Here is a 57,671-nt window from a genome sequence, read left to right on the forward strand (position 1 = left end):
GTACTATGTCTCAAGACCTGGGAGAGTAGGTCGCCGCCAGGCCTGCAAAGAACAGCGCGCTTCTCATACGATACCAAACACTCAAAACCCCGCCCGTGGCTCAAACCACAAGCGGGGTTTTGTGCGTCTGCGGCGCAAGGGAAGGCGGGGGAAGGGGCCAGCGGCGAGCAAGTCGACCGAGTGCGCCACCGGTGGGCGGCGCAACATCGCTGCCGCGGCCCGCCGATGCGCGGAATGGCAACCGGCAATGCCCGCTTTGACCTGAGATCCGGATCCTCCTCCAGATTTAGGTAGAGTCCGTCGATCATGGAGACGGACGATGCGAGCCCCACGGTTCACAGAGGAACAGATCATCGGGATGCTGAAGGAGCAGGAAGCGGGCGCGAAGACCGCTGACGTCTGCCGCAAGCATGGCATCTCCTCGGTGACCTTCGGATGCCTTCACGGACGGTCGGCGTTTCCGGGTGCTGGCCGTCGTCGACGACTTCAGCCGGGAGTGCCCGGCGCTGGTGGCCGACATCTCGCTCTCGGGTGACACGCGAACTCGATGCGCTGCTCGCCATCCGGGGCAGGCCTGCGACCATCGTTTCCGACAATGGCACCGAGCCGACGTCGATGGCCGTTCTCAAATGGTGCCAGCAGAGCGGCGTCGAGTGGCACCACATCGCTCCCGGCAAGCCGATGCAGAACGGTTTCGTCGAAAGCTTCAACGGTCGTTCAGGGACGAGTGCCTGAACGAGACCCTCTTCTCGAGCCTGGGCCAAGCCCGTGCCGCTATCGCCTCGTGGGAGGAGGACTACAACCTGAACCGCCCTCATTCAGCTCTCGGCAATCGATCCCCCGCCGAGTTCGCCGCAGCAATCGCACTGGAAACCCACGCCGCCTGAGGCCAAAAATCAACCCTCGGACTTTCTCCTAAGCCGGAGGAGAAAAGGGGCTTAGGTCACGTAACCGGACGTGCGGCTATCGGGGCCCCGTCTGCCGACGAACGGACAGCCAATGGGTATTCCGTTGGAGCGTGCGCATGCCCACGACTGTTCGCCGGCGACCGTCTGGCTCCCGTCGAGCTTTTCCCGACGATCAGAGCCAAAGGGCGGCTGCGAGACGATCGACACTCTCGCGTGCAGAGAACCGCCGGATAACGACGAGGCATCTGCCTTAGGAGGGACGGAGCGCAAGTAAACCGCTGGCGTTCCATTGTCCCGGATCTCCGGCGTCGACCCGCCCCGGTTGGGCTAGAACGAGACTGCACATTCAGGGAGCTCAATACGCTTTGCGCGGGCTGCGCCCAAGAACTCGCTGTTAAAAATCCTTGCGCCATCGCCACTGGAGCGGCCGAGACTGGCCGGGACGCTTTCGAGGTGTGGCACCCGCGGGCGGCACTCAACACCCATGGCGGATCCCGCCTGCACACATGCAGCAACACAGCCGGCAGTCGATCGCACCCCGAGGCTGGCACGGCACCGTTCGTTCCCCACCGCCGACTCCCGGCCCCCTCAGCTGAACCCCGCCACCCGGTGCGGCACATACGGCCCCTCCAACTGCGCGATCTCCTCCGCCGTCAACCGCAGCTCCAGCGCCGCGACGGCATCGGTCAGATGACCCGACTTTGAGGCGCCGACGATCGGGGCGGTGACGCCGGGCTTCGCACACAGCCAGGCGAGCGCCACCTGCGCCCGGGGCACGCCGCGCTTGGCGGCGATTGCGCCCACCGCGTCGACGACGGCGCGATCGGCCTCGACATAGAGCGTCTTGCCGAAGGCATCGGTCTCGGCGCGGTGCGTGCTCTCGTCCCAGGCGCGGGCGAGCCGTCCGCGCGCCAGCGGGCTCCACGGGATGACGCCGATGCCCTGGTCGAGGCACAGCGGCAGCATCTCGCGCTCCTCCTCGCGGTAGAGCAGGTTGAGGTGGTTCTGCATGCTGACGAAGCGGGTCCAGCCATTGAGCCGGGCGGTGAACAGCGCCTTCATCATGTGCCAGGCGGGCATGGAGGAGGCGCCGATATAGCGCGCCTTGCCGGCCTTCACCACGTCGTGCAGCGCCTCCAGCGTCTCCTCGATCGGCGTGGAGGGGTCCCAACGATGGATCTGGTAGAGGTCGACATAGTCGGTGCCGATCCGGGTGAGGCTGGCGTCGATCTCGGCGAAGATCGCCTTGCGCGACAGGCCGCCGCCATTGGGGCCGGGGCGCATGCGCCCGTGAACCTTGGTCGCCAGCACGATTTCTTCGCGCCGGGCGAAGTCGCGGATAGCGCGTCCGACGATCTCCTCCGAGGAGCCGTCGGAATAGACGTTCGCCGTGTCGAGGAAGTTGATGCCGAGTTCGATCGCCTGGCGGATCAGCGGCCGGCTCTGGTCTTCCGGCAGGGTCCAGACATGATTGCCGCGGTCCGGCTCGCCGAAGGTCATGCAGCCGAGGCAGAGCCGCGAAACTTCGAGCCCCGTATTGCCGAGCTTCACATAGTCCATGCCGCCTCTCCCGATCATTTCCGATGCGGGGAGGCTAGAGCAGCGCCGGCCGTCGGAGAACGTCCGCGCGCTAATTTGATCGCGACCCCCCGGCGCCGCGGCGCACGGCAAAGAAAAAGGCGCCCCGCCGTTCGCTCGGGGCGCCAGTCAGCCTTGGGAGAGACGGCATCCAGCGGGTTCGTCGCCGGATGCCGGTCGGCGGTCAGCCCGCCTTCTTGAAACGTTCGGCTTCTTCGGAACCACCGGTCGCATTGCCCTTGGAGTAGGAGTGCGCGCCGGTGCCGGCGAGCGCCCCGCCCTGGACGATGAGATATTCGTCGCGGATCGGGCGGCCCTCGAAGAAGCATTCGAGGATCTCGCGCGTGCCGGCGGCATAGCGCGCCTGCGCGGTCAGCGTGGTGCCGGAGATGTGCGGCGTCATGCCGTTATAGGGCATGGTGCGCCACGGGTGATCCTTCGGCGCCGGCTGCGGGAACCAGACGTCGCCCGCATAGCCGGCAAGCTGGCCGGATTCGAGCGCGCGGGCCACGGCGTCGCGGTCGCAGAGCTTGCCGCGCGCGGTGTTGACGAGATAGGCGCCGCGCTTGAACAGCTTCAGCGTCTCGTCATTGATCATGTGCTCGGTTTCCGGATGCAGCGGGCAGTTGAGCGTGACCACGTCGCAGACCGGATACATCTCCTCACGCGTGGCGTGCCAGGTGAGGTTCAACTCCTTCTCCACCGATTCCGGCAGGCGGTGACGGTCGGTGTAGTGGAGGTTGACGTCGAACGGCGCCAGGCGGCGCAGCACGGCGAGGCCGATGCGGCCGGCGGCGACGGTGCCGACCTCCATCTTCTCGAGGTCGTACGCATGCTGCACGCAGTCGGCGATGTTCCAGCCGCCGCTCTTCGCCCATTCGTGCGAGGGCAGATAGTTGCGGACCAGCGACAGGATCATCATCACCACGTGCTCGGCGACGCTGATCGAGTTGCAGTAGGTGACCTCGGTGACCGTCACATTACGATCAATAGCCGACTGAAGATCGACATGATCGGAGCCGATACCGGCGGTAACCGCCATCTTCAGGTTCTTCGCCTTGGCGAAGCGCTCGGCGGTGAGATAGGCCGGCCAGAACGGCTGCGAGATGACGATGTCGGCGTCGACGAGCTCCTTCTCGAACACCGAGTTCGGACCGTCCTTGTCGGAGGTCACGACCAGCGTGTGGCCGTTCGCCTCCAGATATTTGCGCAGGCCCAGCTCGCCGGAGACCGAACCCAGCAGCTCGCCGGGGGTGAAGTCGATTCCCTTCGGGGTCGGCAGTGTCTGGCCGCCGGGATAGTGCTCGAGCTTGGGCAGGTCGTCGCGCGCATAGCTCTTCGGGTAACCGTCGATCGGATCGTCATAGAGGACGCAGAGTACCTTTGCCATGTTGGCATCTCCTCGCTAGGGGCACACGGAAGCGCTTCCGCCGCGGGAGCGACAGACCGACTGGCCGGGGCGGGCGCCCCGGATCCGGATCGTGATGTGGTCCGTGCATCGCCAACGGTTCCGGCGGGCGAGGCGACGGGCGTTTCCGCATCGGCGCGGCGCGCGGCCTGATCTCCACCGCTTCGCCGCCGATGAACAGAGTCTGGGGCGCAGGAGCGTTCTGTTCAAATCGAAAGGGATGAAGAATTGATAGATGGCGGCGATCAACCAGCCATTACTTAAAAATATTCTCAATCGACATTACGGAACTCGGCAGCGCCGCGCCGGCGGGACTGCGCGAGAGGTCGCGCGCCATCTTCATCAGCGCGCCGGCGACCGGGCTCAGCGGCTCGCGGTCCGAGAGCACGAGGCCGATGGGCTGGGTGTGGACCGGGTCGACCAGCGGGATGCCGACGAGGTCCGTTGCGTCGCCGAGCCCGCGGAAGCTCGCTTCGGGCACGATGCTGGTCCAGGGGCCGTTGCGCACGAAGCTCCACACCCCCATGAACGAGCTGGTCTCGATCGCCGGCTGCGCGGCCAGTCCGGCATCGCTCATCACCTGGTCGATGATGCGCCGGTTCTGCATGTCGGAGGTGAGCAGGCACAGCGGCTGGGCGGCGGCCTCGGTCCAGCCGATGGTGCGTCGGCGCGCCAGCGCCTCGTCGCGGCGGGTGACGAAGACGTAGCGCTCGACATAGAGGTCGAGCCGGCGCACGCGATTGAGCGGCTCATTCTCGAGATAGGTGATGCCGGCGTCGAGGTCGAGCTCGTCGAGCCCGCGCTGGATCGCGACCGAGCTGAGGGTGAGCATCTGCACCTTCACTTGCGGATGCCGGTCGCGGAACCGGGCGAGCAGGGCCGGGGCGGCGGCCGTAGTCGAGGGAATGGCGCCGACCCGCAGCGTGCCGGAAAGCTGGCCGCCCGGCTCGGCGCGCTCCTGGCGCAGGCTTTCATAGTCGGCCGCGATCTGCCGGGCCCAGCCCAGCACCCGCTCGCCCTCGGTCGTGAAGCCGAGGAAGCGATGGCCGCGCACGACGATCGGCAGGCCGAGCTCCTGCTCCAGCTTGCGGATGCCGGCGGAAAGCGTCGGCTGGGAGACGTGGCAGGCCTCGGCGGCCCGGCCGAAATGCTTCTCGCGGGCGAGGGCGACGAGGTAGTGCATCTGGCGGACGAACATCGAACCTTCCTGCGCTCGGGCGCCTTCTCTTATTCCTTCTTCGATACAGGATCAAAATAGGCGGCGATACGCCGGCGGAACGTCCTCGGGCGCTCGGCGAACAGCCGCCGGTGGAGGTGGAGGGCGGATTGGGCGAGCCGCTGCTGGCGGGCCCCGGCGGCGGCGCTGACGGCGGCGTGCCACGCCTCGTCCTGCGCGCCCGGCTCATAGGCCGCGAGGCGCGCGGCCAGCACGGCGAGGTCGTGATGCTTGCCGAGCTTGTCGCGCAGGCGCTGGAGCTCGTCCTCCCACACCTTGCCGAGCCGCGGCCAAAGCGGGGTCACCAAGCCCATCTGGTAGCGCTGCGCGATCACCGCCTTGCGCAGGTCGTGCAGCCCCTCCGCGTCCGCCGGATCGACCTTTCGGCCGCGGCGGCGGGCGCGCGCGTAGTCGTCGGCGAGCGCCTCGACGAGCTGGCCGGTCGACATGGCACCGGCGAAGCGCGGCGTGTCGATGAGGCAGCGATAGACCAGCGCGTTGAGGTCGGCCTCGTGCGGCCCGACGCCGAGCGTGGCGTGACCGCTCTCTTCGGGCGCTGAGAGCGCGAGCATGGCCGCCTGCGCGTGTTCGGGCGCGAGCTCCGCCTTGGCCACGAGGTCGTCGAGGGCCTCCTGCCGGGCGGCGTGGTCGCGCGCTCCGGACAGTCGTCGCGCCGCGTCGGCGAGGGCGCGCTCGAGCGCGAGCGCGTCATGCGCCTTCTTGCGGCCGCGCACGAGCCGCAGCAGCGCGCGCAGGCGCTTGAACGCCTTGCGCAGGTCGTGAACCGACTTGACCGGATCCCTGGTGTCGAGCGCCGTCCGCGCTTCCTGCGCCGCGTGGAGCAGGGCATGGCCGAGCGGGCCGAGCGGCGTGTCGGTGTCGGAGGCGAGTGGGGCGGCGTCTTCCACCATCACGTCGTCCCTGAGCTCCGCCATCGAATTTCTCCGTGTCTTCAGGTGCTTGCGACACTACCACCGATGGCCGCGACGAACTGATGACAAAAAGTTAGCGCGCAGCCCTTTCAATTGGCCATCGGGATTGCTAGATACGCCTCGTCGACGCGGCGCGGCCCTCCGGGAACGCGAAAAAGTCGGCTCTGACGCGGGGTGGAGCAGCCCGGTAGCTCGTCAGGCTCATAACCTGAAGGCCGCAGGTTCAAATCCTGCCCCCGCAACCAAAACTACGAAGACGATCGACGATTTGAATGAGGCCGGCGCAAGCCGGCCTCTTCTTTTTTGGCGTCGCGCGCGTTCGGCAGCGCCGGGACGACCTGGCGAAGGGCGCCGCCTGAACGGCGCCCTGTTCCTCACAGGCTCTGATTATAGGCGCCCACTTCCGGGTGGGTGCGCAGCACGCCGTCGACCAGCCTGAACATGTCGCGCATGCGTGCCTCCGACACCGGGCTCTCCACCACCACCACAAGCTCCGGCTTGTTCGAGGACGCCCGCACTAGCCCCCACGAGCCGTCCTCCACCGTCACCCGCACCCCGTTCACCGTGACCAGGTCGCGGATCGGCTGGCCGTCGATCGTCTCGCCCCGCGCCTTCATCGCCTCGAAGTGCTTCACCACCGCCTCGACCACCCCGTACTTGGTCTCGTCCGCGCAGTGCGGCGACATGGTCGGCGAGGACCAGGTCCGCGGCAGCGCGTCCCGCAATTCGGAGAGCTTCCTGCCCGGGTTGCGGTCCAGCATGTCGAGGATGGCGATCGCCGAGACGAGGCCGTCGTCATAGCCGCGCCCGATCGGCCGGTTGAAGAAGTAGTGGCCCGACTTCTCGAACCCCACCAGCGCCCCGCTCTCGTGCACCCGCCGCTTCATGTAGGAGTGCCCGGTCTTCCAGTAGTCCGCCTTCACGCCGTTGGCGTTGAGCACCGGGTCGGTCATGAACAGCCCGGTCGACTTCACGTCCACCACGAAGGTCGCGCCGGGATGGAGCGCGGAGAGGTCGCGCGCCAGCATCACCCCAACCTTGTCGGCGAAGATCTCCTCGCCCTGGTCGTCCACCACCCCGCAGCGGTCGCCGTCGCCGTCGAAGCCGAGCCCGACATCCGCCCCCGAGGCCAGCACCGCGTCGCGCATGGCGTGCAGCATCTCGAGGTCTTCCGGGTTGGGATTGTACTTCGGGAAGGTGTGGTCGAGCTCGGTGTCGAGCGGCACCACCTCGACCCCCAGCGCCTCCAGGATGCGCGGGGCGAAGGCGCCCGCCGTGCCGTTGCCGCAGGCCACCACCGCCTTCACCGGGTGCTTCAGCTTCGGCCGGTCGGTCAGGTCCTTGATGTAGACCTCGGGGAAGTCGGCGACATAGCGGTAGCCGCCGCCCGGGCGCGCCTGCCCGGCGCCCGAGAGCACGATCTCCTTCAGCCGGCTCATCTCGTCGGGGCCGAAGGTCAACGGCCGGTTCACCCCCATCTTGACCCCGGTCCAGCCATTGTCGTTGTGCGAGGCGGTGACCATGGCGACGCAGGGAATGTCGAGCGCGAACTGGGCGAAATAGGCCATCGGCGACAGAGCAAGGCCGATGTCGTGCACCTTTACCCCGGCGGCCATCAGCCCCAGCGCCAGCGCCTGCTTGATCGAGGCCGAGTAGCCGCGGAAATCGTGCCCGGTCACCACTTCCGGACGCACCCCGAGCTCGTGGATCAGCGTGCCGAGCCCGAGCCCCAGCGCCTGCACCCCCATCAGGTTCAGCTCCGAGCCGAACAGCCAGCGCGCGTCGTATTCGCGAAACCCCGTCGGCTTCACCAGAGGAACCGTCTCATACGCATAGGTGTTCGGAACAAGTGACGCCGAGGGCTTCGGGAACATGGGAAACTTACCTCTTGGTTGCACAAAACAGGCTTCGCGGCGCAGCCGGCTCGGAACCTGCCGGGCCGCCCGCCTCGGTATTCAGGCACGTCACGGCCTCCAATAGGCCGGATCGGCGATGGCGGAAACGTCCTCAAGCGGGGTATCGGCGGGGCGCTTGTGGATGTTGGTGTAGTCCTCGCACAGCGTCATGACCCAACGCCGACGCTCGCCGGTCTGCGGGTCGACGATCATCCGCGCATAGAGGTCGTCCGACCCCGGCGCGTCGGTGAAGCGGGTGCGCAGCGAGATGTCGAAGGTACCGCCCGCCGGCGGGCCGCAGCGCCCGCGCTTCTTGAGCTCGCGGGCGAGTTCGACCGCCGGGCGGTGGCTGCGCGGGTGGACCCAGTCCTCGCGCGCCCATTTCTCCCAGCGCGAGAGGCCGAAGGCGCGGGTCCAGTAGGTCTGCTCCATCTGCATGGTCGCGCCGGGGGAGAGCCCGTCGCGGCTCGCCTGCGCGAAATGGCCGGAGACGATCGCCACCATCTCCCGCCCCGAGGTGAAACGCATCGGAGTGACCAGCCAGGTGGTCAGCGCCTGGCGGTAGCGGGTCGGGCAGGCGGCGGGGAGCGACGAGGCGGCGCCGGTGGCGAGGCGGCTGCGGAACACGCCATAGCCGCTCTGGCCGGGCGCGGGCACCTCGGTGGGCGCTATCACCCAGCCGCGGAAGAACCGCCGGGAGGAGGTATCGCCGTCGCGGCACAGCGGCGTCTGGTAGATGGACAGCGCCACAGGGCTGTAGCTGCCCATGATGAAGCCGTAGCCCTTGTCGTACCACTGAATCGAGGCGCCGCCCTCGCCGGCGCCATCCTCGTCCGCCCGCGCGTCGCGGCTGCCGCTGCAGGGGCCCGGCGGCACCGGCCTGTTGGAGGAGACGATGCGCGTCTGCCCGTTCCGCTCGACCGGCCGGTTGATGCGGATGATCGAGCCGCCATCGTCGGTGCAGCTCCGGCCCGGATTGAGGAAGTTGCGCAGTTCGTAGGGCGGCGTCTCCCCCACGCGGATGTCGCGTTCGCGCGTGCAGCCGGCATCGCCCGGCACGAGGTTCGCGACGATGCGGTCGGACGCGTCGACGCAGACATCCATGATCATGAAGTCGCCGACCGAACCCGGCTCCGCCGCCCGCGCCGGCACGGGCGCGAGAACGGCGAGGGGGAAGGCGGCCGCGAGGGCCGCGAGGCCGCCGGCCATGATCGGTCTCATGGCCGGCCTCCGTTGCTCACGCCACCCGCTAGTCGCTGGTGGAGACCACGGCGTTGGAGCGCACCAGCGTGCTGATGGTCTGCGCCATGCGCAGGAACTTGGTGAACTCGGCACCCGGCGCATTGGCGACGTAGACGATGTCGCCGACACGGATCGGGAAGGCGCGGGCGACGAAGTAGCCCGACGGGTCCTTGAGATTCAGCCGGTAGATGACCGGCACCACCGTGTTGCCGTTGAGATAGGGCGACTGCGGATCGATCTGGCGCACCACCGCCGCCTGCTCGTAGCGGAAGATGAACACCCCGCTCGGATCGGCCAGGCTGTCGATCAGGCCGCCCGACACGCCCATAGCCTCCGCAACGGTGAAGTCGTCGCGGTCGATCGGCATCTCGCCCGCACTCTTCACGGCGCCGAGGGCGGTGAAGGTCTGCGGCCGGCGGAAGACGTAGACCGTGTCTCCCGGTCGCATGAAGATGTTCTCGTCGGGCCGCGCGAGGACGGAGGAGAGCTGCATCGTCGTGCTGCGCTTGCCGCGCGTCACGCGCACGAAGGTTTCGTGCGGCGGGGCCTTGATGCCGCCGGCCTGCGCGATCACCTCGAGCAGCCGGTCGCCCTTGACGTTGAGGTTCACCCGGCCGGCGCCGGTCAGGTCGCCGACCACCACCACCGAGGCGGAGGTCCGCTGCGGCAGGGTGACGAGCACCTGCGGCTCGATCGCCTTGCCGGTCAGTCCCTGCTCGATGGTCTTGGCGATCTGGCTGGGGCGCTTGCCGACCACCGAGATCTCGCCGACATAGGGCACCTTGATGTGGCCGTCGCGGTCCACAGTCTGCCCGGGAAGGGTCTCGCTGCTCGATCCCGAGTCGCTGCTGGAGCCGCTGCCGAACAGCCCGTCGCGGCTCGCCTCCCAGATCGACACCGAGACGACGTCGCCGATGCTGACCGTGGTCTCCGGCGCGAGGCGGCCGGCTCCGAAGCTGCGCGCGAGGCTCGGCGAACGCCACAGGCTCATCGCCTGAATCGCGTTCGCGTCGACGTCGACGATCTCGTAGTCGGCGGGCTCGCTCTGGGGAGGCGACATCACTTCCTGGGTGGTCGGACCCGACCCGGGAAAGAAGACACAACCACCGAGCACCATACACAACGCGGCGAGCCCGGCGAGGCTGGCCTTCGGACCACGCATAATCAAGCCGCCCGATCCCTGTTATTCTCGAATAGGTCATGTAAACCGGATCGAGGTTCGTATCCACACCGCGATGACAGACGGCAGATTAAGCTCGCCCCCTGTGCCCGAAGCGCAACAGACGCGCCCGGCAAGAGGGTAAATCTTGTAAATACTTCGAAAGTTGCTCAACCGTCGCGCGAATCGACGGTATCCGATACCGGCTGGGTCGCAGCCGGTATCGAAGTACGCTGACATCACTCGGCCGGGGCGGGCGCAGCGGCCGGCGTCTGCCGCGCGAAGAAGTTCCGCTCCGCCTTCAGCGCGCGGCGGGCGGCCTGGATGCACTCCTTGCGCTTCTGGATGGTCAGTTCCTTCCAGGCCGCCTGGTCGAACTCGACGAGGCGGCGGGCCACGAAACGCTCGAGCTGGCGGCTGATTTCGGGAAGTTCGTTCATATCGGCTCCTTCAGGTTGGATCGGGACCTCCCGATCGAAAGTGATGGAAGGCAACTTCAGGCCAGCGGCCCGAAGGGTTCGTCGACGAGGCGTTCCTCCTCGTCTTGCTCTTCGTCCCGCCCGTCGTCGCTCTCCGGCGCCGCGCTGGTGTCGAGGGCGCGAAACAGGCGTATCGCGTCGCCGATACGCTCGAACATCTGCAGCCGGCCGTCGTGCAGCACGGCGCCGACATCCGCAAACCTACGAAGCATCTGTGGGGATCGTGTGGTGAAAAGCAGCGTCGCGTGTGACCGGCGCTGCTGCACCAGCTCGGCGCAGCGCTCGCGGAACTCGCCGGCGCCGCCATACAGCGCCTCGTCGGCGATGAAGATGTCGAAGGGCAGGGCGTAGGAGGCGGCGAACAGGAAGCGCGAGCGCCGCTCGCGCGTATAGCTCGACAGCGGCTGGTCGATCGCCTCGCCCATCTCCGCGAAGCGGGTGACGAACTGGGCGGCGGCATCGCCGTCGAAGCCGTTGACGCGGGCGACGAAGTGCAGGTTCTCGCGGCCGGTCAGCGAGGCGTGATAGGCCTGCGTGTTGGCGACCGGGGGCGAGATCGAGCCGTAGCGGCGGATCTTGCCGTGGTCGGGCAGCGTCGAGCCGCCGATCAGCTTGATCAGCGTCGACTTGCCGACGCTGCGCGCCCCGAGGATGCCGACCGAGACCCCCTGCTGGAACACAGCGTCGAGATGCTCGAAGACGCGCCTCGAGCCGTGCGACGCACGGTAGGTCTTGGCGACGTCGGACAGCTGCACCGCCATCATATCAGCCTCGCCCGGAACACACGCTCGGCCGCCAGCCCGAGAAGCAGGCAGATGACGGCGCATTGGATGAGGTAGCCCTTGTCCAGGGTGAGCGTCGGATAGGTCAGGTAGAAGCCGGAGCGGAACCATTCCAGCCCGTGCAGCAGCGGGTTCCAGCTCAGGACGTAGCGGATCGGCGGCGGCATGAAGTCCGGCACGAAGAAGACGCCGGAAAGGAAGATCAGCGAGCGCGACAGCACCCCGTAGATCAACGCCCAGAGCCGGAAGAAGGCGCCGATGACGCCGTTGATCAGGCCGACGCCGATGGCGAGCAGCGCGGTCGCCGCGAAGCCCTCGATCGCCAGCATCGGGCGGATCGGCAGCGCTTCCTTCACCCCGGTCGCGTAGATGAAGGTGAACAGCATTATGGCCACGATCAGCAGCGTCGCCGTCTCCAGCAGCGCGCGCGCCAGCATGATGTCGAGCGGCTGGACCAGGGCGAGCGCGCGCACCAGGCCGCTTGCGCGGATCGCCCCCGTGGTGCGCCCGGAGACGTGCGTGAACAGGAAGAAGGGCAGGATGCCGGTGCCGAGGAACAGCAGCAGGCTGGTGCCGAAATCCGGCCGCCGGCCGATGATGGTGAAGATGCCCATCATCATGGTGAGCTGCAGGATCGGCTCCAGCAGCGCCAGCAGGTAGCTGAGGCGCGAATGCACCGAGCGCAGCCGCATCTCGCGCAGCATCAGCGCGATGACGACGCGCCCCTGCGTGCGCAGCCCTTCCGCAAGCCGGACGGGGCCGAAGCCCCGGCGCGGCGCGTCGTCGAATGGCGGGGTCAGGCTCATCGCCGCGCTTGCCTCCGCTCAGGCCACATGGTCGCGGATGGAGAAGAAGACCATGACGCTGATGAACCAAAGCGCGCCGGCGGCGAGGAAGACGATCAGGATCGAGACCAGGCGCTGGGGATATTCGCTCGCCTGCGCCACCGCCGGCTGCACATAGGTGGCGACATAGGTCTGCTGGGTGGCCGCCTCCGAACGCGCGAGCTCGAGCGCGGAGAGGGTGGTGTCGTAATATTTCTCCGCAAACTGCCGGCTGAGGTCGAGGTCCTCATATTTCGACAGCACGTCCGACAGCACCGGCTGCGAGCCCGCCACGCCCGTCGTCGCGTCCGTGGTGGTGGCGCCGGCCGTCGCGGCGTCGTGCGCGCCCTTGCCGATCTCGCGCTCGACCGAGGCGATCTGCTTGTTGGTGGCGGCGATGCGGCTCTCCAGCACCTTCACGGTCGGAGCGTCGGGGTCCATGTAGGTACGCAGCGAGGCGAGCTGCGACTGCTGGTCGGCGAGCTCCCCGCGCAGCTTCATGGCGAGGTCGAGCGTGCCGCCGGCGGTGCGCGCGGCATCGGGCGTCTGCTCGATATTGCGGAACTGGCGCAGGGCCGCCCGCGCGCCGCGCAGCCGTTCCTCGGCGCGGTTGACGTCCGCCTGCGCGAACCTGACCGCGTCCTCGCGGGCCCGCGAGGAGATGTCGTTGACCAGCTTCTCGCTCTGCTTCACCAGCGTCGAGGCGATCGTGTACGCATCCTCCGGCGTAAAGGCGCGCACGCGCACCAGGGTGAGGCCGGTGGCGAGGTCGAACGAGGCGTCGATCATCGACTGCCAGTAGCTGACGAGGTTCTCCATCGTGTCCGCGCCCCGCAGCCGCGAGAGCGGATCGGTGCCCGCGTGCGAGTACATCGCGCGCAGGTCGACCGTCTTGAGCAGGTCCTGCACCGCCTGGCGGCTGGAGAGATAGTCGACCACCAGGAAGCTGTCGGTGAAGATGCCCGAGCGCGCCGCCGCGCCGAGCGCGGTGCTGGCCGCGGTGGTGCCGGCGGGCGCGAAGTCCTGGGTGCGAACGGCGAAGCGGAATTCCGACTGGTACTGGTTGGAGACGAAGATGCCGTAATAGAGCCCGGCCGCGAGGGTCGGCACCGCCACCATCAGCAGGAACGAGGCCCACAGCCCGACCGAGCGGCGCTTGTGCGCCTTGCGCGGCAGGTCGGCGACCAGATCGGCGATGTCGATGCCGGGCAGGCGGAAGCCTTCGCGCTTGATGACGGGGCGCGTCGGCTTGGCGCGCGCCACGGGCGTGCGCGCCTCCTCCTCGGCGCCACCGGGGATCTCGCGCGGCACGGGTCGAAGCGGCTTGTTCCGGGTCGGCGCCACGGGCTTCATCTTCTCCGCCGTCTTCTCGTCAACCGGCTCGGCCTTCGGCATGTCAATAAACGGGTGCAGCTTGTTCATGTGATGCCGCTTCCCTCAATCCGCTGTCGCGTGGTGATATGGGTGTCCAATAGTATAATATCTCTTAACATGCGAGATATATTTTATATATTCTTTCTCAGGGCGGGCGATATTCGCAGTTTTGCCCTTAAAATACCTGGAATGGCGTCTTATTGTGCTTTCCAGTGACGTATTCCGGGCAGGGGAATGAGAGACGAAATGGGTTGGACGCTCGCCACGCTGCTCATCGGCGCCACCGTCACCGTGATCGGCGCGCGAGGGCTGGACCGGCTGGCGGTACCCGCGCGCGAGCGTGGCGGCCGCGTGCCGGGCGAGGCGCGGCTCATGGGAGCGGCGATCGCGCTCTGGCTGTGGCTGCTCTGGTTCGGCCTGTCGGCGCGCCCGTTCTTCGCCGCCGTCGCGGCGCTGGTCACGCTCGGCACCTTCGTGCTGGTCTCGCGCGTGAAATACGACTATCTGCGCGAGCCGCTCGTGTTCAGCGATCTCGGCTTCCTGCCGCTGCTGCTGCGCCATCCCGCGCTGTTCTATGTCGGGCGTCGCACCGCGCTCGGCCTCGGCCTCGTCGCGCTGCTGCTGGCGGGCGCGATCCTCGCCTGGACCTCGATCGAGCCGCGCGCGGAAGGCAGCGTCGCGCAGGGCGCCGCGCTGGTGCTCGCCCTGCTGGTGGTGCCGGTCTTCATCGCCCGCGCCGGCGCCCTGGCCGGCCGGCTGCCCGCGCTCGCGGCCGAGCTTCTCGGAAGCTCCGCCAACGCGTTCGTGGCGAGACTCGGCCTCTCCGTCTCGCTGGCGGCGGGCTTCGCCCTGTGGCGCCGCGACGGCGGGAGGGAGAGCAGTGAGAGCGCCGCCGAACTCGGGGGCACCCGTTACCGGGCGGTGATCATCGTGCAGTCGGAATCCTTTGCCGACCTGCGGCGCAACGGCCTCGCGCTGGAACTGCCCCATCTCGACCGGCTGCGCCGGCGGGCTCTGGTGCATGGCCGCCTCGCCGTCTCCTGCTTCGGCGCTTACACGCACCGCACCGAGGTGGAGATGCTGACCGGCATCGCCTTCGCCGAACAGGGCATGGACCGCTTCGACCCCTATATGCGCCCGGACCGGCTGGCCGGCGCGTCGCTGGCGAGCGGGCTCGGCCTTTCGGGCTGGCGCACCATCTTCCTGCACCCGCACGATGCGCGCTTCTTCCGGCGCGATGCCGCGATCCCGCGCCTCGGCTTCTCCCGCTTCGTCGATGAGGGCGAGTTCGTGCCGGGCGATCGCTTCGGCCCCTATATCGGCGACCGGGCGGTCGGCGAGCGCATCATCGCCGAGCTCCAGTCCGCGGGTGAGGCCGGCGAGCGGCTGTTCCTGATGGCCGTCACCATGGAGGCGCACGATCCCTACGGGCCGGGCCGGCTGGCGGACATCGCCGATCCGGTGGAGCAGTATGTGCGCCACGCCGCCAATGCCGATGCCCTGCTCGGCCGGCTGGTGGCGGCGCTCGACGCGCTGACCGATCGCTCGCTGCTGGTGTTCTACGGCGATCATGCGCCGATCCTTCCAGGATATGAGGAGCTGGCCGAGGATTCCGCCACCGACCACCTCGTGCTCGAATGCGGCTGGGCGGCGATGAGGGAGAGCGCGCGCCCGGCATCGGTGAGCTCGCCGGCGGCGATCAATTCCTTGCTCCGCTCGAAGCTGATGGCCGGCTGCCACGACGGGGAGGGCGCGCGCACCTCGCCGGCGGGCGCGGCGACGGCGTCGATAATCCCGTCGATGATGGAGAAATGATCCTTCCAGCGCGGCACGCGGGTCTGCGCCAGCAGCCGGAGCTGGCTGTCGCGCGCCGCTGAATCCGGGCGCGCATAGTCCTCGATCACCCGCGCCCAGCCGAGGCCGTCGATCGGGTCGAGATAGCAGGGCGCCTCGCCGGCGATGTCGCGGAACGCCTGCAGGTCGGAGCAGATCACCGGCACCCGCAGCGCCATCGCCTCGAACAGCGGCAGGCCGTAGCCCTCGGCGAAGGAGGGAAACAGCACGCCGCGCGCCTGCTTCATCAGCCGGCGCAGATGCGCGTCCGGCAGCCGGTTGCACTCCAGCACATGGCCGCCGAGGTTGCGGCAGCGCTCAATGATGTCGATGACGTTCTCGTTCTCCCAGCCGCGGCGGCCGACGATGATGAGCTTCGGCGCCTTGGGGCCGAGCTTCTCCACCAGCACCCGCCAGGCATGGAGCAGCACGAGGTGGTTCTTGCGCGGCTCGATGGTGCCGACGGTGAGGAAGTACGGGTGCACCTCCGGCATCGCCAGCTCCTGCACGCCGAACTCGTTTTCCACGCCGAGCGGGCTGACCACATTGGCCGGCATCGCCATGTCGCTGCGCGCCGCGAAGGCGGAGAGCTGGTCCAGCGTATGGTGCGAGTTGCAGATCACCATTTCGGCCGAGGCGAGCACGGTGCGCATGCGCGTCTCGTGCTTCTCCGCGTCGCCGGGCCGGACATATTCGGGATGGGTGAGGGGGATGAGGTCGTGCACCAGATAGATCGGCTTGAGCCCGTGGCCGCGCATCATCGCGCGCATGCCGTTGCCGGAGCCGAGCCCCTCATGGGAGACGTTGAGATAGACCGCCCCCTGCGAGTTGCGCGGGCGCAGCAGGCGCGGCAGCAGGTTGACCGGCGAGAACAGGCGCTTGAGCGTGGGCAGCACGTCCGGTAGCGCCGCGCGCGGGGGCGTCTCCGGCTCGATATCGGTGAGGGCGCCCGGCGCCAGGTCGAGGAAGCGTTCGATGTTGCCCAGTTCGCGACGCGTGACACGCCCCTCGGCGTGCTTCCATCGCCGCGTCAGCGTCTCGGTGAAGCCGGCGACGGCGTCGGCGTCGAAATACCAGGTCGAGGCGCGCACCCGCGCCACGAAGGCGACCCGGTCCTTATAGGCGCGGCTGCCGAGCAGGTGACGGGCATAGGCGAGTTCGACCCGGTCGATGCCGGTCGGCGTCGACTGGGACGAGCGCCGCAGCATCCGGGTGATGTCGAGCACGACCTTCATTTCACGTCCTCGCCTGCAGGACAGACATCGCATCCGACGGGTCGTCGTCTGCCTCGCTGTCGAATCCGAGCGCGGCCAGGAACCGGGAACTCTCCTCGATTTCCTGCTTGAGTACGCGTACGGCCTCGTCGAGCTGCCCGGTGGTGTGGGCGGCGGTGATGAAGAAGCGCAGCCGCGCCGAGCGGTGCGGCACAGCCGGATGGATGATCGGCAGCACGTTGACGCCGCGGGCCAGCAGCCTTTCGGACAGCAGCACCGCCATCAGGGAATCGCCGACCATGATCGGCACGATGGCATGCCCCTCGGCGGTGCCGGTCGAGAGGCCGGCCGCCTGCGCGGTCTCGAAGAAGTGGCGGGCATTGGCCTGCAGCGCGGCCACCCGCTCGCCCTCGCGCTCCATCGCCTCGATCGCGGCGAGCGCGGCGCCGGCGGCGGCCGGGGCGAGGCCGACGCTGTAGACGAAGCCCGGCGCGGACACCTTGAGATAGTCGATCAGGGTCTGCGAGCCGGCGATGTAGCCGCCGCAGGAGGCGAACGACTTGGACAGCGTTCCCATCCAGATGTCGACCAGCGCCGGGTCGAGCCCGGCCAGCTCGGCGATGCCCCTGCCGGTGGCGCCGAGCACGCCGATGCCGTGCGCCTCGTCCACCATCAGCCAGGCGCCGAAACGCTGCTTGAGCGCCGCCAGCCGGGCGAGGTCGGGCACGTCCCCGTCCATCGAGTACAGCCCTTCGACGACGATCAGCACGCGGTGGTAATGGCCCCGCTCGGCAGCCAGCATGCGCTCCAGCGCGTCGAGGTCGTTATGCGCGAAGGTCCGCCGCGCGGCGCCGGAAAGCTCGGCCCCGACGATGATGCTGTTATGGATCAGCGCGTCGTGGAACACCGCGTCATCGCGGCCGATCAGCGTGGCGACGCTGGTGACGTTGGCGGCGTGGCCGGAGACGAAGACCACCGCGTCCTCGGCCTGGTGCAGGCCGGCGAGTCGCGCTTCCAGCTCGCGATGGAAGGGCCGTTCGCCGGCGACGAGACGGCTCGCCGAGACGCTGGTGCCGTAGCGCTCGATCGCCTCCTGCGCCGCGCGCCGGACGTCGGGATGCCCGTTCAGGCCGAGATAGTCGTAGGAGGCGAAGTTGATCACCTCCTGCCCGGCGATGCGCGAGAGCGCGCCGGCGCGCCCCTCATGCGGGCGGAAGAACGGGTTGGCGATGCCGAGCGCCTCGCCGGTGGCTCGCACCATGCGCAGCTCGTCATAGCCGGGCAGCGTGTCGAAGGCGGTGTCGTAGACCGGCCGGGCGACCGTGTTCATCTCCGCCGGGCGCTGGCGCATGCGGGCGAGGAGCGCGGCCCTCGCCGCATCGTCGAGCTGCGTGGGGGTGTTGGTTGTGGTCATCGCAGCAGGCTCCCGTCCCGCAGGTTCTCGGCCGCGACCTTGCCCTGCAGCGCCTCGATCGCCGCCTGCGTCGGCGCGTTGCGCATGTGGCGGTCGATCAGCCGGGTGCCTTCCTCCGGAAGGTGGATCTTCGACACCGGGACGGCTTCGCCCGCCGCCTCGGCGGTGGGACGCAGCTTGCTGAACACCTTGTCTGCGACGTCCTGCAGGGTCGCGCCGGCGCCGAGGCCGAGCATGGGCAGCGCGACCTTGTGGCGGCGCTGCATTTCCATGTCGAGCTCGAGCCCCATGAGCGAATCCATGCCGAGATCGCCGAGCGGGCGGGTCGGGTCGATCGAATCGGCCGGCAGGCGCAGGATGCGCCCGAGCTCGGCGGTCAGGAGGCGCAGCACGGTGAGGCGTGCCTCGCTGTCGCTCTGGTCGCGGATGAGGGCGACGAGGCCCGCCTCGCCGACCATCTCGGCGGCGTCGTCGAAGGCCGGGCGCAGCGCGGCGAAGCTCGCCCCGGACATGACCGCCAGATCGCGCCCCGGCCCCCAGTCGACCGGCGCGTGAACCACGACCGGCGGCATATCGGTATCAGCGAGGCAGGCGCCGAGCTGGTCCAGCGCGGCGGCGGCGGTGATCATGCCGAGCCCGAAGCGGCGGCTGAGCATCTCCGAGGTTGCGGCATCGCGCGCCAGCACGCCGACATCGGAAATGGCGCCCCAGGCCATGGCGAGCGCCGGGCGGCCCTCGCGGCGCCGGCGGCGGGCGAGACCCTCGAGATAGGCGTTGGCCGCCACATAGGCCGCTTGGCCGGGATTGCCGATGAGGGCGGTGGCCGAGGAGAACAGGACGAAATAGTCGAGCTCGAGGCCGGCCGTCGCCGCGTCGAGATGGCGCGCGCCATCGACCTTCGGCGCCAGCACCTGCTCGAAGCGGCTGGCGTCGAGATCGCGGATCAGCGCGTCGTCGAGCACCATGGCGGTGTGGACGATGCCGGCGATGCGCCCATGGTCGGCGCGCAGGCGCTCGATCAGGTCGGTGCAGGCGAGCGGATCGCGCACGTCGAGCGGTTCGGCCACGATCTCGGCGCCCTCGACCGCGAGCGGCGGGTCGATCACGCCGCGGCGCGAGGCGACGACGACGTGGCGCGCCCCGCGCTCGGCCAGCCAGCGCGCCGTCTCCCGGCCGAAGCCGCCGGTGCCGCCGACCACAAGGTGCACGCCGTCCGCGGCGGCCTCGAAGGCCGGCATCGGCGCCGCGGGCGCCGGCGCATGGGCCGGCGGGCGGATCAGGATCTTGCCGACATGGCCGGAGCCCTGCATCAGCCGGAACGCGGCACGCACCTCGTCGGCGGCGAAGACGCGGTGCGGCAGCGGCCGCAGCGCCCCGCTCGCGAACAGGCGGCCGAGCTCGGCGAGCATGTCCGCGACCAGCGCCGGCCGGGCGGCGATGAACTGGTCGGCATCGACGCCGAAATAGGTGAGGTTCCGCGCGAAGGGGCGCAGGCCGATGCTGGTATTGGCGACGAAGTCGCGCTTGCCGAGCTCAATGAAGCGGCCGAACGGCTTCAGCGCCCGCAGTGACAGTTCCATCGACCGACCGGCGAGCGAGTTCAGCACCACGTCGCAGCCGCCCTCCGCCCGCACCGCCTCGGCAAAGGCGGTGCTGCGCGAATCGTAGACGACGTCGGCGCCGAGCAGGCGCACGAGGGCGCGCTTCTCCGGCGAGCCGGCTGTCGCGATGATGCGGGCGCCGCGCAGCCGGGCGATCTGCAGCGCGGCGAGGCCGACACCGCCGGCGGCGCCGTGGATCAGCACCGTCTCGCCCGCTTCCAGCCGCGCGCACTGCACCAGCCCGTACCAGGCGGTGAGGAAGGCGACCGGAAGCGTCGCCGCCGCCTCGGGGCCCATGCCGGCGGGGGTCGGCAGTACCGCGCTGGCGGGCACGGTGACATGGGTGGCGAAGGCGCCCGGCGCGAAGGCGATCACCGCGTCGCCGGGCTTGAGCGCCGCGACGCCGGCGCCGGTCCGCGCGACGCGGCCCGCGCATTCGAAGCCGAGCGTCGGGCCGGCGAAGCCGTTCTCCAGCATGTCGTCGCCGATCAGCCCCTGCGCGAACATCACGTCGCGGAAATTGAGGGCGGTGACGTCGATCGCGATCTCGACCTCGCCGGGCCCGGGGGCGCGGCGCGGCTCCGCCTTCCAGGCGAGGCGGTCGAGCGAGCCGGGCATCTGCATGCCGAGCCGGGCGGCGGTCTCCTCGCCCGAGGCGCGGGCCTGCGGCGCCGGCGCGAGGCGCACCGCCTTCAGGCCGTGCGCATCCAGCACCAGCTCGCGCTCGCCGGCAATGCCCGTGATGGCACGGGCAAACTCGTCCATCGCGGCGTCGTCCAGTGGCTGGCGATCGAGCGCGACCAGCCGGATGTCGAGGTCGGGATATTCGTTCATGGCCGTGCGGCCGAACGCCCACAGCGCCGCCGCGGTCGGGCATTCGCCGAGCGGGTCGCCCTCGATCAGGAGCCGCAGGGAAGGGGCGTCGCCTCCGGCTCGCAGGCTCTCCAGCAGGGCGCGGGTGTCGTCCATCGCGGCGGCGAGCGAGCCGGCGTCCTCGCCGGTCGCAAGGCGCCGGACGAGGACGTTGTCCTTGCCGGTGGCAATCGGGTCGACGTCGAGCGCGCGGCCATCGCCGGAGATCAGGCAGGAGGGCGCGTCCCCGCCAAGCCAGGCGGCGAGCGCCGGCACGGCGGCCTGGTGGGCGGGCGCCTGCATCTCGGGCGCCGCGATCACGCTTATGTCCGTCACCGACCGGGCGCTCCACAGCCGGCGCCGGCCGCGCGCGCCCTCGCCGGGCGCGTCCATGGCCAGCAGGCGGGTGAAGCCGCGCGGCGCGAAGTCCCACGAGACCAGCGCGCCACCCGGCCGCAGCGCGGCGAGAATCTGCCGGCCGGCGGGGCTGGACGCATCGAACGGTTTGTGGGGATCGAAACGTAGGACCAGATCGGCCGCCGGCAGCGCGTCCTCCTCGCCGAGCACCATCCCGGCCGAGGGCCGGACGCGGTCGGCGAGGGCGGGGCGGGCGGCGGGTTCGGCGGGCAGCACGGTGAGGGCGAGGAGGCCGTCCTCGACCAGCGGGCGCAGCGCGTCGAGGACGACGCCGTTGCGCTCGGTCAGGATCATGGACAGCGGCGTCTCCGTCTGCAACGTCTGGGCCTGCCGCGCCACATCCGCGACCAGCGCGGCGGCGTGCTCGGCGACGGCGCGGGCGGCGGGCGAACCGTTTGCCCACTGGTCGGTCAGGCCGGCCGCGTGGGCGATGGTGAGCGTGCCGGCAAGATGCGCCGCGAGGTCGACGGCGAGGCGGGCGCCGATGGCGAGCTCGGCGGCGCGGTCGGGCGCCATCGTCGCGATCTCGTGCAGCAGCGTCTCGGCTTCGGGCAGATCGCTCTGCGGCAGGACATGCCATCCCTCATCCGCGGAGTGACGGGCGAGCCCGCCCTCGGCCAGCAGTTCGAGCAGCGAGAGCAGCGTGTCGCGGCGCTCGGCGGCGAGCCGGCCCTGCACGATCAGCGCCTCGATATCGAGCGCTCCGGCGGCCAGCATCTCCTCGCCGGCCACCTCCGCCACGCCGCGATGGGCGATGGCATAGGCGAGCGCGTCGAGCATCAGCGTGTCGTCCGAGCCGGGCAGGTCGTCGGTCGCGTCGACGAAGGCCCCGGCCTGCTCGCCCGCCTGCGTGCGGGCCGGGCCGGGCCGGACGAAGCTCTGGCGGAAATCGTGGTCGAGCGTGTCGCCGGCCGCGAGCGCGACCGCCCGCAGCTCGACCCCTTCGATGCGGGCGACCTCGGCCTCCGCCGCGTCGAGCAGCGAGACGTCGAGCTCCAGCGAGCGCGGGCCGCAGCGCCGCACGACGAGCCGCGCGCTCACGGCCGGCGCCGCGCCGCGCACGGTGACCGCCGCGAAGCGGACCGGCAGGAAGGCGGTGCCGGCACTGGCAGGCTCGATTTCGGCGCCGATCCCGATCGCGAGGACGAGGCCGTGCAAGGCCGCGTCCGCCAGAGTCGGCGGGAGCACGTAAGGCTCGTGCGGGATAGTCGGCGCCGCAAGGTCGAGACGGATCTCCATCCCCGAGCGCCGGGCGGCGCGCACGAGCCGGAAGGCCGGCCCGTAGTCGAGCCCGAGCCGGGCGGCGGCGGCGTAGAGCTCCTCGCCCTCCAGCGCGCTTTCGCCGGCGGGGCCGGCCGGGGGCCCGGCGAGCGGGAGCCTCGCCCCGCTGTCGGCCAGCACCCGGCCATGGGCGTTGAGCATCCAGTCCTGCGACCCGCGGGCGCGGGACGAGATGGAGACCGCGCCGATCGCGTCGAGGCGCACCTGCGTCTCCGTCACCTCGCCGGGCGTGAGCCGCAGCGCCGACAGGATGGCGAAATCCTCGAGCCGCAGATGGTCGGTGCCGAGGCTCTCGCGTCCGGCGGCGAGCGCCATCTCGGCGAGGGCGGTGGCGGGCACGACGACATTGCCGCCGACCTTGTGGTCGGCGAGGAACGGGCGCGAATCGAGGTCGAGCAGGCCGCGCCATTCGCCGTCGTCGCTGCGCAGGCGCGCGCCGAGCAGCGGGTGGTCGCTGATGCCGGCGCCGGTCAGGTCGATCGCCTCGGCGGTGCGCGGCGGCCGGGTCGGCTGGCGCTGCCACGGCGTCTTCGGCAGGTCGATCCGCCCGAGCGGGGCTGGCGTGCCCAGGAAGCGGGCCTCGTCCACCGTCGCGCCGTTGACCAGCGCGGCGAGCAGGCTGCGCTCGACCGGATCCTCCTCGCCGCTGTCCTTCTCCTGCAACGAGGCGAGCACGGTCGCGCTGCGGCCCTCGTCGGCGAGGATCTCGCGCAGGAAGCCGGTGAGCACCGCCTTCGGCCCGATCTCGAGGAAGAACCCGATGGAACGGTCGCGCGCCACGGCGCGGACCGCGGCGTCGAACTGCACCGGCTGGCGGATATTCTCCCACCAGTAGCGCGCGTCGAGCGCGGCGCCCTCGACCGGCTCGCCGGTGATGGCGGAGACGAAGGGGATCGCCGAGGCGCGCGGGGCCAGAAACGCCAGCGCCTCCAGCATCGGCTCGCGCAGCGGCGCCATGGCCGGCGAATGGAAGGCGTAGTCGATGGCGAGGCGCTTGCCGACCACGCCCTGCCGGCGCGCGAAGCGCAGCACCGCGTTGACGGCCGATCCGCTGCCCGAGAGCGTCACCCCGGACGGTGCGTTGACGGCGCCGATGACGACGTCCGTCTGGCCGGTGGTGGCGATGAACGCCTGCGCCTGCGCCGGGCTCGCCATGAGGAAGGCCATGACGCCGCTGCCGCGCGTCGTCGCCTGGATCTGGCTGCGCAGGTGGATGAGGCGGGTCGCGTCGGAAAGGCTCAGCGCGCCCGCGACATGGGCGGCGGCGATCTCGCCGACGCTGTGGCCGACCACTGCCGCCGGCGTGCAGCCACCCGCCATCAGCGCGCGGGCGAGCGCGATCTCCAGCGCGAAGATCAGCGGCTGGGCGATCTCGGTGGCGGCGAGGGCGTCGTCGTCCGGCGGCTGTCGGAAGGCGGCGGCGAGCGACCAGCCGGCGAGCGGCTGGAAGATCGCGTCGATCTCCTCGACGCTCTCGCGGAACACCCGGCTCGACTGCCAGGCGGCCTGGCCCATGCCGGCATACTGGCCGCCATTGCCGGTGAAGACGAAGGCGATGGAGGAGCCTGACCCGCGCACGGAGCCGCGCAGGAACGCCGCTTCGCCGCTGCTGCGCGCCATGCGCCGCAGCTTCTCCGGCGCATCCGGCTCGTTCACCGGCACTGCGATGCGGTGCGGCAGGCGGGCGCGGCCATGGGCGGCGGCGTGGGCGAGGCGTTCGGGCTCCGGCTCGTGCTCCAGCCGGTCGGCATAGGCGTCGGCGAGCGCGGAGAGCGCGTCCGGGTCGTGCGCCGAGATCATCAGCACCGGCGCCGAGGCCGCCGGGGCGCGCGCCGGTTTCTCGTGGGCTTCCGGCAGGGCGATCACCGCATGGGCGTTGGTGCCGCCGAAGCCGAAGGAGGAGATGCCGGCGAGGCGCGCCGTACTGTCGAGGGAGAGCGTGCCGGAGGCGGGAACGAGGTTCAGCGCGTCGAAGTCTATGTGCTCGTTCAGCGTATCGAGATGGAGCGAGGCGGGCAGCTCGCGCCGCTCCAGCGCGTTCAGCGCCTTGAGCAGGCCGGCGAGGCCGGAGGCCGGCTCGAGATGACCGATATTGGACTTCACCGAACCGATCGGCAGCGGCGTCGAGCGCCGCTGGCCGAGCGCCGAGCCGATGGCCCGCGCCTCGACCGGGTCGCCCACCAGCGTGCCGGTGCCGTGCGCCTCGACGAAGGCCAGGTCGTCCGGGTCGATGTCGCGTCGCTCGTAGAGCTCTTCCAGCAGGCGCTGCTGCGCCCGGCCTTCCGGCATGGCGATGCCGACCGTACGTCCGTCGGAATTGGTGCCGCTCGCCATCACCACGGCGCGCGGCGTCCAGCCGGCGGCGCTGACGTGATCGAGTCGGCTGAGGACCGTAACCACCCCGCCCTCGGCACGCACATAGCCGTCCGCCGAGCCGGAGAAAGGCCGGCAGCGGCCGGTGGGCGAGAGCATGCCGGCGCGCGAGAAGCCGATGAAGTTGAACGGGCTCGCCAGGATGTTCACGCCCGCCACGACCGCGGTGTCGATCTCCCCGTTCTCGATCGCCTTCACCGCGCGGTCGAAGGCGACCAGCGAGGAGGAGCAGGCGGTGTCGATGGTGAGGCTCGGGCCGGTGAAGCCGAAGACGTGCGAGATGCGGTTGGCGACGATCGACAGCGCGTTGCCGGTGACGAAATGCGAGTCCGCGGCGGCGATGTCGGAGATGAAGTGCAGCGAATGATCGAGCGAGGAGGCGCCCACGAACACGCCGACATTGGACCCGGCGACGCTGGAGAGCGGGATGTTGGCGTCCTCGAACGCCTCGCGCACCAGCTCCAGCAGCAGGCGCTGCTGCGGGTCGATCTGCTCGGCCTCGCGCGGCGACAGTCCGAACGCGCCGGCGTCGAAGCCGAAGATGTCGTCCAGCACGCCGGCGGCGAAGGTGTAGGCCCGGCCGGGCACGTTGCGGGAGGGATGCAGGAAGCGCTCGCGCGACCAGCGTTCGGCCGGAATCTCGCTCACCGCACATTCGCCGCGCGCCAGCAGCGACCAGAAGGCGGCCTCGTCCGCAGCGCCCGGCAGCCGGCAGGCACACCCCAGTATAGCCGCCAGGTGCGGGGGGCGCCGGAAAGCGGAGGACAGAGCGGCATCCGTGCCGGGAACGATGCTATCCAATCGACACCTCGTCAGGAATAGTCATTTGCCCGGCGGGCGGCAGGCCGGGCTTGTACTGCTGCGGCAGGTCGCGAGGCGCCTAGCGCCCCGCGGCTGCGATCGCCGCCTCGGACGCGGCCGGCTCTTCCGGCGCCGCGTCCGCCATCCGGCGGCCCTGGTCGATCCGCTCCTGGATGCGCGCGGACACCGCGTCGCTCCACCGGGCGAAGTCGTACTTGCGGTTGATGCCGGCCTGTCCGGCTTCGGCGCGGGCCGCGCGAAGATCCGCATCCGCGGCAGCCTCGTACAGGGCCCGGGCGGCGGCCTCGACGTCCGGCGCACCCCACTGGCCGATATAGCCGCGGCTCGCCAGATATTCCGGCGGCGCCGGGGTCTGCTGCACCGGAACCAGGAAGGCGTTGCCGGAATCGCAGAAGTCCTGCGAGCCGGAATAGTCGGAGACCACCACCGCCTTGCCCGCGAACATCGCGTCGGCGATGAAGTAGCCGAAGCCTTCCGAGCGGTGGAGCGAGACCATCGCGTCGACGCTCCACATCAGCGTCCAGTATTCCTCGGACGTCAGGTTGCCCTCGACGATGGCGATACGGTCATCGCCGGCGATGCGCTCCTCGATCTCCTCCCAGTAGGAATCGATGTTGCTCCAGTGGCCGGGATTAATCTCGCGGATCTTGATCAGAAGCCGCACATTGAGATCGCTGCCCTCGAACGCCCGCTGGAACGCCTTCACCACGTCGAGCGGGTTCTTGCGCACGATGGACGAGCCGAACTCCGCCGCCGTCAGGAAGATGAACTCGGACGGGTCGTGCCGGAAACGGTCGAGGAACGGGACGTGCGAGAGCGGCGCGTGCAGCCCCTTGTCGACCACGGTGACCGGCACCGGGGTGATCTTGCGATAGGCCTCGGCGACGTAGTTGCTCGGCGTCCAGATCTCGTCGACGGCGAGCGCGCCCAGCGTGTGGCTGGCCGGCGGCCGGTCGCTCTCCCACAGGTAGAAGCCGATGATGTGCGCGTCCTCGCAGATGCCGGCGAAGCGGGCGATCATCTCCGGCGTGCGGTCGGCGTTGACGCACAACAGCACGACGCGGGCGCGCACCCCGACCGAGGGGTTGTAGTCGCCGTCCGGATTGACGCAGGCGCCGTCGTCCGCGTTGAAGATCAGCGGCGAGAAGGAGGAGAGCGCCTCTCCGAACATGGAGAGGTTGCGCCCGACTCCGGTCTCGTTGGCGTGGCCGATGATGACGAGATCGCGCCGCGGTACCTCGTCGGGAATGGCGGCCGGCATCACCTCGACGCGTCCCAGCGCGGAGAGGACGGCGAGCTCCGGCGCCCGCGCATAGATGTCCTCCTGCAGCCGCGCCCGCCAGAAGTCGGCTCCGCGCTCGGCCACCGCGACCTCGGGAAGCGGCGTGTCGGCGAGGATCGAGATCAGCGCCAGGTCGAAGCGGGTGAAGTCGGGCGTCCCGCCGGCGCCCCAATAGGCGCGCCAGACATGCGGGGTGAAGGACAGCCGGTCGGGCTGGGTCACGTCGAGCGCGACTTCCTTGAAGCTGGTGAGGCGCGCGAAGTCCTCGTCGCGCAGCCGGTTGCCGAGCCCCTGGTCCTCGAGGAGGAACAGCCAGTACCAGCTCCAGGGCAACTCGCGGTTGCGGTACATCTCCGCCGGCGCCGACAGCGAGCGACGCAGGCCGTCCGAGATCAGCTTCACGTTGTTCTTGTCCGCGATGAAGGGCGCGGTGGCGAACTTGAACTGGACGAGCCGCAGGCCTTCCTCGGTGAAGATGTCGATGTGCGGGTAGTGCCGGCGCCAGAAGGCGAACAGGGTGAGGCTGATTTCGTGCTTCATCACCCGCCGGTTCATAACCGGTTCGCTCAGCAACGTGTGGATCTCGTCGGTCAGGCAGAAGACCTGGCGCTTGTACCAGTCCTCGAACACTTCCGAGACGATCCAGTTGGCAACCGACTGGCCGCCGGAAAGCTTGCCCTTCATCTCCAGCCGGTTGGCCATGAAGCGCGTATAGACCGAGGCGCGCCAGCGGGCGGGCGGCTCGTCGGAGGTCTCGAGGCGCCGCGTCACGTTGGGAATCTCGTGCCAGACGAGATGGCGCATGCGCGCTTCCCGGGCGCTGTCGCCGATGCCGGAGATGAACTGGGTGAGGTCGTCGCGGGTTTCCACGTTCGGCCAGTAGGGCTGCGCGGCGAGGGGGCCCGAATAGGCGCTGGTCTCTTCGACCGTGAGAACCATCTGCCGGTGCCCGGAAAGGCGGTAGCCGGTGGCGAGGATCGACTCGTGGGTGGCCGGCGCGGTGGTGCAGCGGAAGATCGTCGTTCCATCGACCTGAAGGCGAAGCGTCACCGGCTTCATCAGGTCGTGGCGATCGAAGCCCCAGGCGACGCACTGGCCGTCCTCGACGAACACGCCGCCAACTACGTGTTCACTGTTTGCAATTCGCAAGTAATTTGGTCGCGATCCAACGGTATCCAGTGAAATCTGAAGTTGTTCTATGATTTGCGCCGCATCATCCCCGGTGCGTGTTTCGCGCAGATTTCGTACCCAGGAGACGAGGCTCTCCTGACCGAATGCGCGTCCAGACTCATGTCCGAAGTTCTCAAAATTCATGAGCCACCCGTCTCGCTGGTCGACGGATCCGACGGGGACCGGCCGTCGAACGCCGCCTAAATGTCTACAGATGATGCCTATCGTTTGCATTGCAGCATCAAAAATGATGATCTGTCTAGATGCTGATTTGTGTATTATCTCACCGATTTTGGCCGAAAAGGGTACTCAGAAACCGCAAAAGTGAGTAATCGATTACGCCGTTTTAATGGAAGCATTTTTGAACAAATTTCCATCACATCTGACATGAGTCATTTCTCGACATCACTATTAATTAGACTCACTAGATTGCGGCGATAACGTGAAACGGCTGCGCGGGTGCGAATTTACCGGCGCGCTCTAGCTGACGAATGCGTTTGACCAGCGGTAGTGTTCTGCGGCATATCCCGCACTGCGAAAATTGCATGGGTGCAATGCAACCTTGCGAGGTACTCTCCCGGCGGCAACGCGTCGCTACGGTTGCCGAAACGCATGCCGGCACCCGGCGAAGAGCCTATCGGAACGGTTGTGGGGGTGACCTAACGCAGCTTCTGCGATAAGGTTCCACTTCCCCCGAATATTTATGTCGGAGTGGACACGCCGAATGAAAAAGACAATTCTATTTTCACGTAGAGCGTTGGATGGATCGCAACCGTATGGATATTTCGGGTTTGCTTGAGGCGCGTGAGGGCTCATGAAAACAGCGCTGGAGGCACTCGTACAATCCGAGGGTGAGGTACGGCTCGGCTGGGCCGGGTCGACTACCCTGATGGACTATCTCAACTTCGAGGACGCGCTGAGCCCGGTGCTGACGGCCATGGTCGGCGGGGTGCCGGTGCGGCGCGTGCCGGCGAAGTCGCATTCGGTGCGCATGGCCGCGATCGGTGCGATCGGCCACACCTTCGAGGGCGGGCAGGTACATGTCTGGGGCACCGGCTGCTCGCCCTGGAAGAACCCCTCGGCGCCGCTCGACCGGCGCGTCGCCTTCGCCCCGCCCGGCCACGGCGCCATCGTGCTGCACGCCACCAGCGGGCCGGTCGCCGAGCGCCTGATGGCCAATGGCGGCAAGCGGCCGGGGCTCTATGGCGACCCGGCTTGGCTGCTGCCGCGTTTCTACCGCCCGCGCATCCGCAAGAAGTGGAAGCTCGGCGTGATCCTGCACCTGTCCGAGCTCGCCGACCGCTCCTACGAGCCGCACCCGCTGCCGGCGTTCGAGCGCTACGACGTGCCCGAGGAGTTCCAGGACGACGTCCACCTCATCACCACGGTGACGCCGCTCGGCGTGCCGGCGCTGAAGGCCAAGCTCGACGAGATCCTCGCCTGCGAGCGCATCGTCTCGATGAGCATGCACGGGCTGATCATCGCCGAGGCCTACGGCATTCCCTGCCTCTATTTCCCCCCGCTCTCCGAGCCCCGCGGGCTCGGCCGGCTGGCGCTGGATCCGGAGGGGCCGGCGGACCTGCGCATCGTCGACCTCTATCTCGGTCTCGGCCGGCGCCACATCCCCGCCTATTTCCAGGACCGTGGCCGGCCCACCGACTGGCAGGCGGTGATGGATGCGGTGGACCGCACCTGGGAGCCCGTCACCTTCGATTCCAAGAAGCTGATCGAGGCGTTTCCCTTCACGCCGTCGCCGCTCAAGGCGCCCTCGGGCAAGAGCATCTGGGACCATCCAGTCATCAAGGGATTGATTTTGCAGCATGACGTGGCGCTGCTGCGCCAACAGGACCGCGACAGCGACCCCGCCGATCCGATCGAAGTGAACCAAACGGAAGCTCGGGCGTTGGAACCCGAAAGGGAGGGGGGCGAAAAGCCCGCTGCGGTTCCATCGACGGTGGCGAAAGTGGTCGGCTTCGAAAAGGCTCCACCCGCCGGAATCACGCCGGAGGTTGCCACCCTCCTGCGCATGAACGCTGACCGCATTTCTATTCCCCTGTCCTGGGCGGCCACCACCCGCGAGAGCCCCTATGCGAATCTCGGCGATACGCTGAGCGCGCTGATCGTTGCGGGCATGGCCGGCGTGCCGGTGCGGCGCGCGGGCTTCGACCAGGCCATCGAGCGCATGGTCGCCGTCGGTACGATCGGCCACAACCAGCGCAACGGGATCCTGCACTTCTGGGGAACTGGCGTCGATGCCGAGCGCAACCCGGTCGACCCGCTGGTGCGCGGCTATGTGCGCCCGGCCGACACGGCGTTCCACGTTCATGCGCTACGCGGGCCGAACAGCGCCCGCACGCTGCGCGCCGCCGGCATCGAGGTGCCCGACGTCTTCGGTGACCCGGTGTGGATGCTGCCGCGCTTCTGGCCGATGAAGGATGTCGAGAAGACGCACGACCTCGGCGTCATCCTCCACATCACCGAGCTCGAGGACCGCACGCCGGAGGCGGGCGTCAAGCCGTCGCTGCGGCGCTACGTGGTGCCGGACGCGTTCAAGGACCGCATCCGCCTCATCAACACCCATTGCGACCCGACCGCCGACGCCATGCGCCGCAAGGTGGAGGAGATCGTCTCCTGCCGCGCCATCGTCTCGACCAGCCTGCACGGGCTCGTCATCTCCGAGACCTACGGCATTCCCTGCGCCTGGTTCGCCACCTATGGCGACGGCGAGGGTCGGATGCTCGACCTCGGCAATGCGCAGCACCAGATCGACCACCGGATGCGCGACTTCTATTCCGGTGTCGGGCGCAGCACGCTGTCCTCCTTCTGCCTCGACCGTTCCAAGCCGACCGACTGGGACCAGGTGCTCTCCTGGGTCCACGGCACGTGGCGGCCGCTGACCTATGACGACCAGCCGCTGATCCGCGCCTTCCCGATGCCGCTGGCGGTGTCGCCGGACGAGATGACCTGGCCGCTGCCGGCCGAGATCGTCGATCGGATCGACTATTGAACGGCGCGGCACATTGCGCCGGGCGCCCGCCGATGGGCTTCGTCGCGGAGCGTAAGGCGCTGCCGGAGCTGCGCGCGGGGCAGGAGCGGCAGGCCGCAGGCGCGGGCCTGCACGCCCGCGACTTCGCCGGGCGCTGCTTCCTCTTCCTGCAGGGCCCGGCCTCGCCCTTCGCCGTAAGGCTGGCGCGGGCGCTGCGCCGGCGCGGGGGGCGCATCGTGAAGGTGCATCTGTGCGGCGGCGACCTCGTCTTCTGGCCCGACCGGGCGCGGCTCTATCTCGGCCGGCTCGAGGACTGGCCGGCCCGTCTCGAGCGGCTGATGGCCGACGAGGCGGTGAGCGACATCGTGCTGTTCGGCGACTGCCGGCCCTATCACGCGCCGGCGGTGGCGATCGGCCGCGCGCGTGGCGTGCGGCTGCACCTGCTCGAGGAGGGCTATGTGCGGCCCGGCTGGATCACCTGCGAGAACTGGGGCGTGAACGGCCATTCCGATCTTCCGCGCACGCCCGAGGCGCTGCGTGAGGCGGCGTCGCGGCTGCCCGAGCCGGCGGAGAACAGTTCGCCTTCCGCCGAGCCGTTCGCCCGCCGGGCGCTGTGGGACATCGCCTGGCACGCCGGCCACGCCGTGCTCGCGCCGCTGTTCCTGCGCTACCGGCGCCATACGCTCGCGCACCCCGCGCTCGACTATGTTGGCTGGGCGGCGCGATGGCTCGACGCGCCGGGTGCGGCGCGGCGTGACCGGGCGGCCCGCGCGCGGCTCGCCGACGGTGCCCCCCATTTCCTGCTGCCGCTGCAGCTCGAGGGCGACTTCCAGATGCGCGCCCATTCGCCCTTCGGCTCGGTGGAGGAGGTGGTGCGGCTCGTACTCTCCTCCTTCGCGTGCTCGGCCCATGACGCGGCGCGCCTTGTCGTCAAGCGACATCCCTACGACACCGGCCTGCCGGCGACCCGGCGGATGGTGGAGCGCGTGGCGCGCGAGCACGACATCGCCGGGCGCGTCGTGTTCGTCGAGGGCGGCGACATCGATCCGCTGATCGCCGCCAGCTCCGGCGTGGTGCTGGTGAACTCGACCACGGCGCTTGCGACCCTGCAGCATGGGAAGCCGCTGAAGGTGCTCGGCCGCGCCACCTACGACATGCCGGGCCTCGCCCATCAGGGCGCGCTCGATTCATTCTGGAACGGCGCGCCGCCGCCGGACCGGGATCTCGTGAACGCCTACCGGTGTGTGGTCCTGGCGCGCACCCAGCTTGCCGGCGGCTTCTTCGCGCCGGCGACCATCGGGCGCGCCGTGGAAAGCCTTCTCGCCCGCATGGCGAGCGACGAGCGGGTGCCCGCGTGAACGGGCGGCGCATCCTCGTCACCGGCGCCTCGAGCGGGCTCGGGGCGGCACTGGCCCGCCACTACGCCCGCCCGGAGGTCGCGCTGCTGCTGGTCGCCCGCAATGCCGAGCGGCTGGAGACGGTGGCGCAGGACTGCCGCCGCCGGGGCGCGCTGGTGACGACGGCGCAGCTCGATGTACGCGACAGCGCCGCGCTCGCCCGCTTCGTCGCCGAGCAGGACGCGCGGATGCCGATCGATACCGTGTTCGCCAATGCCGGCGTCGAGGCGAGCCTCGGGCGGATGGGCGAGGCGGAGACGCTGCCGGAGGTGCTGGCGCAGATCCGCACCAATTTCGAGGGCGCGGTGGCGACGGTGCTGCCGCTGCTCGATTCGATGCGCGCGCGAGGCGCGGGGCGGGTCGTCCTCGTTTCCTCGCTCGCCGGGCGCATGCCGCTGCACGACCAGCCGACCTACAGCGCCACCAAGGCGGGGCTGATCGCCTTCGGCGAGGCGCTGCGCCCGGTGCTGGCGCAGCAGGGCGTGCGGCTGACCGTCGCCTGTCCGGGCTTCGTCGCCACCGGCATGAGCCGCGGCTACGAGGGCTGGCGGCCGTTCGAATGGAGCGCGGAGCGGGCCGCCGCCGCCATCGCCACGGCGGCCGAGCGCGGTGCGCGCAGCGTCGCCTTCCCGCTGCCGCTGGTTGCGCTGATCGGCCTGTCCCGCTTCGTGCCGGGCGTCCTGCGCGAATGGGTCGTGCGCCAGTTCTTCGCGGTCGGCGTCCGCCACCCGGGAGGTGAGGTGGCGATGAGCGACCTTCGGGAATGATGCGGTGCGGTAATTCGCGGCGCGGCGGTCAATAAGACCGCAGTGTCGTAGATATTCCGCATTTATGACAAAGTGATAAGAAACTCTGCTGAGTCTAAGGATTAAAATACGAATGAAATCCGAAGTAAATTTCGGTACCTAATTTGTATTGAGTTATTCCATATGACGTATATCATTTCGCACTTGCGAAGTGGTTCGGGCATGTGCCGTCCCACTACTGTGTCATGACTTTCCCAAAGTGAGGAGGGCAACCGATGGTCGCTGGCTCTAAGATCGTCCCGGTCATTCTCGCGGGTGGGTCCGGAACCCGGCTCTGGCCGATTTCGCGCGATTCCCTGCCGAAGCAGTTCCTGCCGCTCTCCACTTCGGGAGCCACGCTCTATCAGGACACCCTCCAGCGCGTCGCGCCGGGCGACATGTTCGCCTCGCCGATCATCGTCACAAACGAGGAATTCCGCTTCTTCGCCCAGCGCCAGGCGCGCGAGATCGGCATCGAGCCGACCGTGCTGCTGGAGCCGGTGCGCCGCGATTCCGCGCCGGCGCTGCTGGCCGCGACGCTGCTCGCCCAGCAGCTCCACGGCGAGGAGGCGACCCTGCTGGTGCTCGCCGCCGATCACGTCATCGGCGACACCGCCTCGTTCCGCGAGGCGTGCGGCAAGGCGCTCGCGGCGGCCGGGCTCGGCCACATCGTCACCTTCGGCATCACGCCGACCGAGCCGCGTACCTCCTACGGCTATATCCGCCGCGGCAGCGCGCTGAACGGCGGCTCGGCGGCGCGGGTCGAGGCCTTCGCCGAGAAGCCGAACGCCGCCATGGCCCGCGACTATGTCGAGGCCGGCTACCTCTGGAACTCGGGCAACTTCCTGTTCCCCGCCCATGTGATGCTGGAAGAGGCCGAGGGCTTCGAGCCCGAGATCGTCGAGGCGGTGCGCGGCGCGGTCGCGAGCGCGCGGAGCGACCTCGGCTTCTGCCGCCTCGGCGCCGAGTTCCGCACCGCGCCGAGCCTGTCCATCGACTATGCCGTGCTGGAGCGCACCAGCCGCGCCGCCGTGGTCGAGGGCAGCTTCCCCTGGTCGGACGTCGGCAGCTGGAACGCCATGCGCGAGATCGCCGAGTCCGACGAGGCCGGCAATGTCACCCGCGGCCCGGTACGGGTCATCGACGCCGCCAACTCCTACATCCATTCCGAGGGCCCGCTGGTCGCGGCCATCGGCGTGGAGGGGCTTTCGGTGGTGGCCACCGGCGACGCCGTGCTGGTCATGCCGTCCGAGCGCTCGGAAGAGGTCAAGCACCTCGTCGCCTCGCTCAAGGCCGAGCGGCGCAACGAGGCCAACGAGCATCCCCGCTGCTACCGGCCCTGGGGCAGCTACGAGACGATCAATCTCGGCGGCCGCTTCCGGGTGAAGAAGATCATCGTCGATCCGGGCGAGCGGCTCTCGCTGCAGCGCCACCACCACCGTTCCGAGCACTGGATCGTCGTGCACGGCACCGCCGAGGTCACGGTCGGCGAGGAGGTGTTCATGGTGCAGGAAAACGAGTCGACCTACATCCCGCTCGGCGCCGTCCACCGCCTCACCAATCCCGGCCGCATCCCGCTCGAGCTCATCGAGGTCCAGGTCGGCTCCTATCTCGGCGAGGACGACATCGTCCGGCTCGACGACGTCTACAACCGCGTCGAATCCGCGCCGGCGGTCGCCCTGCCATGACCAATAGAAGGAAACGCGACGTGCTCCACCAAGACTCGCTGCGCAAGATGGTGCGTGAGACGGGCACCGTTCCCCTTAGCTGGGTGGCCGCCACGCGCACGCAGAACTACCTGAATCTGGGCGACGCCCTCAGCCCCGTCATGGTGGCGCTCCTCTCCGGCAAGCCGATCGTGCACCAGGCGCATGACGCGAACAGCGTGCGCATGGCGGCGGTCGGCACCATCGCCCAGAATCTGAAGAACGGCGACGTGTCGGTCTGGGGTACCGGTTCCTCGCGCTACATCAACACGGGCGGCGAGGGCGAGCGCGTGCCCTTCCACCCCGATCCCGGCACGCGCTACCGCATCCACGCGACGCGCGGCCCGGTCAGCCGGGGGCTGCTCGGCGGCGAGGACAATGCGGTCGGCAAGCCGGTCTATGGCGATCCGGTGTGGGCGCTGCCGCGCTTCTACAACCCGCCGGTCGAGAAGAAGTGGGAGCTCGGCGTCATCGTCCACCTCTCCGACCTGGTGGACCGCTCGCTCGACGCGCAGCCGCGCGAGGCCTATTCGCGCTACCACATTCCGGACGAGTTCAAGGACAGCGTGCGCATCATTAACACGCTGACCGAGGTCAGCGCGGCCTCGATGCGCGAGAAGCTCGACGAGATTCTCTCCTGCAAGCGGCTGGTCTCCACCAGCCTGCACGGCATGGTGTTCGCGGAGAGCTACGGCATTCCGTGCCTCTACTTCTCCCCGCGCGGCACGCCCGAGGGGCTGATCGGGCGCGTCATGGACCCCGACGACGGCTACGACCTGCGCATCACCGACCTCTATCTCGGGCTCGGCATCCCGCGCATCCCGGTCTATGTGCAGCGCCGCAACAAGCCGACCGACTGGGAACACCTGATGTGGTCGATCGACATCGCGTGGAAGCCGGTCGAGTTCGACATCGATCCGCTGATCGAGGCGCTCCCGATCGACGTGGCGCCGATCTCCGCCCCGCGCGGACAGACCGTCTTCGAGCATCCGCTGATCCGCGATATCCCCTACGCGCATGTCGGCGGCGTGGCGCGGGCCCGGGCGCGGACGCCGGAGGTGCAGGCTGTTGCGGGGTGACGAAAACGGGGCCGGCGCGCCGGCCCCGTCCATGCTCTCGCGGCCGGCGCGTCGTGGGACGGTGATGATCGACGGCTACAATCTTGCGCTCGAGGCGGGCACGGGTGTCGCCACCTATGCCCGCAATCTGAGCTTCGCCTGCGGTGAGCTCGGCTATCGGACCGAGATCCTCTACGGCACCCGTGCCGCCCCAAGCACGGACCCCCTGCTGCGGGAGATCGCCTTCTTCGATCCGAATGCCGGCTCACCGTCCTTCCTGCTGGAACTCAGCCGGCGGCTCGTCCAGCTCTGCACCTCGCCGATGGGCATCCGCGCGCGCGACGTGCCGATGAGCGGCAAGGTGATCTCGCGCGCCTTCCAGTCGCGCATGCCCCATTACGACCGGATCTGGAACGCGCCGGAGCTGTTCTCGCGCAGCTACTGGCATTTCCGCGCCTACAAGCACTTCCTCACCGTCGGCGGGGTGCCGCGGCCGGACCTGATGCACTGGACCTACCCGCTGCCGATCAGGCTGCCGGGCACGCGCAACATCTACACGCTGCACGACCTCGTGCCGCTGCGCCTGCCCTTCACCACGCTCGACAACAAGAAGTTCTACAAGCGCATGATCCAGGGCGTGCTGCAGCGCGCCGACCACGTCGTCACCGTCTCGGAATCGTCGAAGCGCGACATCGTCGAGCTGTTCGACTACCCCGAGGAGAAGATCACCAACACCTACCAGGCGGTCTCGATCCCGGCGAAATACGCCGAGAAGCCGGACGATCTGGTGCGCGAGGAGGTGGAGGGCGCGTTCGGCCTCACCTACAAGGGCTACTTCCTGTTCTTCGGCGCCATCGAGCCGAAGAAGAACATCTCCCGGCTGATCGAGGCCTATCTCGCCTCGCAGGTCGACGAGCCGCTGGTGCTGCTCGGCAAGACCGCGTGGAAGGCGGGCGAGGAGCTCCGCTTCCTGAACGAAGGCTCGAACCGTTACCTCGAGCAGCTCGACAACCTGACCTTCGTGCGCGACCGGGTGCGGCGCTTCGACTACGCCCCGTTCCCGCTGCTGGTGAGCCTGATCCGCGGCGCCAAGGCGCTGGTCTTCCCTTCGCTCTACGAGGGTTTCGGCCTGCCGGTGCTGGAGGCCATGTCGCTCGGCACGCCGGTCATCACCTCCAACACGGCGTCGATCCCGGAGGTGGCCGGGGATGCCGCGCTGCTGGTCGACCCCTACGATCCGCGTGCCATCGCCAACGCGATCAAGACGCTCTCGAGCGATGCCGAGCTGCGCGGCGTGCTCTCCGGGCGCGGACGGGCGCAGGCGGCGCTGTTCTCCGAGAGCCGCTACCGCGACCGGCTCGCCGCGCTCTATGCCCAGCTCATGCCCGAGGACGCGAATGTGAGCTGACGGCCGGCGCCGCCTCGGGCGCCGGTCCGTCAGGCACCCATCCGCCGGGCTCCGATCTGCCGCGTCTCCTCCACGTCGGCCTTTCCTCCCTGAAGGATGAAGCCGAGATCGGAGGCGCCGGTCAGCGAGCGCACGCCGATATCCATCAGCCAGCCCAGGAATTCCGGGTCGTTGCGCACGCCGCCCACGCCCATCGACTTGCCGTGCCGCTTCGCTGCCGCTGCGACCTTCTCATAGGCCGCCCGCATGAGCGGATGCCGGTACTCGCCGGGAACGCCCATGCCGGTGCTGAGATCGGTGGAGCCGATATGCACCACGTCGATCCCCTCGACCGCGGCGATGGCGTCGGCGTTCTCGACCGCCTCGGGCGTCTCCAGCATCACCACCAGCAGCGTCTGCTCGTTCAGCAGCTGGTGCAGCTCGCCCTGGGGCGGGGTCATGTAGCCGAGCGTGGGCGCCTGGCTGAAGGCGGAGCGTTGCCCGAGCGGGGGAAAGCGCACCGCCTCGACCGCAGCGTTCGCCTCCTCGGCCGTGCCGACATGGGGCACCATCACGCCCTGCGCGCCGCAGTCGAGCACGCGGGCGATGAGATGGGGATCGTGCGAGCCGACCCGGCAGATGGGCGTTACCCCGGTCGGCAGCGCCGCGACGCACACCGCCGCCGCGGTCTCCAGCGAGGTTGGGTTGTGCTCGAGGTCGCAATAGATCGCGTCATAGCCGCAGGCGGCGGCGACGAGGCCGATATTCGGCGTGCGCATCTGGTTGACGCTGAGGCTGAGGACCAGCCGGCCCTCGCGCAGCTTCCGCTTGGCGACATTCTCGATGACGTTCGGCATGGCGTTTCCCCGGCAGCGGCTATGTCGCCTGCTTCCCGCATTGCTAGCGGCGCCGCCCGGCCGGCTCTGTCGGCGGGGCGACAGGAACGGGCCTCGGCGCCGCCTATCGTTCCCGATGAAGGCGCCCTGCCGGGCCGTCTTCCTGCCGGGGAGAGGGCCATGCCGGGGAATGCGGCGAAGACGAAACTCGCCAATGACGAACTCGTCCTGTGCATGGCGGTGAACCAGATGCGCAGCGCCGAGGTGCCGATGATCGCCGCTGCCTGCGGCTTCGACGCCATCTTCATCGACCTCGAGCACAGCGCGACCTCGCTTGAGACGGCGGCGATGATCAGCGTCGCCGCGCTCGGCTGCGGCATCACGCCGATCGCCCGCGTGCCCTCGCACGAGCCGTTCCACGCTGCGCGCATCCTCGACGCTGGCTGCCAGGGCGTCATGGTCCCGCATGTCGAGACCGCCGCGCAGACGGAGGCGATCGTGAGGAACCTGCGCTACCCGCCGCGCGGCGTGCGCTCGGCCTACGGCACCGGGCCGAGCCTTGGCTACCGGGCGGTCGGGCAGGGCGAGGCCAATGAGATGCTCAACCGTGACGAACTCGTCATCCTGATCCTCGAGACGCCCGGCGCGATCGAGAGGGTGGACGAGATCGCCGCCGTGCCGGGCGTCGACGTGATCCATATCGGCGCGCTCGACGTCAGCAATCTGATGGGCATTCCCGCCGCCTATCGCGATCCGCGCATGCAGGCGGTGTTCGAGCGCGTCGCCGCCGCCTGCCGTGCCCATGGCAAGGCGATGGGGGTGGGCGGTGCGCGCGGCGATGCCGGGCTTCAGGAGCACCTGATCCGGCTCGGCGTGCGCTACCTGACCTCCGGCTCCGACGTCAGCTACCTGATGATGGCGGCGAAGACGGAGGTCGAGCGGCTGCGTGCGCTGAAGCTGTGAGGTGCGAAGGCGCGCCCCCCGTCCGCCGACGGACAGGGGGCGCCGCCCTCAGCCCTGGATGTAGACCATGTGGGTCTCGGTGAACTCGTACAGCCCGTGCTTGCCGTCCGCGCCGCCGATGCCCGACTTGCGCCGGCCGGCATGGAAGCCCTGCATCGCCTCGAAGTTCTCGCGGTTGATGTAGGTTTCGCCGAACTTCAGCTCGCGGCTCGCCTTCAGCGCCGAATTGAGGTTCGAGGTGAAGATCGAGGAGGTCAGCCCGTAGTCGGAATCGTTCGACAGGGCGATCGCCTCGTCGAGGCTGTCGACCGCCTGGATCGGCAGCACCGGGCCGAAGGTCTCGCGCCGCATGATGTCCATGTCGGCCCGCGCGCCGGTGATGAGCGTCGGCTCGTAGTGAAAGCCGGCGGGGCGTTCGGCGATCCTGCCACCGGTGACGATGGTCGCCCCGTCGGACCTGGCCTTCTCGACCGCCGCGGCCACCTTGTCGAGGCCGGCCTTGTTGACCAGCGGGCCCATGTGCAGGTCCGCTTCCTTGGACGGGTCGCCATAGCGCGTGCCCTCGAACAGCGTCTTCAGGCGGTCGACCAGCGCATCATGCACGCTGCGCTCCACATAGACGCGCTCGGCGCAGTTGCACACCTGCCCAGTATTGATGACGCGGGAATCGTAGATCGCCTTGGCCGCCAGATCGAGGTCGGCATCGGCCAGCACGATCGCCGGCGCCTTGCCGCCGAGCTCGAGGTTGACGCGGGTGAGGTTTCGCCCCGCCGCCTGCATGATGTGGGTGCCGGTGGCGACGCTGCCGGTGAACGACACCATGTCGATGCCCGGATGCGTCACCAGCGCCTCGCCGGCGGTCTTGCCGCGCCCGCCGACGAGGTTGAACACACCCGCCGGAAGGTCGGTCTCGGCGACCAGCTGCGCGAAGGCGAAGGCGTTGATCGGCGTCTCCTCGCTCGGCTTGATGACGATGGTGTTGCCGGTCACCAGCGCCGGCGCCAGCTTGCGGGCGATGAGGAAGAACGGGAAGTTCCACGGCAGGATGCCCGCCACCACGCCGAGCGGCTTGCGCAGCAGCAGCACGGTCTCGTTCGGCCGGTCGCTGGTCAGCACCTCGCCCTCGAGCCGGCGCGCCCATTCGGCCATGTAGTCGATGTAGTCGGCGGTGAAGTCGACCTCGATCTGCGCCAGCGGGGCGATCTTGCCCTGCTCACGCACCACGATGTCGGCGAGCGCCCGGCGGTTCTGGCGCAGCCTGGCGGAAATGGCGCGCAGATGCTCGGCGCGCGCCACCGCCGGCAGCTTCTCCCAGGCGGGCTGCGCACGCCGCGCCGCCGCCACCGCCGCCTCGACCGCGGCCGCATCGGAATCGGGGATGCGGCCGAGCAGCGTGCCGTCGGCCGGGTTCGTCACCTCGATGGTGGCGGCGGTCTCGGGCGCGAAGGCGCCGTCGATGAAGTTCCTGTAGGTGGCGGGGGTCTGCGTCAGCGCGATGGCCGATTCGCCCTCGACCGGAGTGTGCTTGGTCATCTGAGATTCTCCTTGGCTCGGCTTGTTGTGTCCTGAACGTCCGCTCTCTCACGCATGGGCCGCGCCGGCCTTGCGCATCGCTCCGGCCCTGTGGGCCGCGAGCCAGCCGAGGCCATCCTCGGTGCGCCCGGCGGGCACGTATTCGCAGCCGATGAAGCCGGCATAGCCGGCCGCATCGAGCGCGGCGTAGAGCGCGGCGAAGTCGAGTGTGCCGGTTCCCGGCTCGTGGCGGCCGGGATAGTCGGCGATGTGCATGTGGTGGATCAGCCCGGCATGGTCCCGGATGAAGGGCAGCGGGTCGAGGCCGGCATTCACCGTGTGGAAGGCGTCGAAGATCAGCCGGACATTGTCCCGGCCGAGCTCGCGGATCGCGCGCAGCGCGAGGTCCGGCGTGTCCAGCAGGTAGTCGGCGATGGTGCCGCTGCCGATCGGCTCCAGCAGCAGGAGCATGCCGCGCGCCCGGGCGGCGTCGGCGGCGAGAGCGAGGTTGCCGATATAGGTGTCCCAGAGCTTCGCTGCGGGCACGCCCTCGGGCCGCACCCCGGCCATGGCGTGCATCGCGCGGCAGCCCACGGCCTCGGCATAGTCGAGGCTCGGCTCCAGCGTCGCGCGGAACTCGGCGACGCGCTCGGGCAGGGCGGCGAGCCCCTTCTCGCCGCGCGCCGCGTCGCCGGAGGGCAGGCCCATCTGCACATAGGTGAGCCCGGCCTCCTTCAGTGCCGCCGCGATGACAGGCGCGGGCGTCGCATAGGGCGCGGGGTTCTCGACCGCGTCGAAGCCGTTCGCTCGCGCGGCCGCGATGCGCTCGACCAGCGGCCGGTCGGAGAACAGGTAGCCGATATGGGCGCTGTATCTTCTCATGACGCGAAACCTTGCCTTCCTCCGGGCGACCCGCCGGTCACCCCCCTGCGCCCGGGCCGAAGGCCCGTTCGAGTTCGTCGATCCGCGCCGGCTCCAGCATCCGCGCGGGCAGGCCGCGCAGCAGCAGGGCGAGGCGCGCGGTCTCCTCAAGCTCCTCGGCGGCGAACACCGCGCTGCGCAGGTCGCGCGCCGCCACCACCGGGCCGTGATTGGCGAGCAGTACCGCCGCGCAGGCGCCCCCCAGCGCGCGGATGGCGTCGCCGAGCGCGGGATCGCCGGGCCGCAGATAGGGCAGCAGGCGCACCCGCCCGACGCGCATCACCACATAGGGCGTCAGCGGCGGGATCGCGTTGTCCGGGTCGATGTCGACGAGGCAGGACAGCGCCGTCGCATAGGTGGAATGAAGGTGCACCACCGCGCCGGTGCCCGGCCGGGTCTCGTAGAAGGCGCGATGCAGGAACACCTCCTTGGAGGGGGAATCGCCGGAGACGTGGCGCCCGCCGCCGTCGAGCTTGGCGATCCGCCCGGCCTCGAGCGAGCCGAGGCAGGAATTGGTCGGCGTCACCAGCAGCCCGTCCGCGACCGCCACGCTGACATTTCCCGCCGAGCCGACGCTGTAGCCGCGCTCGAACAGCGAACGCGACAGGCGCACGAGCTCGGCGCGGGCCTCGGCCTCGTTCATGCCGCTTCCCCGTTCCGCCCGATGGCCGGCGCACGGTCGACGGACACACGCGCCCCGGTGACATCGTCGGCGATCACCCTGATCAGCATGCCGCGCGTCCCCCTAGGCCGCCGCCTGCGCGCCGGTCACCAGCCGTTTCATCTTGGCGACCGCCGCGCCCGGGGCGGTGAGCACCGGCACTTCGAGGCGCTCGCGCACCAGCGGCGCGGCGCGGGAGGTGGAGAAATGCGCCAGCATCACCGCGTCCATGCCGCCGAGCCGGGGCGCGGCCTGCGCCACCAGCCGGTTGTGGGTGTCGGCGTCGCCCTTGCGCAGCAGGTCGATCGCGTCCGGCACCAGCACGGTGGTGAGGGCGGCGGAGGGCCGCAGCCGGGCCGATTCCTCGGCGAACTCGTCCTCCATCGTGCCGATGGAGGGGGCGAAGGTCGCCAGCATGCCGATCCGGTCGCCCTGCGCCAGCGCGGCCTCGAACATGGCCTCGTTCGGCTTCAGCACCGGCACCGGCAGCACGGCCGCGGCGCGCTCGATCGCCGGGCCGAAGGCCGAGCAGGTGACGAGCAGCCCGTCTGCGCCGATGCGGTGCCCGTAGCGCGCGAAGGTGACGAAGCGCTCGATCATCTCCTCGCCGAGGTCTGCCTCGCGCGCCCGGTCCGCCGACAGCGCGTCGTCGAGCAGGTTGACGAGCTCGGCCTCCGGCCAGCCCTGCGCGAAGGCCGCGAGCACCGGATCGATCGCGACCGGCGTCGCATGCAGGAGGACGATGCGCGGCGATGTCATGTCCGATTCTCCCGGGCGGCGCGCACCGATGCGCGCGGGCCACTGCACGTTGGCTGTTCCATGCGCGGGTGCCGGCCGGTCATCCCTTGACCGCGCCGGCGGCGAGCCCGCTCATCAGCATGCGCTGGAACAGCAGGAAGATCAGCGCCACCGGCAGGGTGCTGACGATCGCCCCCGCCGCGCTGACGCCCCACACCGCCGGCTCGCCGAGCGCGAACTGGCGCATAATGACCGGCAGCGTCTTCACCTCGGCGGTGGAGGTCAGCAGGAAGGCGAACAGGAAGTTGTTCCAGGTCATGATGAAGGCCAGCAGCCCGCCGGCCACCAGTCCCGGCAGCGACAGCGGGATGATGATCCGCCACAGCACCTTCAGCCGGCCGCAGCCGTCGACCTGCGCCGCCTCGTCGAGGTCACGCGGCAGGGTCGAGAAATAGTTGATGAGCAGCAGCAGCACGAAGGGCGCCGAATGCGTCGCCTCGGCGAGGATCATGCCGAGATGAGTGTTGTTGAGCCCGTAGGTGCGGAAGATCACCAGCAGCGGCACCAGCAGCACCACGCTCGGGATGGTGTAGGCGACCAGCGTCGCCACTAGGAAGGACGAGCGCCCGAAGAAGCGGAAGCGCACGAAGCCATAGGCGCCGAGGCTGGCGATCACCAGCGTCAGCAGCATGTTGCCGCCGGCGATGATGGTGCTGTTGCGGAAATACATGCCGAACGGCACCGCCTCGAACAGGCTGCCGTAATTCGCCAGCGTCGGCGCCTCCGGGAAATAGGTCACCTGCCGATTGCTGAGCCAGGCGCGGTCGAAGTCGGCGGTGTGCTCGGGCGTGATCGAGGCGATGAAGATCCAGATCAGCGGCGCCAGCGAGTAGAACAGCACGACGAAGGCGCCGAGCCCGATCAGCGCGCGGCGGGGCGCCTGCGAGCGGCGCCGGCGGATGGTGCGGGGCGCGGCGCTCATGACGCGTTCACCAGCACGTTGCGCGCGAGGTGGCGCACATAGAAGGCCGAGACGAACATGAGGATCGCCGCCAGCACCACGGCGATGGCCGAGGCGTAGCCGATCTGGAACTGGTTGGTCAGCATGAAGCTGTAGACCGCTTCGGTGTGGTTGCTGAAGCCGGGCCCGCCGCCGGTCATGACGAAGATCATGTCGATGTGGTTGGACATCCAGATCATGCGCAGCAGCACGAGGAAGAAGATGGTCGGCAGGATGTGCGGGATGGTGATGCTGACGAACTGCGACCAGCGGCTGGCGCCGTCCACCTGCGCCGCCTCGTAGAGCTCGCCGGGAATCGTCTGCAGCGCGGCGAGCAGGATCAGCGCCATCAGCGGCGCGCCGTACCAGACCATGGCCGACACCACGATCCAGAAGCTGGCGAGCGGGCTGCTCATCCAGGCGACGTAGTTGTCGATCAGCCCGGCGCGCACCAGCAGGTCGTTCACCACGCCGAAATTGCCGTCGAACATGTAGAGGAACAGCAGGCCCACCACGGCCGGCGGGGTGATGTAGGGCACCATCATCGCCGCCCGCACGAAGCCGCGCCCGCGGAAGTTGAGGTTGAGGAACAGCGCGATCGGCAGCGCGATGGCGAGCTCCAGCGAGACCACGGCGAGGTCCCAGCGCAGCGTGCGCCACAGCCCGTCGAGGAACACCTGGTCGTCCAGCATGCGCCGGAAATTGTTGAGCCCGATGAAGGCCGCACGCTGCAGGCGCAGCAGCGAGGCGTTGGTCATCGCCAGCTCCACCGCCTTCAGGGTCGGGTAGACCGTGACGGCCGCCAGCAACAGGCAGATCGGCGCGATGAGCATGTAGGGGAACAGGTCGATGCGCTTCCGGCGGCGCCGGGTCGTCGCAACCGTCGCGATCGGGATGTCGCTCATTGCCGGCCTCCGCGGGCGTTGGGTCGGGCGCGCGTGATCATCTACACGCCCGATCGCTTGAATTTCTGGAAGCAGTGCGGGGTGAGGGGGGCGAGCAGGTCGACCGCGCCGCCGCGCACCACCACCTCGCCGACGTAGAGGTCGCCGCAGGAATCGCACCACAGCCCGTGCGGGGCGATGAAGTTGCCCGGCAGCAGCGGCTTGTGGCCGCCGAACCGCGCGACAACCTTGCCGTCCGGGTCGCACACGGTGACGCGCGCCACCGGGTCGTGCCCGGCCGGCGGGCAGCGGCAGGCCTTGTCGTGGACGTGGTAGCCAACGGGCTTGGCCCAGCCGAGCTCGGCGATGTGGATGAAGTCCTGGTCGTCGATGAAGATGTCGTTGGGGCGGCCGACCCAGTCCCACGCGTTCAGGAACACGCCGTCGGCGGTGAAGATCTGGACCCGCGAATTCTCCCGGTCGCACACATAGACCCGGCCCGAGCTGTCGACCGCCACCGCATGCACGAGGTTGAATTCGCCCGGCCCGGTGCCCGGCTGGCCCCAGGAGGCCAGGTGCCGGCCCTCGGCGGAGAAGCGGTGGACGCGCGCATTGCCGTAGCCGTCGCTGATATAGAGGTCGCCATTGGGCGACTTGGCGACATTGGTGACCCGGTTGAAGGGCTGGCCGCCGAACAGCACCGGGCTGACGCCGATCTCGTAGCCGGTCTGCGAGGCGACGCCGGGCTCGCCCAGCATCATCTTGAAGTTGCCGTCGGCGTCGAAGATGCGGACCGTGTGGTCGGCGTCGTCGGTCAGGTAGAGCTGGTCGTCCTTGTCGATGTAGATGCCGTGCGGGCTGGCGAAGACGCCCTCGCCCCAGGCGTCGAGGAAGCGCCCCTCCTTGTCGAACACGATGACCGGGTGCTCGCCGCGATTGAACACGTAGACCCGGTCCCGCGAGTCGACCGCGACGCCGGCGACCTCGACGAAGGACCAGCCTTCGGGAAGCTGCTCCCATCCCCGCACAACGTCGAACTCAAAGCGGTGCGCGCCGTAACTCATACCCCGTCCTCTGGATTGCGCCGTTCCCGCCGGGCCTTCGGGCGGGCCCCGCCCGCTGCCGGCGACGATCCCCGGAAGCTAGCGGTTCGGCGCGGCGCGGCTGTCGCGCGGGCGACATTCGGACGCCGCCGGCGAGCGGATCGCGCTTTCGATCAGGCCGTCGGGGCGGCGAGGTCGCGGCAGATCAGCGCTACCGCCAGCATGCCCGGATCGTCGAGGCCCACCGAGCGGTCGGCGAACATGCGCGCGCGTCCGACCCGGTTGGGCCGCGCGCGGTAGTCGTCGAGCGTCGTCTCCGCCGCTGCCAGCGCGCTTTTTGGCATGCCGGCGAAGTCGCCCGCGCCGCGCAGCGCCTCCTCGATGGCGGCCAGCATGTCGACCACCGTCTTGTCGCCGAGCGCCGCGCCGCCGCGCGCCAGCATGGTCTCGCGCGCGAGGCCGAGCATGGCAGCGACGTCGCCCGCCGAGAGCTCGGTGCGGCCGGCATAGCCCTTGCCGAAGGCGAGGAACACGAAGGCGACCAGCGAGCCGAGGCTGGAGCCGGTCGCCCCGCTCGCCGCCATGCCGGCGCGCTTGAAGAAGTCGCCATAGTCGGCCGGCGGTGAGGCCACCGCCTCGGCCGCCTTGGCGAAGACGCGCCGAAGCGTCATGCCGGTGTCGCCGTCGCCGAGCTTGCCGTCGGCCTTGTTGAGCTCCTGCTCGCGCTCCGCTGCGATGGCGGCGACCCGCGCCAGCAGGGCCGCGAACCCGGTCGTCGTCACGCTCACGGCTGGTTCCTCCAGAACGGGCAGTCGGCCGGGGCGCGCAGCAGCGCGTCGAGCTCGTCGTCGACGCCGATCAGGCTGAGCGAGCAGCCGGCCATTTCCATCGAGGTCGCGTAGTGCCCGACCAGCGGCCGCAGCACCGTGATGCCGCGCTGGTCGAGCCCAGCCTTCACCCGCCGGTAGATGATGAAGAGCTCGTCGAGCGAGGTGGCGCCGAGGCTGTTGACCAGCACCCAGACCCGCTCCTGATGCGCCTGCGGCAGGTCGGCGAGCAGGCGCTCCAGCATCTCGTCGGCGACCTCGTCGGCCGGGGCGAGCGTGCGCCGCCAGATGCCGGGCTCGCCATGGATGCCCATGCCCATCTCCATCTCGTCCTCGCCGATGGTGAAGGTCGGCTCGGCGGCGCCGGGCACCTGGCAGGGATAGAGCGCGCAGCCGATGGTGCGCATGCGCTCCACCGCCTTGGCGGCGATGCACGTCACCTCGTCGAGATCCGCGCCCTGCTCGGCCGCCGCGCCGGCCGCCTTGTAGGCGAGGATGAGGCCGGCCACGCCGCGACGCTTCGCGCTTTCCTCGGGCGCGGCGCTGGCGATGTCGTCGCAGCCCAGCACGGTGGTGGTGCGGATGCCTTCCTCCTCGACCAGCTCGCCGGCGAGGTCGAAATTCATCCGGTCGCCGCCATAATTGCCGTAGAGGCGCAGCACGCCGCGCCCGCCGTCGGCCGCCTTGATCGCCTCCACGCAGTCGCCTACGGCCGGGCCGGCGAACACCTCGCCGATGGCGCAGGAATCGATCAGCCCGCGCCCGACATAGCCGGTGAAGAGGGGCAGATGGCCGCTGCCCCCGCCCGAGACGATGCCGACCTTGCCGTTCTTCGGCGCGCGCGCGTCGCGGATCACCCGGCCGCGCTCGCCGGTGCGCACCAGCGTCGGGTGGGCGGCGCACAGGCCCTCGAGCATCTCGTCGACATAGGCGTCCGGCGCATTCATCAGCTTCTTCACGAGGGGCTCCTTCGCGGGCAGGCGGATCGGGATCGTGCCCTCCCGCGCTCGTCGCGCGGGACGGGTCGGCCGGCGAAAGGCCGGCCGGGCACGGCGCGCGGCAATTTAGCGAGGCGCCGGAGCGCCGAATGTCGCCCGGGCGACAGACGGGAGGTGCGTATCCGGCCCTCGGGGCGGGTCACACTACCGGCGAGGTGCCGCCGTCGATGTTGATGGCGACGCCGGTGAGGTAGCTCGCCCGCGCCGAGGCGAGGAAGGTGATGACGTCGCCGGCCTCCCTCGACTCGCCGACGCGCCCGAGCGGGATGTCGCGCTTTTGCGCGTCCTCGGCATAGAGCGCGTCGAGCGCCGCGCCCTCGGCGGCGAGGCCCTGGCGGTGGTAGCGCCGCTCGTGCTGACCGCTCTTGATGAAGCCGATGCACACCGTGTTGACGAGGATGTTGTCGGGCGCGAGATCGCGCGACAGCGCCTTGGTGACGGCGATGCCGCTCGCCCGCGCGGTCGAGGTCGGCAGCGAGCCCGCCCGCGGCGCGCGTCCGGCGATGGCGGTCACGTTGATGATGCGCCCGCCGCCGAGCGAGCGCATCTGCGGGATCACCGCCCGGATCAGGTCGAGCGCCGCCCACACCTTGACGTCGAAATCGCTCATCCATTCCTGCCGCGTGGTCTGCTCGAACGGCTTGGCGAGCGAGGTACCGGCATTGTTCACCAATATGTCCACCCGCCCCAAGCGGGCGAGCGCGGCGCCGACGATGCGCTCGGCGGCGCCCTCCTCGGTGATGTCGCAGGCGAAGGGCAGAACGGTGCCCGCGCCGCGCGCATTGATCGCCTCCGCCGTCGCCTCGACCAGCCCCGCGCGCCGGCCGACGATGACGACGTTGCCGCCCTCGGCGGCGATGCGCTCGGCGGCGGCGCGCCCGATTCCCTCGCCCCCGCCGGTGATCACCGCCACCTTCCCGGTCAGTTCCAGATCCACCCTCGTCTCCTTCCCTTCGTTGCGCCGGGCGCAGCCGGGCGCTCACGCCTCGGCGTCGACCTTGACCTGGTTGAACGTCTTCAGCGACGAGATGGCGAGCACCGCGAAGGCGAGCACGATCAGCGCCGTCGACAGCGGCCGGTCGAAGAAGATCATGAAGTCGCCGCCCGACATTTCCAGTGACTGGCGCAGCGCGCTTTCCAGCAGCGGGCCGAGGATCATGGTGAGGATCAGCGGCGCGGCGGGAATGTCGACCTTCTTCATCAGGTAGCCGGCGACGCCGAACGCCAGCATCACGCCGATGTCGAAAGTCTGGTTGCTGAGGCTGTAGGCGCCGACCACGCAGAAGGCGAGGACGATGACGACGAGGATCGGGTAGGGCACGCGCAGCATCGCCACCCAGAGCGGGATCAGCGGCAGGTTGAGCACGAGCAGGATCAGGTTGCCGACCACCAGGCTCGCGATCACCGCCCAGACGAACTGCGCGTGCTCGATGAACAGCGTCGGGCCGGGCACCAAGCCGTTGATCATGAACGCGCCCATCAGGATCGCGGTGGTCGGCGAGCCCGGAATGCCGAGGGTGAAGAGCGGGATCAGCGCGGCGTTGGCGTAGGCGTTGTTGGCCGTCTCCGGCCCGGCCACGCCCTCGATGGCGCCGCGGCCGAACTCGTCCGGGTGCTTGGAGATCCGGCGCTCCACCGCATAGGACAGGAAGGCCGGGATCATCGATCCGAGCCCCGGGATCAGGCCGAGCATGAAGCCGATCAGCGTGCCGCGCGCGACCGGACCGGCGGAGCGCCGCACGTCCTGCCGCGACATGTAGAGCGAGCCGACCGGCGGCGCGAACATCGCGGTCAGCGGCCGCTCGATGCTGAGCAGGATCTCGGCGATGCCGAACAGGCCCATCACCACCGGCACGATCGGAAGGCCGTCCATCAGCTCGAGCTGGCCGAAGGTGAAGCGCTGCATCCCCATGATCGGGTCGATGCCGACCTGCGCCAGCAGCAGCCCGATGGTCGCCGCGATCAGCGCCCTCGTGATGGACTGGCTGGCGAGCGAGGTGACGAGCACCAGCCCGATGAGCAGCAGCGCGAAGATCTCCGGCGGCCCGAAGGTGAGGGCGAGCCGGGTGAGCGGCAGCGCCAGGAACACCAGCCCGATGGTGGCGATGGTGCCGCCGATGAAGGAGCCGATGGCGGCCACCGACAGCGCCGGCCCGGCGCGCCCGAGCCTCGCCATGGCGTAGCCGTCGAGGCAGGTGACGGCGGAGGCCGCCTCGCCCGGCGTGTTGATGAGCACCGAGGTGATGGTGCCGCCATACATCGCGCCATAATAGATGGCGGCGAGCATGATGATGGAGCCGGTCGGGTCAAGCGTAGCGGTGACCGGGATCAGGATGGCCGTGCCCGCCGCCGGGCCGATGCCCGGGAGCACCCCGATCAGCGTGCCGAGCACGCAGCCGATCAGCGCGTAGGCGAGATTGCCCGGATGCAGGACGTCGGCGAAGCCACCGATGAGAAGCAGGAAGGTTTCCACGCGCTAGGCTCCGCACAGCCAGGAAGGACACAGGCCGGGCAGATCCTCGCTCGGCAGCGGCACGTTCAGCCAGTGGCTGAAGACGTATTCGATGCCGAAGCTGCCGACCGCCGCGACGACGAGGATGGTCAGCGGGTTGCGCGTGCCGAGCGCCCACAGCACCACGGCGTTCATCACGAACATGGTGGCGCCGTAGCCGACCCGCTCCAGGAAGAAGGCGGCGCCGGCGAGGGCGAGCAGCAGCGTCACCAGCCGGAACAGGCCGGCGCGGTCGCTCGCGAAATCGGTGTTGCCGCGCGCCAGCTCGCGCGCCGCTTCGCCGAAGGTCGCCTCGAGGAAGGTGATCACCGAGAGCAGCGCCAGGATCAGCGCCAGCCAGAACGGGAAGAAGCCGGGGCCGGGGCCCATGGGCGTGTAGTAGTGCAGCTCCAGCGCGCCGCGCACCAGCATCACGCTGGGGATGAAGATTGCCACCGAAGTGATCTGGTAGACCCGCTGTGTCGTCATCACGTCGCCTGTGTTCGGGGATGAGCGCGCTGCGCACGGGGGGCGGTCATCGCCGATCCGGCCCTCCGGGCACGGGAGCGATGCCGTCCGGCGGCAGCCGGACCGCCCCATCGCGAAGCCCGACGGGACGTCCGGCGCCGGCGGAAGCGCTACTGGCCCTGCTTGCGCGCGGCCTCGATCAGCGGCTTGAAGCGCGCGTCGACCTTGTCCCAGAAGGCGGCATATTCGGCCGGCGGCAGATAGCTCAGCGTGTTGCCGTACTCGGTCATCCGCTCCTTCAGGGTCGGGTCGTCCATCGCCGTCTTGAGCGCAAGCGTCAGCCGGTCGATCACCGCCTGCGGCGTACCCGCCGGGGCGGCGAGGCCGATGTCGGAGCCGATGGCGCCGATCTCGGGATAGCCCGCCTCGCCGACGGTCGGCACGTCCGGCAGGTTCGGGTCACGCTTGTCGCTCATCACCGCGAGGATGCGCAGCGCGCCGGACTTCTGCTGGGTGACGAGCTCGCCGATCGAGTTCATCGACACGTCGGTGTGCCCGCCCATCAGCGCGGTGAGCTGCGGCCCGCCGCCCTGGAAATTCACCGTCGCGAGCTTGGTGCCGGTGCCGTTCTCAAACGCCAGTGCCGCGAAATGGCCGGTCGCCATGAAGCCGCTGGTGCCGGCCTTGATCTTGCCGGGCTTCGCCTTGGCGGCGTCGACCACGTCCTTGAGCGTCTTGAAGGGGCTCGAGCTCGTCACCACGATGCCGAACGGGGCGCCGTAATAGAGGCCGATCGGCACCAGGCTGTCGCGCCCGAACGGCGATTTGCGCTCGGTGTCGAGATAGCCGCTGGCGGCGGTCGGCAGCACCAGCAGGGCGATGGTCTGGCCGTCCGGCTTGGCGGTCGCGACATAGCCGAGCCCGATCTGCATCGAGGCGCCGGGCTTGTTGACGACTTCCACCGGCACGCCGAGATCCTTCTCCAGCAGCGGCCCCAGCAGGCGCGCGGCGGTATCGGCGCCGCCGCCGGCCGTCGAGGGCACGACGAAGGTGATCGGCTTGCCCTTCTGGGGGAAGTCGTCGGCGGATGCGACGCCGGTGCAGGCCAACAGGCCCGTCAGCGCAAGAAGCAGTGCCTTCCTCATGTTTGTCTCCCTTTTTCCCTTGGCTTGCGGCTTGTTGGTCGGCGGCCGCTTTTCGTCCTTGGCGTCGTGTCGTCGGTGCTCCGCCTGTAGCGGGCGCGGCTGCCGCGTCAGGCTTCCGGCAGCCGGCGCAGCTTCTTCAGCATGGTCGGCTGCTCGGGCAGCGGGCGGCCGGGGAAGAGCAGCGGCCAGGTGCTCCGCGTGACCTGCCCGACATAAAGGTCGCCGCGCGAATCCACCGCTAGCCCGTGCGGCGAGGTGAACTGGCCGAGGCCGTTGCCCGCGCCCTCATGGCTGTCGAGCCGCCCCACCAGCCGTCCGTTCTGCACGATGCTGATGCGCGGGCCGAGATTGGGATAGTCGCGGTTATGCGCGAGATGGGGCGGCAGCTCGCCGAGGAAGAACAGCGGGTCGGTGCACCCGACCATGCACATGCCGCCGGGCCGGTGCAGGTTGTTCCACTGCGTCTCGTAGCGGCCATTGCCGTCGAACACCTGCATCCGGTGGTTCTCCCGGTCGACGACATAGACCCAGCCGTCGTCGTCGCAGGCGATCTTGTGCGGCAGGTTGAACTCGCCGGGCCCCGAGCCGCACGTGCCCCACGACATCAGATAGCGCCCGTCGGGATCGTATTTGTGGATCGCGGCGTTGCCGTAGCCGTCGGAGACGTAGATGTCGCCATTCGGCGCCAGCGCGGTGTGGGTCGGCCGGTTGAACGGTCGGTTGCTCATGCGCGGGGAGGGCTGGTCCGGCGTGCCGATGCGCAGCAGCACCCGGCCGTCCAGCGTGCAGCGTGTGACGGTGTGGGTGCCCTCGTCGGTGCAGTAGATGGTCTGGTCGGGACCGATATGCAGCCCGTGCGGCTTGGTGAAGAGGTCTTCGCCCCAGCTATCGAGGACGTTTCCCTCGCGGTCGAACACGATCAGCGGCCGCTCGCCGCGGTTGAACACATAGACCCGGTCGCGGGCGTCGATCGCGACCGAGGGCACCTCGCCGAGGGCCCAGCCCGGCGGCAGCTTCGCCCAGTCGGCGAGCGGCTCGTAGCGGTAGGTGCCGGTACCCAGTACGATGTTCTGTTCCAGCGTTTCCATGTCCCAGGCCTTGTGTTCCGGCGTCTTTGCGCCGGTTGTCGCGTGGTCGGACCGGCTACTCCTCCACGATCCGTCGGAGCTTGCGCAGCGAGTTGAGCTTGTCGGGCAGCGGCCGCCCGGGGAACAGCGAGGGCCAGGACGAGGTCGTGACCTCGCCCACATACATGTCCCCGCGCGAATCGAGCGCGATGCCGTGCGGCGAGGTGAACTGGCCGATACCCGTGCCCGGGCCGCCATGGCTGTCGAGGCGGCCGACCACCTCGCCGTTCGAGAGGATGCTGATGCGCGGGCCGAGATTCGGGTTGTCGCGGATATGCGTCATGTAGGGGCCGATCTCGCCGACGAAGCATAGCGGGCAGGGGCCGTCGGTCATGTACATCGCGCTCGGCCGGTGCAGGTTGTTCCACTGCGTCTGGTAGCGCCCCTCGCTGTCGAAGATCTGGATGCGGTGGTTCTCGCGGTCCGCCACATAGACGAGGCCGTCCGCGTCGCAATGGATGTTGTGCGGCAGGTTGAACTCGCCGCGCCCCGAACCGGAGCGGCCCCAGCTCAGCAGATGCCGCCCGTCGGGGCTGAATTTGTGCACGGCGGCGTTGCCGTAGCCGTCCGAGACGTAGATGTCGCCGTTCGGCGCCAGTGCGGTGTGGGTGCAGCGGTTGAACGGGCGTCCGCTCATGCGCGGGGCGGGCTTGCCCGGCACGCCGATGCGCATCAATAGCCGTCCCTCCAGCGTACATTTGCACACGGTGTGGGTGCCCTCGTCGGTGCAGTAGATGCTCTGGTCGGAGCCGATATGCAGGCCGTGCGGCTTGGTGAACAGGTCCTGGCCCCAGCTATCGAGGAAGCCGCCGTCGGGGCCGAGCACCACCATCGGGTGGGCGCCGCGGTTGAACACGTAGACCCGGTCGCGCGCGTCCACCGCCACCGCCGCCACCTCGCCGAGCACGACGTGCTCCGGCAGGCTCATCCAGTCGTCGAGCGGCTCGTAGCGGAAGCGGCCGGTGCCCAGCACCAAGGGGCCGTCGACGCTCTCCGCGGGCCTGCTGTCCTGCACGTCCATGCTGCGCGTCCGTCCTGCCCTGTGCCGGAACGGGTTCGATCTCGCCTCGAGTTCGCCCGCCGGTCATCTCACTCAGTGAGTTTTAAATCCAACTCAACGGAATATGGCAGCGGAATGCCGCACGGTCAAACGCAAAGCGGGACAGCATCGCGACGGCGCCCCGGTCACGTTGTGAGCGCCGGAGCGTTGGGCTAACGTGTTGGCCATGAACGAGATTGGCGCCATCAACCGCGTGCTGAGGCTGGTCAGCCTGCTGTCGGACTACCCGCATCTCAACGCCAAGCAGGCCGCCAACCTGTTGGGATGGCCGGTCAGCAGCACGCACCGGCTGCTGCGCAAGCTGGCCGAGCACGAGTTCGCCGAACAGACAGATGGCAACTTCTCGCCGGGCATGGAGCTCTACCGCATCGTCGGCCGGCTCAGCGGCAAGATGCCCTTCGCCGAGATCGCCGAGCCGCTGCTCGACGCGCTGACGCGCCAGTTCAACGAAACCTCGATGCTGACCATCCTCGAGCGCCGGCAGCTTCGCATGTATACGGCGCAGGCCGCCTCGCCGCAGGACCCGATGCGCTACATCGTCGAGCTCAACCGTCGCGACCCGCTGGTGTGGGGCGCCTCCGGCCGCGCCTTGCTGGCGCATCTGAGCCCGGAGGAGATCGACACCGCCATCGCCACCTGCACCACGACCAACATCCGCGGCGAGGTGCTGGACCCGGCCGAAGTGCGGGCGGCACTGGAGGCGACGCTGAAGGAGGGCTTCGCCCTGTCGCGCTCGCACCGCACGCTCAATTCGATCGGCATCGCCGTGCCGTTCTTCGGCCCGCAGGGCGACGTGATCGGCAGCGTCGGCTTCCAGATTCCCGGCTTCCGCTTCCGCGAGGAGCAACTCGCCGGGCTGGTGGAGGGGCTGACGCAGACCGCCCTGATCATCTCGCAGCAGATCGGCGCCAAGCCGAATTTCTGAGCCGGCCTGCGGCGCGCCCCGTCGGACGACGTCCTTGCGAAATCGCGCCCGCTCGACCTAAGCTCAGTCAGGAGGAAACGGAGCCATTCCCAAAAGGAAGGTTCGAACCATCCGGCCGCGCGTAAGCAACGAGCGGAACAAATCAAAATATATATAAATCCGCCTAGGAAAACGCCAATGGAAACCAGCACCATCGGATATGCGCCGTCCACCGGTGCGGACATCCTTCACGACGTGAAGGTCAACATGGACCGCAACGGAAACCTGCCCTATCCCCGCTTCATGGAGATGCTGCGGCTGGAGGACAGGAACTTCCTCCTCACCCGCTCGGTCGCCAAGTGCCTCGCCAAGAACCAGGCGCTCTACCTTCAGGGCGACCGCTCGGAGAACCTGTTCATCGTGCTGCGCGGGACGGTGAAGGTTCACTACATCCACGACAATGGCAGCTCGCTCACCACCTCCTACTGTCGGGAGGGCATGCTGGTCGGCGCCCATGGCTGCACCCGATGGGCCGGCAATCACTGCTGGTCGGCGCAGGCGCTGGAGGACAGCCGCGTCCTGTGGATCGGGCGCGAGCAGCTCGTCGAGCTCACCGAACGCTCGGCCCATGCGCTGCGCTGCGTGCTGGCGATCGCCGAGTTCAAGGCCGAGCAGCTCAAGAAGGTGATCCAGATCCTTGCCGAGACCACGGTGGAGCGTCGCATCGCGCTGGCGCTGCGCCATCTCGGCGCGCTCTACGGCATCGACCGCGGCGAGGAGATCGAGATCGACGGCCGGCTGACCCATCAGGAGATCGCCGAGATGATCGGCGCCTCGCGCCAGAGCGTGACCACGCTGCTGACGGGCCTGGAGAAGGCCGGCGAGATCCGCCGCGAGGGGCGGCGGCTGTTCATTCCCTGCAACCCGACCGCCGGCCGCCTCGCCGACCCGCCGCTGCGCACCAGCGAGCGGCATTGAGGGCTCCGCAGCGCGCCTGCCGCCCGTGCTCGCGGGCGGCGTCGGGGCGGGAGATTGTCGTGCGTCCGACAGTGGCGGCGCGCGCATCGGCCTAGGCTGCGGCCTTCCGGCCCGGCGCCGCGCGCCGGCCGGCCCGCATACACCCGCACGGAGACTCCCGATGGCCGATCACGACGCGCCTGTCTGGTTCATTACCGGCTGCTCCTCGGGCTTCGGCCGCGAGCTGGTGAAGCAGGTGCTGGCCCGCGGCTGGAAGGTGGTGGCGACGGCGCGTGATCCTGCCAAGGTGGCCGATCTCGTCCAGGGCTTCGAGGAGCAGGCGCTCGCTGTGCCGCTCGACGTGAGGGACGCGGCGCAGGTCGATGAGGCGGTCGCGCGCACGCTGGAGCGCTTCGGGCGGATCGACGTGCTGGTGAACAATGCCGGCTACGGATACCAGAGCTCGGTCGAGGAGGGCGAGGACGGCGCGATCCGTGCGATGTTCGAGACCAATGTCTTCGGCCTCGCCGGCCTGATCCGCCGCGTGCTGCCGGTCATGCGCGCGCAGCGCAGCGGCTTCGTCGTCAACTTCTCCTCCATGGCCGGCATCTCCGGCAATCCCGGCACCGGCTACTACGCGGCCAGCAAGTTTGCCGTTGAAGGGCTGTCGGACGCGCTGGCGAAGGAGGTGGCCGATCTCGGCATCACGGTGCTGCTGGTCGAGCCCGGCCCGTTCCGCACCGAGTTCCGCACCGCCGTGCAGCGCGAGGAGAGCAGGATCGCCGACTATGAGGCGACGGTCGGCGCCCGGCTGCGGGCGATCTCCCATCCCTCGACGGCGCCCGGCAACCCGATCAAGGCGGCGCAGGCCGTGCTCGCCGCCGTGACCGCCGACAAGCCGCCCGCGCGCCTGCTGCTCGGCAGGCTGGCGCTGCAGAACGCGCGCGACAAGCTCGCCTCGATGCAGGCCGATTTCGCCGCCTGGGAGGCGGTCACGCTCGGCGCCGACGACCGCTGACGCCGCGCGCGGCGCCGGTGGCTCTCAGGCCATCACGCGCCCGCCATTGACGTCGAGGATCGCGCCGGTGGTGTAGCCGCTCATCTGCGTCGATCCGAGGAAGAGATAGGCGCCGACGCAGTCCTGCGGAACGCCGAGCCGGTTCAGCGGCACCGCCGCCTTCACCGCCTCGAGCCGCTCGGGCGGCGTGCCGTCGTGGAACGGCGTGAGGATGAGGCCCGGCGCGACGGCGTTGACGCGGATCGCGTCCCTGGCGAACTCCTGCGCCATGCTGCGGGTCAGCGAATGCACCGCGGCCTTGGCTGCGGCATAGATGGCCGAGCCAACGCGTCCGCCATTGCGGCCCGCCACCGAGCCGGTATTTATCACCGAGCCCCGGCCGGAGGCGCGCAGCGCCGGCAGCGCGGCCTGGGTCACGGCGAGGATCGAGCGGACATTGAGGTCCATCAGCCGGTCATAGCCGGCGCCGTCATAGGTGGTGAGCGGCACCATGTCGCTCAGCCCGCCGGCATTGTTGACCAGTATGTCGAGCCCGCCGAGCCCGGCGATCGCGCGCCCGGCCATGGCCTGCGCCTCCTCCGCCCGGCTCACATCGCCCGAGACGAGCATCGCCCGCGCGCCCGCCGCGGTCAGTTCATCGACCAGCGCCCGCGCCGGCGCCTCGTTGTGGAAATAGTGCACCGCCACGGCCGCACCGTGCTCGGCGAAGGCGCGTGCCACCGCCAGCCCGATGCCGGAGCTGG

45 protein-coding genes, 1 tRNA gene and 1 pseudogene (1 of these 47 running past the window's edge) are annotated in these 57,671 nt (G+C 69.4%); 15 read left to right on the forward strand and 32 right to left on the reverse strand.

The window, feature by feature from the left end; translation table 11 throughout:
* Positions 1-358 precede the first annotated feature (358 nt).
* From NVS83_RS23500 to NVS83_RS23510, 3 genes are read left to right on the forward strand one after another with little or no spacing between them, the layout of a single operon-like run.
* Positions 359-535 (forward strand): hypothetical protein, encoded by a 177-nt coding sequence (locus NVS83_RS23500; RefSeq protein ID WP_374114997.1) that lies wholly within the window; start codon positions 359-361, stop codon positions 533-535.
* Positions 532-735 (forward strand): integrase core domain-containing protein, encoded by a 204-nt coding sequence (locus NVS83_RS23505; protein WP_374114998.1) that lies wholly within the window; start codon positions 532-534, stop codon positions 733-735. The genes NVS83_RS23500 and NVS83_RS23505 overlap by 4 nt, the downstream gene beginning before the upstream one ends.
* The gene (locus tag NVS83_RS23510; RefSeq protein WP_374114999.1) at positions 654-887 is read left to right on the forward strand and encodes an integrase core domain-containing protein; all 234 of its coding nucleotides are present in this window, start codon (positions 654-656) and stop codon (positions 885-887) included. The genes NVS83_RS23505 and NVS83_RS23510 overlap by 82 nt, the downstream gene beginning before the upstream one ends.
* 609 nt (positions 888-1,496) lie before the next feature.
* Here NVS83_RS23510 and NVS83_RS00010 read toward each other — a convergent pair.
* The 4 genes from NVS83_RS00010 to NVS83_RS00025 form a co-directional block, all read right to left on the reverse strand.
* Complete coding sequence (locus NVS83_RS00010) at positions 1,497-2,468, reverse strand: aldo/keto reductase (RefSeq protein ID WP_258737489.1); 972 nt, start codon at positions 2,466-2,468, stop codon at positions 1,497-1,499.
* A gap of 202 nt (positions 2,469-2,670) precedes the next feature.
* On the reverse strand, positions 2,671-3,876 hold the full coding sequence (locus NVS83_RS00015; protein ID WP_258737490.1) for an NAD-dependent formate dehydrogenase: 1,206 nt from the start codon (positions 3,874-3,876) through the stop codon (positions 2,671-2,673).
* A gap of 274 nt (positions 3,877-4,150) precedes the next feature.
* The gene (locus NVS83_RS00020) at positions 4,151-5,092 is read right to left on the reverse strand and encodes a LysR family transcriptional regulator (protein ID WP_258737491.1); all 942 of its coding nucleotides are present in this window, start codon (positions 5,090-5,092) and stop codon (positions 4,151-4,153) included.
* A gap of 29 nt (positions 5,093-5,121) precedes the next feature.
* Positions 5,122-6,045 carry a CHAD domain-containing protein gene (locus tag NVS83_RS00025; RefSeq protein ID WP_258737492.1) on the reverse strand — a complete coding sequence of 308 codons (924 nt, stop codon included), beginning with the start codon at positions 6,043-6,045 and terminating at the stop codon, positions 5,122-5,124.
* Between the two features lie 165 nt (positions 6,046-6,210).
* Here NVS83_RS00025 and NVS83_RS00030 point away from each other — a divergent pair.
* Positions 6,211-6,287, forward strand: a tRNA-Met gene (locus NVS83_RS00030).
* Between the two features lie 129 nt (positions 6,288-6,416).
* Here NVS83_RS00030 and NVS83_RS00035 read toward each other — a convergent pair.
* The 7 genes from NVS83_RS00035 to NVS83_RS00065 form a co-directional block, all read right to left on the reverse strand.
* Positions 6,417-7,916, reverse strand: a complete 1,500-nt coding sequence (locus tag NVS83_RS00035; RefSeq protein ID WP_258737493.1) for a phosphomannomutase/phosphoglucomutase — start codon at positions 7,914-7,916, stop codon at positions 6,417-6,419.
* 90 nt (positions 7,917-8,006) lie between these two features.
* Positions 8,007-9,158, reverse strand: a complete 1,152-nt coding sequence (locus tag NVS83_RS00040; RefSeq protein ID WP_258737494.1) for a hypothetical protein — start codon at positions 9,156-9,158, stop codon at positions 8,007-8,009.
* A gap of 28 nt (positions 9,159-9,186) precedes the next feature.
* Complete coding sequence (locus NVS83_RS00045) at positions 9,187-10,239, reverse strand: polysaccharide biosynthesis/export family protein (protein ID WP_258731482.1); 1,053 nt, start codon at positions 10,237-10,239, stop codon at positions 9,187-9,189.
* A 338-nt stretch (positions 10,240-10,577) separates the two neighbouring features.
* Positions 10,578-10,778 (reverse strand): hypothetical protein, encoded by a 201-nt coding sequence (locus NVS83_RS00050; RefSeq protein WP_258731481.1) that lies wholly within the window; start codon positions 10,776-10,778, stop codon positions 10,578-10,580.
* 56 nt (positions 10,779-10,834) lie between these two features.
* Positions 10,835-11,581, reverse strand: coding sequence for an ABC transporter ATP-binding protein (locus tag NVS83_RS00055; protein WP_258737495.1), 747 nt, complete (start codon positions 11,579-11,581; stop codon positions 10,835-10,837).
* Complete coding sequence (locus tag NVS83_RS00060) at positions 11,578-12,405, reverse strand: ABC transporter permease (RefSeq protein ID WP_258731479.1); 828 nt, start codon at positions 12,403-12,405, stop codon at positions 11,578-11,580. The genes NVS83_RS00055 and NVS83_RS00060 overlap by 4 nt, the downstream gene beginning before the upstream one ends.
* 18 nt (positions 12,406-12,423) lie before the next feature.
* Positions 12,424-13,845, reverse strand: a complete 1,422-nt coding sequence (locus NVS83_RS00065; RefSeq protein ID WP_258737496.1) for a KpsE/RkpR family capsule polysaccharide export protein — start codon at positions 13,843-13,845, stop codon at positions 12,424-12,426.
* 324 nt (positions 13,846-14,169) lie between these two features.
* Between NVS83_RS00065 and NVS83_RS00070 the strand changes: the two are divergent.
* Positions 14,170-15,321, forward strand: a pseudogene (locus NVS83_RS00070) (LTA synthase family protein); the annotation flags it as partial.
* A 44-nt stretch (positions 15,322-15,365) separates the two neighbouring features.
* Here NVS83_RS00070 and NVS83_RS00075 read toward each other — a convergent pair.
* From NVS83_RS00075 to NVS83_RS00090, 4 genes are all read right to left on the reverse strand, one after another.
* Complete coding sequence (locus tag NVS83_RS00075) at positions 15,366-16,865, reverse strand: glycosyltransferase family 4 protein (protein WP_258737497.1); 1,500 nt, start codon at positions 16,863-16,865, stop codon at positions 15,366-15,368.
* A gap of 1 nt (position 16,866) precedes the next feature.
* Positions 16,867-18,258, reverse strand: a complete 1,392-nt coding sequence (locus NVS83_RS00080) for an aminotransferase class I/II-fold pyridoxal phosphate-dependent enzyme (protein ID WP_258737498.1) — start codon at positions 18,256-18,258, stop codon at positions 16,867-16,869.
* A complete protein-coding gene (locus NVS83_RS00085; RefSeq protein ID WP_258737499.1) occupies positions 18,255-25,583 on the reverse strand; it encodes a type I polyketide synthase in 7,329 nt (2,442 codons plus the stop codon). The genes NVS83_RS00080 and NVS83_RS00085 overlap by 4 nt, the downstream gene beginning before the upstream one ends.
* Before the next feature lie 79 nt (positions 25,584-25,662).
* Positions 25,663-27,999 carry a glycosyltransferase gene (locus tag NVS83_RS00090; RefSeq protein WP_258737500.1) on the reverse strand — a complete coding sequence of 779 codons (2,337 nt, stop codon included), beginning with the start codon at positions 27,997-27,999 and terminating at the stop codon, positions 25,663-25,665.
* An 871-nt stretch (positions 28,000-28,870) separates the two neighbouring features.
* Between NVS83_RS00090 and NVS83_RS00095 the strand changes: the two genes are divergently transcribed.
* From NVS83_RS00095 to NVS83_RS00120, 6 genes are all read left to right on the forward strand, one after another.
* Positions 28,871-31,063, forward strand: coding sequence for a polysaccharide pyruvyl transferase family protein (locus NVS83_RS00095; protein WP_258737501.1), 2,193 nt, complete (start codon positions 28,871-28,873; stop codon positions 31,061-31,063).
* 32 nt (positions 31,064-31,095) lie between these two features.
* On the forward strand, positions 31,096-32,400 hold the full coding sequence (locus NVS83_RS00100) for a capsule polysaccharide biogenesis protein (protein WP_258737502.1): 1,305 nt from the start codon (positions 31,096-31,098) through the stop codon (positions 32,398-32,400).
* A complete protein-coding gene (locus NVS83_RS00105) occupies positions 32,397-33,206 on the forward strand; it encodes an SDR family NAD(P)-dependent oxidoreductase (protein WP_258737503.1) in 810 nt (269 codons plus the stop codon). Before NVS83_RS00100 ends, NVS83_RS00105 begins: the two co-directional genes overlap by 4 nt.
* Before the next feature lie 254 nt (positions 33,207-33,460).
* The gene (locus NVS83_RS00110) at positions 33,461-34,912 is read left to right on the forward strand and encodes a mannose-1-phosphate guanylyltransferase/mannose-6-phosphate isomerase (RefSeq protein ID WP_258731467.1); all 1,452 of its coding nucleotides are present in this window, start codon (positions 33,461-33,463) and stop codon (positions 34,910-34,912) included.
* A 20-nt stretch (positions 34,913-34,932) separates the two neighbouring features.
* Positions 34,933-36,009, forward strand: a complete 1,077-nt coding sequence (locus NVS83_RS00115) for a polysaccharide pyruvyl transferase family protein (protein WP_258737504.1) — start codon at positions 34,933-34,935, stop codon at positions 36,007-36,009.
* Positions 35,999-37,396 (forward strand): glycosyltransferase family 4 protein, encoded by a 1,398-nt coding sequence (locus tag NVS83_RS00120; RefSeq protein WP_258737505.1) that lies wholly within the window; start codon positions 35,999-36,001, stop codon positions 37,394-37,396. The genes NVS83_RS00115 and NVS83_RS00120 overlap by 11 nt, the downstream gene beginning before the upstream one ends.
* A 29-nt stretch (positions 37,397-37,425) precedes the next feature.
* On the opposite strand, the gene NVS83_RS00125 is transcribed toward NVS83_RS00120, so the two are convergent.
* Positions 37,426-38,232: an HpcH/HpaI aldolase family protein gene (locus NVS83_RS00125; RefSeq protein ID WP_258737506.1), complete on the reverse strand. Its 807-nt coding sequence runs from the start codon at positions 38,230-38,232 to the stop codon at positions 37,426-37,428.
* A gap of 159 nt (positions 38,233-38,391) precedes the next feature.
* On the opposite strand from NVS83_RS00125, the gene NVS83_RS00130 reads away from it, so the two are divergent.
* Positions 38,392-39,174, forward strand: coding sequence for an HpcH/HpaI aldolase family protein (locus NVS83_RS00130; RefSeq protein WP_258737507.1), 783 nt, complete (start codon positions 38,392-38,394; stop codon positions 39,172-39,174).
* A 48-nt stretch (positions 39,175-39,222) separates the two neighbouring features.
* Here NVS83_RS00130 and aldA read toward each other — a convergent pair whose 3' ends face one another.
* The 15 genes from aldA to NVS83_RS00205 form a co-directional block, all read right to left on the reverse strand.
* Positions 39,223-40,707, reverse strand: coding sequence for an aldehyde dehydrogenase (gene aldA, locus NVS83_RS00135; RefSeq protein ID WP_258737508.1), 1,485 nt, complete (start codon positions 40,705-40,707; stop codon positions 39,223-39,225).
* 48 nt (positions 40,708-40,755) lie between these two features.
* Complete coding sequence (locus NVS83_RS00140; protein ID WP_258737509.1) at positions 40,756-41,568, reverse strand: hydroxypyruvate isomerase family protein; 813 nt, start codon at positions 41,566-41,568, stop codon at positions 40,756-40,758.
* 37 nt (positions 41,569-41,605) lie between these two features.
* Entirely contained in the window at positions 41,606-42,250 is a 645-nt protein-coding gene (otnC, locus tag NVS83_RS00145; RefSeq protein WP_258737510.1) for a 3-oxo-tetronate 4-phosphate decarboxylase, read from the reverse strand.
* A gap of 102 nt (positions 42,251-42,352) precedes the next feature.
* The gene (locus tag NVS83_RS00150; protein WP_258737511.1) at positions 42,353-43,027 is read right to left on the reverse strand and encodes an aspartate/glutamate racemase family protein; all 675 of its coding nucleotides are present in this window, start codon (positions 43,025-43,027) and stop codon (positions 42,353-42,355) included.
* 79 nt (positions 43,028-43,106) lie between these two features.
* Positions 43,107-43,988, reverse strand: coding sequence for a carbohydrate ABC transporter permease (locus NVS83_RS00155; RefSeq protein ID WP_258737512.1), 882 nt, complete (start codon positions 43,986-43,988; stop codon positions 43,107-43,109).
* Positions 43,985-44,911, reverse strand: coding sequence for a carbohydrate ABC transporter permease (locus NVS83_RS00160; protein WP_258737513.1), 927 nt, complete (start codon positions 44,909-44,911; stop codon positions 43,985-43,987). Before NVS83_RS00160 ends, NVS83_RS00155 begins: the two co-directional genes overlap by 4 nt.
* Positions 44,912-44,952: 41 nt before the next feature.
* Positions 44,953-45,954, reverse strand: a complete 1,002-nt coding sequence (locus tag NVS83_RS00165) for a peptidyl-alpha-hydroxyglycine alpha-amidating lyase family protein (RefSeq protein WP_258737514.1) — start codon at positions 45,952-45,954, stop codon at positions 44,953-44,955.
* A gap of 152 nt (positions 45,955-46,106) precedes the next feature.
* Complete coding sequence (locus NVS83_RS00170) at positions 46,107-46,721, reverse strand: dihydroxyacetone kinase subunit L (protein WP_258737515.1); 615 nt, start codon at positions 46,719-46,721, stop codon at positions 46,107-46,109.
* Positions 46,718-47,719 carry a dihydroxyacetone kinase subunit DhaK gene (locus NVS83_RS00175; protein WP_258737516.1) on the reverse strand — a complete coding sequence of 334 codons (1,002 nt, stop codon included), beginning with the start codon at positions 47,717-47,719 and terminating at the stop codon, positions 46,718-46,720. Before NVS83_RS00175 ends, NVS83_RS00170 begins: the two co-directional genes overlap by 4 nt.
* A 178-nt stretch (positions 47,720-47,897) precedes the next feature.
* On the reverse strand, positions 47,898-48,695 hold the full coding sequence (locus tag NVS83_RS00180) for an SDR family NAD(P)-dependent oxidoreductase (RefSeq protein ID WP_258737517.1): 798 nt from the start codon (positions 48,693-48,695) through the stop codon (positions 47,898-47,900).
* A 42-nt stretch (positions 48,696-48,737) separates the two neighbouring features.
* Positions 48,738-50,231, reverse strand: coding sequence for a tripartite tricarboxylate transporter permease (locus NVS83_RS00185; protein WP_258737518.1), 1,494 nt, complete (start codon positions 50,229-50,231; stop codon positions 48,738-48,740).
* A gap of 3 nt (positions 50,232-50,234) precedes the next feature.
* The gene (locus tag NVS83_RS00190; RefSeq protein WP_258737519.1) at positions 50,235-50,738 is read right to left on the reverse strand and encodes a tripartite tricarboxylate transporter TctB family protein; all 504 of its coding nucleotides are present in this window, start codon (positions 50,736-50,738) and stop codon (positions 50,235-50,237) included.
* 149 nt (positions 50,739-50,887) lie between these two features.
* Positions 50,888-51,862, reverse strand: a complete 975-nt coding sequence (locus NVS83_RS00195; protein WP_258737520.1) for a Bug family tripartite tricarboxylate transporter substrate binding protein — start codon at positions 51,860-51,862, stop codon at positions 50,888-50,890.
* Positions 51,863-51,969: 107 nt separating this feature from the next.
* Entirely contained in the window at positions 51,970-52,950 is a 981-nt protein-coding gene (locus tag NVS83_RS00200; protein WP_258737521.1) for a peptidyl-alpha-hydroxyglycine alpha-amidating lyase family protein, read from the reverse strand.
* 55 nt (positions 52,951-53,005) lie between these two features.
* The gene (locus NVS83_RS00205) at positions 53,006-54,010 is read right to left on the reverse strand and encodes a peptidyl-alpha-hydroxyglycine alpha-amidating lyase family protein (protein ID WP_258737522.1); all 1,005 of its coding nucleotides are present in this window, start codon (positions 54,008-54,010) and stop codon (positions 53,006-53,008) included.
* Positions 54,011-54,215: 205 nt separating this feature from the next.
* Here NVS83_RS00205 and NVS83_RS00210 point away from each other — a divergent pair, with 205 nt between their 5' ends.
* From NVS83_RS00210 to NVS83_RS00220, 3 genes are all read left to right on the forward strand, one after another.
* Complete coding sequence (locus tag NVS83_RS00210; protein ID WP_258731442.1) at positions 54,216-54,974, forward strand: IclR family transcriptional regulator; 759 nt, start codon at positions 54,216-54,218, stop codon at positions 54,972-54,974.
* 177 nt (positions 54,975-55,151) lie between these two features.
* Positions 55,152-55,931, forward strand: coding sequence for a Crp/Fnr family transcriptional regulator (locus NVS83_RS00215; RefSeq protein WP_258737523.1), 780 nt, complete (start codon positions 55,152-55,154; stop codon positions 55,929-55,931).
* Positions 55,932-56,091: 160 nt separating this feature from the next.
* Positions 56,092-56,928, forward strand: a complete 837-nt coding sequence (locus NVS83_RS00220) for an oxidoreductase (RefSeq protein WP_258737524.1) — start codon at positions 56,092-56,094, stop codon at positions 56,926-56,928.
* Positions 56,929-56,952: 24 nt separating this feature from the next.
* On the opposite strand, the gene NVS83_RS00225 is transcribed toward NVS83_RS00220, so the two are convergent.
* On the reverse strand, positions 56,953-57,671 hold the 3' portion of the coding sequence (locus tag NVS83_RS00225) for an SDR family NAD(P)-dependent oxidoreductase (RefSeq protein WP_258737525.1). It continues 46 nt past the right edge of the window; 719 of the gene's 765 nt are visible here — the last part of the coding sequence; its start codon lies off the right edge, out of view; its stop codon occupies positions 56,953-56,955.

Origin of the sequence: Ancylobacter mangrovi (assembly GCF_024752335.1) — a bacterium.
Lineage (GTDB): Bacteria > Pseudomonadota > Alphaproteobacteria > Rhizobiales > Xanthobacteraceae > Ancylobacter > Ancylobacter mangrovi.

What these genes read in the sequence shown, in the direction of transcription:
- NVS83_RS23500 (WP_374114997.1), top strand. Translation starts at nt 359, where the DNA reads ATGCTGAAGGAGCAGGAAGCGGGCGCGAAGACCGCTGACGTCTGCCGC.
- NVS83_RS00010 (WP_258737489.1), bottom strand. Translation starts at nt 2,468, where the DNA reads ATGGACTATGTGAAGCTCGGCAATACGGGGCTCGAAGTTTCGCGGCTC.
- NVS83_RS00015 (WP_258737490.1), bottom strand. Translation starts at nt 3,876, where the DNA reads ATGGCAAAGGTACTCTGCGTCCTCTATGACGATCCGATCGACGGTTAC.
- NVS83_RS00020 (WP_258737491.1), bottom strand. Translation starts at nt 5,092, where the DNA reads ATGTTCGTCCGCCAGATGCACTACCTCGTCGCCCTCGCCCGCGAGAAG.
- NVS83_RS00025 (WP_258737492.1), bottom strand. Translation starts at nt 6,045, where the DNA reads ATGGCGGAGCTCAGGGACGACGTGATGGTGGAAGACGCCGCCCCACTC.
- NVS83_RS00035 (WP_258737493.1), bottom strand. Translation starts at nt 7,916, where the DNA reads ATGTTCCCGAAGCCCTCGGCGTCACTTGTTCCGAACACCTATGCGTAT.
- NVS83_RS00040 (WP_258737494.1), bottom strand. Translation starts at nt 9,158, where the DNA reads ATGAGACCGATCATGGCCGGCGGCCTCGCGGCCCTCGCGGCCGCCTTC.
- NVS83_RS00045 (WP_258731482.1), bottom strand. Translation starts at nt 10,239, where the DNA reads ATGTCGCCTCCCCAGAGCGAGCCCGCCGACTACGAGATCGTCGACGTC.
- NVS83_RS00050 (WP_258731481.1), bottom strand. Translation starts at nt 10,778, where the DNA reads ATGAACGAACTTCCCGAAATCAGCCGCCAGCTCGAGCGTTTCGTGGCC.
- NVS83_RS00055 (WP_258737495.1), bottom strand. Translation starts at nt 11,581, where the DNA reads ATGATGGCGGTGCAGCTGTCCGACGTCGCCAAGACCTACCGTGCGTCG.
- NVS83_RS00060 (WP_258731479.1), bottom strand. Translation starts at nt 12,405, where the DNA reads ATGAGCCTGACCCCGCCATTCGACGACGCGCCGCGCCGGGGCTTCGGC.
- NVS83_RS00065 (WP_258737496.1), bottom strand. Translation starts at nt 13,845, where the DNA reads ATGAACAAGCTGCACCCGTTTATTGACATGCCGAAGGCCGAGCCGGTT.
- NVS83_RS00075 (WP_258737497.1), bottom strand. Translation starts at nt 16,865, where the DNA reads ATGAAGGTCGTGCTCGACATCACCCGGATGCTGCGGCGCTCGTCCCAG.
- NVS83_RS00080 (WP_258737498.1), bottom strand. Translation starts at nt 18,258, where the DNA reads ATGACCACAACCAACACCCCCACGCAGCTCGACGATGCGGCGAGGGCC.
- NVS83_RS00095 (WP_258737501.1), top strand. Translation starts at nt 28,871, where the DNA reads ATGAAAACAGCGCTGGAGGCACTCGTACAATCCGAGGGTGAGGTACGG.
- NVS83_RS00100 (WP_258737502.1), top strand. Translation starts at nt 31,096, where the DNA reads ATGGGCTTCGTCGCGGAGCGTAAGGCGCTGCCGGAGCTGCGCGCGGGG.
- NVS83_RS00110 (WP_258731467.1), top strand. Translation starts at nt 33,461, where the DNA reads ATGGTCGCTGGCTCTAAGATCGTCCCGGTCATTCTCGCGGGTGGGTCC.
- NVS83_RS00125 (WP_258737506.1), bottom strand. Translation starts at nt 38,232, where the DNA reads ATGCCGAACGTCATCGAGAATGTCGCCAAGCGGAAGCTGCGCGAGGGC.
- NVS83_RS00130 (WP_258737507.1), top strand. Translation starts at nt 38,392, where the DNA reads ATGCCGGGGAATGCGGCGAAGACGAAACTCGCCAATGACGAACTCGTC.
- aldA (WP_258737508.1), bottom strand. Translation starts at nt 40,707, where the DNA reads ATGACCAAGCACACTCCGGTCGAGGGCGAATCGGCCATCGCGCTGACG.
- NVS83_RS00140 (WP_258737509.1), bottom strand. Translation starts at nt 41,568, where the DNA reads ATGAGAAGATACAGCGCCCATATCGGCTACCTGTTCTCCGACCGGCCG.
- otnC (WP_258737510.1), bottom strand. Translation starts at nt 42,250, where the DNA reads ATGAACGAGGCCGAGGCCCGCGCCGAGCTCGTGCGCCTGTCGCGTTCG.
- NVS83_RS00150 (WP_258737511.1), bottom strand. Translation starts at nt 43,027, where the DNA reads ATGACATCGCCGCGCATCGTCCTCCTGCATGCGACGCCGGTCGCGATC.
- NVS83_RS00155 (WP_258737512.1), bottom strand. Translation starts at nt 43,988, where the DNA reads ATGAGCGCCGCGCCCCGCACCATCCGCCGGCGCCGCTCGCAGGCGCCC.
- NVS83_RS00160 (WP_258737513.1), bottom strand. Translation starts at nt 44,911, where the DNA reads ATGAGCGACATCCCGATCGCGACGGTTGCGACGACCCGGCGCCGCCGG.
- NVS83_RS00165 (WP_258737514.1), bottom strand. Translation starts at nt 45,954, where the DNA reads ATGAGTTACGGCGCGCACCGCTTTGAGTTCGACGTTGTGCGGGGATGG.
- NVS83_RS00190 (WP_258737519.1), bottom strand. Translation starts at nt 50,738, where the DNA reads ATGACGACACAGCGGGTCTACCAGATCACTTCGGTGGCAATCTTCATC.
- NVS83_RS00195 (WP_258737520.1), bottom strand. Translation starts at nt 51,862, where the DNA reads ATGAGGAAGGCACTGCTTCTTGCGCTGACGGGCCTGTTGGCCTGCACC.
- NVS83_RS00200 (WP_258737521.1), bottom strand. Translation starts at nt 52,950, where the DNA reads ATGGAAACGCTGGAACAGAACATCGTACTGGGTACCGGCACCTACCGC.
- NVS83_RS00205 (WP_258737522.1), bottom strand. Translation starts at nt 54,010, where the DNA reads ATGGACGTGCAGGACAGCAGGCCCGCGGAGAGCGTCGACGGCCCCTTG.
- NVS83_RS00210 (WP_258731442.1), top strand. Translation starts at nt 54,216, where the DNA reads ATGAACGAGATTGGCGCCATCAACCGCGTGCTGAGGCTGGTCAGCCTG.
- NVS83_RS00215 (WP_258737523.1), top strand. Translation starts at nt 55,152, where the DNA reads ATGGAAACCAGCACCATCGGATATGCGCCGTCCACCGGTGCGGACATC.
- NVS83_RS00220 (WP_258737524.1), top strand. Translation starts at nt 56,092, where the DNA reads ATGGCCGATCACGACGCGCCTGTCTGGTTCATTACCGGCTGCTCCTCG.